Raw genomic sequence first — 56,063 nt, forward strand, 5'->3', positions numbered from 1 at the left:
CTCTGATGCGCAGCGACCGGCCGTCGAGGAAGACTTGGCCAGCGTCCATCCGCTCGATGCCGAACAGACAGTTGGCGATCTCGGTCCGGCCGCTGCCAATGAGCCCCGCGAGCCCCAGTACCTCGCCCGCTGCCACGTCGAATGAGACTTCCTGAACGCGGTGACCGGAGGTCAGGCCGCGAATAGAAAGGACCGGCGCGCTCGAGCGTGTGCTCGCGAACTTGGGCTCGCCGCGTTTCAGGCCATGGAGGATCTCGCTCCCAACGATGGACTCCACCACCTTCGCCGAGGGCACTTCGGCGACGGGGCCCGTGAGCACGGTGCGACCGTCCCGTATCACCGTCAGACTGTCAGCGACGCGCTCGATCTCGGCCATCCGGTGTGAGATGTAAATGACGGAGATGTCTTGGTCTCGCAGCCGGTCGATCAGGCTGAACAGTTGTTCGACTTCGTGGTACGGCAGGCTGGCGGTGGGTTCGTCCATGATGAGGATTCGGGCGTCCAGGCTCAGCGCCTTGGCTATCTCGGTGAGCTGCCAGTAGCCCACGGGCAGGTCTGAGAGAACTGTTCGGGGCTCGATGTCGGCACCCATCCGGTCGAGGATCTCTGTTGACTTGCGGATCATCGTGGCGTCGTCGGTGAGACCGAATCGGCGCGGTTCCCGTCCCAGGAAGATGTTGCGGGCGACCGAGAGTGACGGGATGAGGCTGAACTCCTGGAACACCATGCCGATGCCGGCGGCTTTCGCGTCGTGCGGCGAGGTGAACTCGACGGCTTGACCGTCCACCTCGACCCGGCCGGCGTCGTGAGTGTGCACCCCTTGCAAGATCTTCATCAAGGTGGACTTGCCCGCGCCGTTGCCCCCCAACAGTGCGTGCACTTCGCCGCGCTTGACCTCCAAGTCGACGCCGCGAAGCACCTCGAACTTCCCGAAGGCCTTGCGGACTCCGGTCATCGACACGGCGGGCGGGCCTGCTGCGTGCGGGGCCGCTTGGAGGCCGGCACGCTCGTTCGGGTCCCCTCCTTGCGGCGGGGAGGCGTGGGCCCAGTGTGACTCGCGCGGGACGGACATCACTGGCCCAACGCGTCGGTGAGCTCGGAGGGCGGCTCGACGTCGTAGATCTTGGTCCACGACTCAGCTACGTCGTCGCGGGCTACGGGAACGGAGGGAAGCTCGACGAACGGCGGGGCCTCCTTGCCGAGCAGCGCGTAACCGGCCAGTGTCGCCTCGGTGAGGCCCTGCTGGTACGGCTGAGCTGCGGCGATGCCCTTGACGAACCCGTCCTGGGCCATGTCAAGTGCGACGTTGTTGCCTAGGTCGACGGTGGTCACTGCGAGGTCGTTGCGCCCGCTTGAGCGGGCTGCGTCGATGGCGCCTTCGCATGGCGCGTCGAAGAAGCACCACACGCCGCCCAGGTCGGGGTGCTTGGTCAGCCATGCGTTCACGGTCTGGCTTCCTTCGCCCTTCCAGTCCGGTCCGAGGAAGCCCTTGGACTCGACGACCTTCATGTCCGGGTAGTCGGAGGCGATCGTCTCCTCGAACCCCTTCTGGCGCAGCACGTTGGTGGGTGCCTCGGCGGCGTGGTAGACGACGCCGACTTCGCCTTCGCCGCACAAGGCTCGCGCCATCTGGTGTGCGCCGAGCACGCCGGCGCCGTAGTTGTCGGTCGCGACGACCGAGACGTAGTCGGAGCCCGCCTTGAAGTCCTTGGCCGGGTTTTCCATGAACACGAGCTTCACGCCCTGCTCGACGGCCTTGCGGTACGCGGGTGCCAGCGCCGTGGTGTCCAGGGAGGGGATCGACACCATGACGTCGGGCTTTGCGGCCAGAGCGGTCTCGATGTCCGAGAACTGCTTGGCCGGGTCCGCCTGTGCGTCGGTCTTGGCGACGATGCGCACGCCGAGCTTGTCGAACTCCTTGTTGATGGCGGCGACCTGCGCGTTGCTCCAACTGTCGCCCGAGAAGTGCATCACGACGGCAGCAGTGGCCTTCATCTGTCGGATCTGCTCGACCTCCTCAGCGGTGAGCTCGATCGTCCCGGCGTCGGCGGACGTCTCCCCGTAGGGGCCCTTTCCCAGCACGGCACCTGAGGAGTAGGCGGCGATGGCGTCGTCGTACGGCTTGGTGTCGCAGTTCTTGCTAGCACCGGTGCTGGAGTCGGCACTTGAACAGGCGACCAGCGCAGTGGCGCTGAGGGCGGTGGTGGCCAGCGCGGTGATCAGGCGGACGTGCCGGGTCGTACGCAGTGAGCGGGACATGGGTTCCTCGAATCTGGCGGGGCGGGCCGGCGGGCACGTTGTTCGCACCTTGCTCCCGAGCGTTCAGCCGGTGTTAATGTCGATCATCAACTTAAATGTGACGACCGTCGCCGTCAATAGTGTGAGGACCACCACTTTGAACGTCCCGGTCGGCCAGGCCCGTCGTGGCTAGAGATCCACGACTTAGGGGGTGAGCAAGCAGCCGTACTGACGCAGCACAGGTACCGGCGCTCGGCGTCCGCCCGTACTTGGCCCGCGTAAGAAGGTCGCTGGTTCTGAACGCGCGACGTCAGGCGCTCGAGCAATGACATCGCCACGCCTGCAAGAACCCAGCCGCGCTGGGAAGTGGCGGACCTCGCGACCGCCCAAGGCCCTGGCAACAGACGCCGCGTAGTGCGAACTCGTCCAAGCAGCCCTTGTAAGTCCGCGCCGGCATGGGTGCGGGGCGGCCGTCGGTTATCAAATGGGCCGAGATGTCATGGGCGGGAGGGGGCCCGCGACAGGCGCAAGAACTCATTCCAGTGCTTGCGGACGGACAGAAGCCGCAGACGCCGCTCGATAACCGCCGAGGTGGTGCGGCGTCGGGACGGGAGGTGGCCCTGCGTCGGCAAGACTCAGGCGTCGTCGGATTGTTGATCGCCGATGATGAGGTCGCTCAACAGTCGGATCGCGCCGACTGCGCGAGGGAGGCCGCAGTAGCCACCCACTTGAAACACTGCCTCACCGAGCTCAGCAGGCTTCAAGCCGGCCCGAAGAGCCGCGCGGGCATGAGCGAGGACGTACTCGTCCGAGGCGCCCGAAGCGAGCAGTGCGACCACGTTGACGAGCTGGCGGTCGCGCAACGACAGCGCCTGCCTCGGATACACGGTGCCGAACAGCGCCGTGATGACGTAGGTGCCAAACCCGGGAACCACGTCGTCGAGACGCTGCATGTCTTCTGCGGCGCCCGTGCCCTGCAAGAAGTCGAGTATCCGCTCCCCTCGCTGGAGGGCGGCCCCTTCCGAGTGTGCGCCAGCGTCGGCGGTGGCATGCCGTGGAGTAGCCGCAGCTAGGTCAGTGTCGCGGTCTTCAACGGGGTCGATGTCATAGACGCGGTGCCCGCCATGGTTGCTGCGCTCGATCATCGTGTGTCCGTTCGGTTTGAAGCATGTCCGGCAGAAGCTGAACCCGCAGGAGGACTGGTGATCTAGGTAGTCAGCGGCCGTGAAGCTCGTCCACCTTCGCCGCCCGCGGCGGCCGCTCCTGCCAGAGCACCGGTGACAATCGGCGCGATGACGCTGGCCGGCTGTCGGCTGGCCGGTCTCGCTTGGAAGTGCCCGGCTTACAAGCGTCTTGTGGAACCGCCCGCGCCCCCGACAGGGGCGCGGGGACGCGGGCGGCGCGAGGGGTCAGACGGCGGCTGGCTCGTCGGTCGACAGAGTGATGGCCTTCATCTGCGTGAGGGCGAAGAGGCCCTCAGGCCCGCCTTCCCGTCCGAAGCCAGACTGCTTCATGCCCCCGAATGGGGCGGCGAGGCACGGGAAGGTTCCGTTGATGATGAACACACCTGATCGCACTTCGCGGGCCACCCTCAGACCCGTCGCTTCGTCGCTGGTGAAAACCGACCCCGACAGGCCGTAGCGAGAGTCATTAGCGATCTCGATCGCTTCCTCGATGGTGTCGAAGGGGATGACCACGAAAACGGGACCGAAGATCTCGTTCTGCGCCACCTCCATGTCGTTGGTGACTCCGGTCAGCAGGGTCGGCTCCAGGAAGTAGCCGTCGAAACCGTCGGGTCGCGATCCGCCGTAAGCGATCGTGGCTCCGTCAGCGACAGCCCGCTCGATGTAGCCCTCCGCGCGCTCGCGGAATCGTTCCGCGGCAAGGGGCCCCCACTGGGTCTCGGGGTCGGTAGGGTCGCCCATCTTCAATGTCGCAAGACCCGCGACGAGGCGCGAAACGACCTCGTCGTGGATAGAGCGGTCGACGAGGAGTCTCGTCATTGCCACGCAGATCTGCCCGCTGTAGAGCGCCATCGAGTCCACAAGGACCGGGATGGTCGAGTCGAGGTCGGCATCGGCGGCGATGATGGAGGCGGACTTGCCGCCCAGTTCAAGCACGACGTTAGCCACCCTGTCGGCGCAGGCCTTCATGACTGACGTTCCGACCTCCGTGCCCCCAGTGAAGTGCACGGCAGCAACCTCGGGGTGCTCGACCAGGTACGCGCTGACGTCGGCGTCCCCGGCGATGAGGCTGAAGACACCTTCGGGGAACTGAGCCTCGTCCGCGGCGGCCCCGAAGACGTAGCCGAGCATCCTGCACTCGGCCGGAAGCTTGACAATGAGGGTGTTTCCCGCGATCAGCGCAGGAATGATCGCCAAGGCAAACTGCATGTGCGGACCGTTGAACGCGACGACGCCGACCGTCGGACCGACGCCCTCCCGACGGACCTCCAGGCGCCCCATGGACGTGTCCCGCACCTCTACCCAGGGTGCCGTCTCGGCTTCCCTCAGCGCTAGGTTCCAGAGGTCTGAGGCGGCGTTGGTGAGGTCGAGGCACTGGGTGATCGGCATGCCGGACTCCAAGGCCCACACTTCTGCGATCTGCTGCTTGCGCTTGTCGAGACCCTCGCAGAAACGCCCGATGCGCTCCAGCCGCTGAGTAACAGACAGCGCGTTCCACGCCCCGAACGCCTCGGCGGCCTGCGCGACTGCCGACTTCGCGTCCTCGATGCTTGGCCGTGGAAGTCGACGCACCACCCGGCCGTCGAAGGGCGACACGACGTCTGCCTCGTCAGTGGAGGCTGGCCGAACCCAGCGGCTGCCGATGAAGAGTTCGTCCGTGTGTGCGATGTCCATCTCGTACCTCGTCCTAATCAACCCGGAGCCCTTCCGGCGAAATTACGTTGACCGTCAGCGTAAACACGGCGCTTATCGCTGTCAACAATCGAGGCAAACGTTGGTCGGCAACATATAGAGTGGTGCAGTGGCCACACGTCGAGACGCACTGACGAGTCCTCTTCGCTCTTCCCGCGGGGGGCCGCCAACGCCTCTTCCCGTCTCTGTGCGTCGAGTCAACCCGCGCGTGGCCCGAGCTGGGGAGGTCTTGGACCTCATCCGCCGGGGGAAGGCCGAGACGACGACAGAACTAGCTCATGCCATGGGGCTCGCCCGGTCGACGGTGAGCGAGCGGATCGAGGCCCTGCAGCGTCTCGACCTGCTCGTGCCTGCGGGTGAGACCACCCCCTCGCGGGGGCGTCCTGCGGGGCGCTTCTCTTTCAACGCGAAGGCAGGTGTGACGCTTGCAGCGCAGGTCGGCATGAGCGGCACGATGGTCGCCATCACGGACTTGGCCGGGGAGGTGGAGTGGCACGACCAGGTGCAGCACGACATCGGGGCTGGTCCTGAAGCGTTGTACGACTTGTTGCTGAAGCAGTTCAACAACGGGCTGCGGGACCTCGGTCGCGAGACGTCCGCAGTGTTGGGGATCGGTGTAGGCCTGCCCGGTGACATCGAAATCGCATCCGCGCCGGCTCGCGCGGCCGGATCTGCCGGGAGCTGGGACGAGCAGGCTCTCAGGGACCGCCTCAGCGAAACCTTCGGAGCTCTTGCGATTGTTGACCGGGACGTCAATCTGATGGCCATCGGCGAGCACCGCTCCTCCTGGCCGGACGCAAAGGTGTTCATGTGCCTCAAGGTGGGAACGGTGATCGCTTGCGGATTGGTAATCGACGACCAGGTCATCCGGGGGGCGTCAGGGATGCTCGGCGAGGTTGGGCATACCAAGTTGGCGGGGGCCGATCTGCCTTGTGCCTGCGGAAGTAGGGGCTGCCTTAACACCGTCGCCGGTGGACCTGCGTTGGCCGCCCATCTGAGTGAGATGGGACTGGATGCACACAGCGCGCGCGACGTGTCGAACCTCGCCAACAACGGGAACATCCCGGCCGGGCAGGCGGTACGCGTCGCAGGTCAGCGGATCGGAGAGGTTGTGGCGTCTGCGATCAACTTGCTGAACCCCGACGTCATCACCGTGTGGGGGTACCTAGTCGACAGCGGCGACCAGTTCCTGGCCGGACTGCAAGAGTCTGTGTACAAGACAGCACTGCCATCGTCCGCGCAGGCAGCGATCATTACGCGGGCTCGTCTGGGCGACGACGTGGGGTTACGTGGTGCGGCCCTCACGGTGATCGAGCGAGCGCTGGAGCCCGAGAAGATCGACCTTCTGGTCGACGCGGTGAGCGCCTGACCGGCTCGGGCCCCGGGGTCAGCGCGTGGCGCGTAGCCGGCCCGACAGCTCGTGCGCCGCGCTCAGCAGGCGGCGCCCGAGGTCGGGCTGCCGTGCGGCCGTGAAGCGGTGTTCCACTCCAGTCAGGCTGAGTGCTCCGATAGGGGAACCTTGCTCGTCGAAGACTGCTGCACCCATCCCCCAGCTCCCCTCGACGATCAAGCCAGGGTTTAGCGCCCACCCGACATCTCGCGTCGTCGCCAAACGGGCACGGACCTGCGTCGCCTCATGCGCCGCGCCGTACTGGACACGGTCCGACCGAGCAAGACAGGCGTCGATCTCCTGGGGCGACATGTAGGCGAGGATTGCCGTACCGGCAGAGGCGACGCCCAGCGGGAACCGGCGCCCCTCATGCAGGACGTGTGATCGGAGCGGAAAGCTTCCGTCCTCGCGCACCATGCAGACCGTCTCGTCACCTCGGCGCACGGAGTAGAAGGCACTCTCGCCGGTCTCCGCCGCTAGCCAGCGCACGAGCGGACGCGCCTGCGAAGTGTGGTCGTAGCGACGACTGGCTGTGGCGCCCCAGAGGTAGAGTTCTGGTCCAAGGACCCACCGTCCGTCCTCCTCCACACGGTCTGCCAGGCCTCGGGCGGCGAGCACCGAGAGCAGACGGTGGGCTGTCGCCCTCGGTACGCCAGTCGCCGCCGCCATCTCGGTCGTAGTTCGCCCCGAGGGCTCCCCTGCGGCGAGTTCCCTCAGCAGTACCGCTACTCGGCCGACCACATCGCTCGGCCCAGTTGACGCGCGAGCCGCTCGAACCATGCCCGGATTCTACGTCCACTGAGTGAACGCTAACTCGCTTCTCACTGCACGCATCGACCAACTAAGCGCTATATGGCGTCCACTCGTTGACCGGCAACCAGCGAAAGCAAGGATTGTTCGATGGACAAGACGTACAGAACCGCTGGGGACGCAGTTGAGGACATCCCCAACCGGGCGACTATCGCTGTCGGTGGCTTCGGCATATGCGGGATCCCCTCGGTTTTGCTGAAAGCGTTGCTTGACGTCGGCACGACCGAACTCGAGGCCGTGTCGAACAACGCGGGCCTCGACAATGCCGGCCTGGGCATGCTTCTCCGGGCTGGACGGCTGCGTCGAATGGTCGCCAGTTACGTAGGCGAGAACAAGGAGTTCGCGCGGCAGTACCTCTCCGGTGAGCTGGAGGTCGAGCTGACCCCGCAGGGCACGCTCGCCGAGCGGATGCGCGCGGGCGGCTCGGGGATCCCGGGCTTCTACACCGCGACCGGTGTCGGCACGCAGGTCGCCGAGGGCGGCCTGCCGTGGAAGTACGACGACTCGGGCAACGTGATCGTGGCCTCGCCGCCCAAGGAGACCAAGGTCTTCGCGACCGCCGAGGGTGAGAAGGAGTACGTGCTGGAGGAGGCGATCGTCGCCGACTTCGGGCTGGTGCGGGCCTGGAAGGGCGACCGCCACGGGAACCTGGTCTACCGGCAGTCCTCGCGCAACTTCAACCCGCTGGCGGCGATGTGCGGGCGGGTGACCATCGCGGAGGTCGAGGAGCTCGTCGAGCCGGGCGAGCTGGACCCGAACGACGTCCACACCCCGGGCGTCTACGTGCAGCGCGTCGTCGCGCTGACCCCGGAGCAGGCCGCCGACAAGCGGATCGAGAAGACCACCACGCGACCGCGACCCGGCGGCCCGAGCTCTACCGAGGGCGCCCTGGTCGACGACGCCGCGACGCACGGACTGGGAGGCTGAGCGAGATGAGCTGGAGTCGTGAGGAGATGGCGGCGCGGGCCGCGTCCGAGCTGACCGACGGGTCCTACGTGAACCTCGGCATCGGGCTGCCGACCCTGGTCCCGAACTACGTCGCCGACGACGTGGAGCTGGTGCTGCAGTCGGAGAACGGGATCCTCGGTGTGGGGGCGTACCCATTTGAGGGCGAGGAGGACCCGGACCTGATCAACGCCGGCAAGGAGACCGTGACCCTGCGCAAGGGGGCGTCGTTCTTCGACTCGGCCCAGTCGTTCGGGATGATCCGCGGAGGCAAGATCGACGCCGCGATCCTGGGTGCGATGCAGGTCTCGGCCGCGGGCGACATCGCGAACTGGATGATCCCCGGGAAGATGGTCAAGGGCATGGGTGGCGCGATGGACCTGGTCCACGGCGCCAAGCGGGTGATCGTGCTGATGGAGCACGTCGCCAAGGACGGGTCGCTGAAGATCCTCGACGAGTGCGACCTGCCCTACACCGGCAAGCGGGTGGTGCAACGGATCATCACCGACCTCGCGGTCATCGACGTGATCGACCCCGCCACCGGCGAGGTCGCCCCGTCCGGCACGACCGGCGAGCGGGTGCTCAAGCTCGTCGAGCTCGCACCCGGCGTCACCGAGGACGAGGTCCGGGAGAAGACCCAGCCCGAGCTGCACTGAGTCGCCGCTCACCCGTTGTGCTCCCACGACAGGTCGTCGACGTATCGCTTCTGATGGGCCGTCGACGCCTTGAGTCGCTCGCCGTAGATGACGGTCCTGTGGCCCTCGGAGGATGTGGCTCCTTCCACGCCATCAGTGCAATCGAGAATGCAGATCCTCGAACTCGGCGTAGTGAGCAGCGGCAGGCAGGGGTCCGCCGCTGCGGTACGACTCGACCGTGCCAACCGCCTGAGTCATCGCCGTTCGGAACAGAAGCGACCCGGTGCTGATCCGCCGTACCCCCAGGTCCCGCAGCACGGCGTAGGGCAACTGCGCGAGCGCGTTCAGGGGCGTGTCGCCCAGCGTCTCGACGAGTTCGGAGATCAGCCCAGGGTCGTCCAGTCCAGGCACGAAGACGCCATCTGCCCCGGACTCCACGTACGACAGTGCCCGGCGGAGAGTCGCTTCGCGCTCCAAGCCCAGCCACCAGGTGTCAACCCGGGCGTTGATGAAGAGTTCGGGGGCGGCGTTCTTCATCGCGGCAATGGCGGAGCATTGGACGTGAAGGGGCTGAAGAAAGGTTCGTCGGCCGTCCTCGATGTTCACGCCCGCCACCCCTGCGACAGAGAGCTGGGTGGCTAGCTCGCCGGGGTCGACACCCAAGCCGCCTTCAACGTCCACGGTCACTGCGACTGGCAGACGAATGATGGCTTGAGCCAACTCGATGGTCTCGCGATACGTACTTCCGGTGGCGTCCGGTTTGCCTGCGGATGCCGCGATGCCGAGGCTGGTGGTGCCGATGGCCTCGAACCCCGCTCTCCACAGTAGCGCGGCGGACGCCCGGTCCCATGCGTTTGGCAGCAGTAAAGGGTTCCCTGCCTTGTGGAGGCGCTTGAAGTACTGATTCCCTTCCACCAGCGCCGCTGCGTGCTTTCGGCCCGGACAGGCATGTCGTCCGGCCCCGAATGGTTGCCCTTCCAATGACACCTCGATCTCATCGCCCGAGACGTTGACCCGCCGGGTCGTGGGGACCGGTGGACTTTCGTCTCGAATCGCGGCTCGGGTCGCCGTACAAGCTTGAACCAGAAGCCCGACTCGAGCGGCAGTGGATTCGTCCCACCTGCCGCCCAGAACGGCGACCACCCGCTCAAGAGCGGCGTCTGCTTCGTCGACGATGGGGGTGTGCGGCTGATACGACCCGGCGATGGTCTCGACGTCAAGCGCGACCGTCCGGGGGAGCCCCATCGCTTCCGCGAGTGTCGCCACGGGATGCCCGGGACGACGCAGGGCTTCGGCGTCGATCGCGTCAAGCACGTCCGTGGCCAGGCGCCGCCTACGGAGGTGGGCTTCCCCCTCCGAGAAGCGGGCGACATGCGAGCGCAGCCAAGCCACTCCCCTTGTCGCATGCGGTACGACCGGGACGGTGTAGGAATCGTCGAGTAGTTCATCCACAATCCCGATCATGGGGGCGGAACGTTTCGACGCGCACCGAACCCTCCTTAGTTCACACTGAATCCATGTCGGCCGAGTCGCTTTCCGTGATCGCGCGTTGCATGTCCGACCCGACGCGGTCACGGATGTTGGTCGCACTCATGGACGGCCGCGCCTGGACAGCTCGCGAACTGGCGGAGGCGGGTGGCGTCGCAGCCTCGACGGCAACCGACCACATCAACCGGCTAGCGGGCGGTGGACTCCTGATTGAGCACAGGCAAGGTAGACACCGTTACGTCGCGCTCGCCGGTCCCGATGTGGCGTCAGCCATCGAAGCGCTGGCGGCCTTGGGCCAGGAGGAAGTTCGACCGCCGCGCAGCATGCGGCAGGCACGGACGAACGCGGCACTCGCCCGCGCTCGTCTGTGCTACGACCACTTCGCGGGCGGCCTGGGTATCGCGATAACCGACGGCTTGATAGCCAAGGGCGTCGTTGAACCTCACAGTCTCGAGTTGAGCAGGCGCGGGTCCGCGTGGCTGGAGGACCGCCTAGGCGCACCCCTTCCGCCACAACGGCGGGCGGTCACCCGTCCGTGCCTGGACTGGACTGAGCGCAGGGTGCACCTGGCCGGCGCCTACGGTGCCCACATCGCCACCGTGGCGTTGAACCGGGGTTGGGTCGACCGCCTTCCGAGCAGTCGCGCTGTCGAGGTTACGACCGCGGGCGCCGGCCAGCTGGCAGACGTGTTCGGCGTCGACCTCACGACGCAGCGCCAGAGGCTCGCGACCGCGCCGGTCGCACGAGGGCCCAACGTCGAGTCGCCACGCCACTGAACCAGTCCTCGTCGTGGAACGCGCGTCAACAATCCGGACGGCTAACGGTCGCAACCGGCCCACCGCCTCCGAGACCTCGCCCGTGCCTAGCGATAGTCAGCTCCTGGAAGTGCTTTGGGGGCTCACGTGCCTGCGTCGTTGTCGGCGGTCTTCGCTGCCGGCGCCACCGGTGGCCAAGCGAGAAGACGCGTGGCGCACGTCGGTCACGAATGGGAATAGTGCCTCGGCCTGACCGAACGAGCCGCAGAGTCGGTCTAGTGAGGTTGTCGCGACTCCCCGACCCGCGCCGACACCCTATCGAGCCGGCGACCCCAGGCGTTTGAAGTCCCAACTCACCTGCAGCCCGGAGGCCGACGGTCGGAAGCGCCACTCGCCATATGCAACTCGTCCGCCGGCGACACGGCCGGGATTCGCTGGCGCACCATTCGGTGCTCGACGCCCACCCGCGCCGCCTTGCTCACTCCGTCGTACCTGAAGCCCTGCCGACGGTAGAAGCGGCTGGCGCGCTCGTTGCCTTCCAGGATCCACAGGTATGCCGCTCGATCGTCGATCACCGCCTGGAGCAGTGCATGGCCAAGCCCTTGTCCGTACATCTCCTTGCGGATGTAGAGGCCCATTACTTCCAGCGCGGCGGGTCGTCGCGCAGGGGGTTCGCGGCCGGGTCCTGCCGTGACGAAACCGAGGAGACGGTCGCTTGCTTCCTCTGGAGCGACGAGTGTGGTGGCCGGATCGTTCAGGAGAGCGGATCGCCAACGACGGATCCTCTCGCTGCGGGTTTTCCGCCGATCGCGAAGCACGTCCGCCGAGATCAGGTCCGCGTACGCCTCGTCCCACACGTCGAGGTGCAAGTCGGTCAGGGCGACAGCATCACCCGTGACGGCTGGACGAATGTTCACGGTAATCACGCTAGACGCTGCGCCTCTGCGAACGGACCGTCATGGTACCGAGCAGCGCCGCCTCATCGGCCGGTAACGGCGGCGGTCGCTTCGGCGTCTGAGTTGTCTGCCGCCGATCTGGCGAACGCAAGGACGCCGGCTACCGCGACGACGATCATCAGCGCTCCCACAACCAGTGCGGTGCCAAGGTCCTGGAAGAACAGGGCCGATGCTGTCGCGGGGCTGGCTGCCATGCCTGCGGACGTGCCGATTCCGAATACCCCGACGATGCCGCCGCGGTTCTCGTCGTCCCCGACGCCGTACTGCACGTCCCACAACACGAACATGATGCCGATGAGCGCCACCTCAGCCGCCGACGCGCTGAGGACGAGGAGACCCGAGACTACGACGTCGCCGCTGCCGGGCCCGTGGACGGCAAGAGCGAGCGCGAGGAGGCCGCTGACCTGGACCGCCAGCGCCGCGAGGAGGATCGGTCGCGCGTGTCGCGCGACCACGTGGGCCCTCGATCGAACGGCTCGCTCACCCCCGAGGGCGACGGCCAGGGCCAGCGCCGGTGAGGCGGCGACAATCCACGGGGGCAGACCGAGGTCCGCGACGACGACGGCGACTGCCGCGTCGGGGACGTAAGCCAGGCAGAGAAGAAGACCGAAGAGCCCCGCCGTGAGGACGATGGATCGGGGCGGCCGGTACAGCTGCCACCACCGACGCTTCGTCGAAGGCGCGATCAGCGCCCGCGGGAGGGCGAGCGTCAGCAGCAGGGTGAACAAGAACGAGGCGGCGTTGACGAGCGGTATCAGCTCGGTATGCCCGTCGCCAAAGACCAGGACCACGATTGCCGCTGCGGCGCTGCCAGCCAGCGACATGGCGATGGTCCACACCCGTACGCGCGCCTTGAACGGGACCAGGGCGTGCTTCTCAAGATAGAGGGGCGGTAAGGCGCCGCGCACCGGTGACGTGACACGGCTGAGGGCCGCCCCGATTCCGCAACATGCGAGCACCACGGCGTGGACGCCGACCATCGCCATCGTGAGGTACGTCGCGACCTGCAGGACTTGCACGGCCGCGAGGATGCGTCGCGCGCCCCACAGGTCGACCCACGACGCAGCCGGAAAGGACAAGGCGACCCCTACGAGGCCGCCTGTGGCCAGTGCGCTGAGTAGTCGTGTCGCGTCTACGCCCTCGCCAGAAATGGCGAAGAAGCCGATGCCGGCCAAGAACATCGCCGTGCCGAAGGCGTCGACGACGATATTCGCCCAGATGAGGTGAGCCACCCGGTTCTGCATCACGGTCTCCCCATCAACGCCACTTCGCGGAACTGGATCGGTGCTGTGCCGTCGGCGCCCCCGAACTCCTGCATGAACGCACCCACCTCCGCCTCCAGGCCGTCGTCGGCGCGCGGGGTGGCTCGCCAGTACGAGGACGATCGCACGAAACCAGTCAGGGCGGCGTCGTCGAACTGGACTGTGTTCCGCTGCACCGTCCACCGGGGGCGACAGGTGTAGAACGTGCGCCCCATGGCCATCGCGTCATTGGGGTCGGGTCCTGTCTGAGCGCCGAGCAGCCGTCGCAGCACTCGGAACCAGGCGCTGGAGGTCTCGTCGAGAGTCTCGATCCAGCTCCAGAGGATCACCAGTTGGCCGTTCCGGGCACGCGTGCCAGAAACACCCGTCCACGAACACGGCCACGCGCGCTCGAGAGAACACGACGTCGGCGCGGCGCCGCGTGCCCGGTAGGGGAGCACGGTCGACGCGGTAGCGCAGACCGGCGGCGTGCAGCAAGGTGCGCACCGCCATCTCGGGCTTGGTGTCGCGGACCCGCTGCGCCTGCATCCGGCTGCGGACTCCCGGTGATGACGCGAAGCTTTGGTCGACGCTGCCGCGTCGTCTCCTGACGCTCGACTTGGGCCGCCCGTCGGACCGTCCGTTCACCCGCACACCATGCCCCGGCCACCCCGCGAACTCCAGCAGGACCCGACCGGACCCCGGCCGGACCACCGCCCGACCCGGCCTCGCCGGGCACTACGATCACCCGGTCACCCGACCGCGCGGATGACTCGGATTGCGACGCGACGGAGGCACGGAGGGGCGATGAGCATCGAGTCGAGGCGGCGTGAGCGCAGCGCCAGCGCCGCCGACAGGCTGCGAGCGCCGTCGGGAGGGCACAGGTGAGCTGGGTGCGCCAGCTCGCCAACCGGTTGACCGGGCGCGCCTCCGACGCCGACGTTCGGGCGCTGTCTCTGAGCACGGTTCTCTACAACCAGCAGGGCTGGCAGTACCGGAAGGTGCAGAGCCACGAGCTGCGCGAGGGCGACTACGAGGTCGTAAGCGTCTCGATCGACTGCGCGCCCCAGGGCCTGCCGGGCCTCTGGTACGCGCTGGACGGGCCCGGCGGCCAGACGGAGCAGGCGTTCCTCGTGCCCGTGACCTACATGAGGAAGGGCGCGCTGCGCCAGTTCGACATGCGCGGCCCGGGCGGGGAGGCGCTGCCCGTCATCGGGCGCTCCGAGTACACCGCCCTCATGAGCGGCCTGCTGACGTACCAGCTCGAGGACTCCCCGACCCCCGGTACCGAGGCGGCGCTCCTGGAGGCCGCGCTGGAGACGATCCTCGACGGCGACCCCGAGGCAGCGGTCGCCGCCAGTCGAGAGCTCCTCACCAACGGCACCGTCGGCGGCCGGCCCGTGCTGGACCCGTCGCGCGTGAACAAGTGGGCGCGCGAGCTCCTGACGGACCTCGCGAAGGTCTGGGTCCTCTTCGCCTTGGTACCCGGCGAGTACGCGGGCCGCCGCGTCGTCCTGAAGTACTCCCACCACGCGAAACAGAGCGCCGACGATGCCTCGGCGCGGCGACGCTGGCTCGGCGCCGCCGGTCTGTCGACGCTCCCGGTCAAGTTCACGCTCTCCCACCCCACGGGGGCGGCGTCGCACCACCTCGAGGTCACCGTCCCCGGGGACCTCTCGTGCTCAAGCCTGCGCATGCCGGGCCCGGTCGAGGACCGCAACACGACCGACTCCTCCGACGCGGGCGTCGTCCACGGCGCCGCGAGCTACGAGGTGGAACCGGACAAGCCGGCCTTCGTCGAGTTCACCGTCCCGTGGGCCGGCATGCGCGCGACGACGTGGCTGGTCTCCTCGGTCACGTTCGCCGTCACCTTCCTCGGCCTGCTCCTGCCCGGGGCCCAGCAGGCACTGCTCGACGCGGCGGACGGCGCCGGCGCCGTCCTCCTCGCGGTGCCCGCAGTCGCCGTCGCCTTCGCGGCGGGACGACGCGAGAGCGAGGTCGAGTCCGTCCTGCTCGGACCGCTCCGGGTGTGGGTCACCACGTGCGCGCTGTCGCTGTTTGCGTGCGCCTGCAGCATCGTCGGGGTACTGCACGACCCGTTCCGCACCTGGCTGTGGGCCATCGGGGCGCTCGCGTCCATGACGGTCGCCCTCGTGCTGTGCGCGCGGGAGGCCCGCCTCATCCTCGGCCGGTGGTGGGAGCCGCTCGTCGGTCTCACGGCGGCCTTCGTCCTGTTCACCGTGGAGCTGCGGGTAGGCGACACGTGGCCGCGAGCGTGGTCCGAGCAACTCGTGGCGTGGTCGTGGGTGCTGTGTCGGTGGCTCGTGCCATGATGAACGGCAAACAAGACACGGAGGGGATCCCGGTGGCTGCCAGCAAGCGCGAGAACGCCAGCAAGCCGTGGCGTCGCGCGGTCAAGAGCGGCAGGGACGAGGTCACCTGGTCGGTCATGAGCGTCACCTCCTCCGAGGCGTCCGGGCCCAGCGGCGCCGGGAGCCGCGCCGACGCGTCGCGCAACCCTCGCGGCAGCGAAGAGATGCGGCTGACCGTCCCCCGGCTGCGGTCGCGGCGCGCCTGATCCCGACGACCGGCGACGACGCCGGGGCCGCCCCGCGGGCGTGTCCAACGCGTCCCGGCTTGACCTCGCGGGACGTAGGCTTATGCTTGACCCAGAGGAACTGACGTCTTGTCCGGCCCGAGGTGGGCCCGGCCAAGGCAACAAGCCGCACGCATCGCGTACGACTTCGCGTCTCGGTATCGGGGGCGCGGGGCAGGCGACGAGCCACAGGGCGGGCCGAAAGGCCCATGGCGGGCGGCAGAGGCGATGCTGGTTGCTCGCGAGATCGCGCACGACGCGCGATCACCCTTAAAAGGCGCGAGGAGCTTCGATGTCCAACCCATTGACCCGACCCGATCACGGAGACAAGGGTGTACCCGCGAACGCGGGAGCGGTCGAACAGTCAAGGGGCGGGAACTCCGAAACTCCCGCCGAGAACTTCAGCGGCGGGGCTGGGGTGGACCGCTGGTCCCCCCAGCCTTCGCCCGCCGCCCCGTCGGAGCACCCCTATCCCCCCGACAGGGCTATGCGACTCCTGGTCCGCGCTCTGTCCGAGATGACTAGGGACGGTCGCACCACCACCGCTGCGGGCGTTTCGGCCCGCATGATGCTCATCGACGCGGACTTCCGCACCCAGCTCGCCGGCTTCAGGAACTTCCGCGCGCTGATCGGTGAGGCGCACGAGCGCGGCCTGGTCGACGCCCGCAAGCCCTTGGGCGCCACCGATGTCGTCATCACGCTGCGCGGCGGCTCGCCGTCGAGCGTCCCGGACAGGAACGCGGCCTCCGGCTTTCTGGGCGGCTGGCTGCGGCGGGACCTGTGGTTGGCGCTGAACGACTGGACGGGCTGCCGCTACGCCTGGGACCCCGGCACCCGCCGAACGAGACGGCTGGCCGGCGCGGAGCACGACACCGAGCCCCAGCTCGCCCCGGGGGAGGTTCTCGTCCCGGTGCTGGGCCGCGACGAGCAGCACCGCTGGATGCGCGAGTTCACCGACGACGTTCCGGTCCCGCCGGTGCGCGCCGACCTCGAGGCCGCGCTGGCCTCGGATCACCCCCTCGACGCGTTCCGGAGCGCGGTCTGGTCCCACCACCAGACACGGCGCCGGTGGGAGGGCATGCTGCGCCACCGGCTGATGGACCGCGCCCGTGACTGGGCGCGCGCCGAGGGAATCGACTACAACACCTTGCTGAGCGAGCACACCGAAACCGTGCACCCGCCGGTCCGTCAGCAACCCGCAGGGTCGCCGGCAGGCGAATCGGCACGTGACTCGCGAACTGCTCCGCCGGGCGTCCCCGGTGCCCACGGTGCTCGCGGCGCCGAGGAGGAGCTGCGCAGGGCCGTGCTTGCTGTCCTCGCCGACCTACCCCTGGGGGAGCTCCTCCGCCTGCCGATCCCACTCGAGCACGTACTCAGGCGGTGACCTGAGTGGCCGACGTGAACATTCGTCGGCTGGTCGAGACCGCGGCAACCCTGTACCCGGGCGGTGGCGGATCGGGCCGCCGCGACCACGAGCTGGGGCACCGCATCAAGCAGGACATTCACTACGCCCACTCCGCCGGTGACGTGTACCTCCCGCGCTCGGGCGCCTCGCTGGACAACCTCCGCGCCGCCATGAGCCGGCCCGTGCTGGACCTCGACGAGGCGCTCAACGGGTCGGCCTGGCGCGGTCTGCTCGGCTCCGGCGGGGTCCTGCAGCTGCCCGTGCCAGACGAGGAGCTGCTGCTCGGCGAGGGGATCGTCGTGCCCGGCGGGCGTCGCGGTGACCTGCGGCGCCTCGCCCTGGTCGGCGTGCTCGCGCCGGGCGACGACGCGCTGCGGCGCGACGGGTCGCCCGCCGTCGCGCGCGTCGGCGCGGTCGCCACCCTCACGGTGCTGACCAACCCAGCGCGCCGTCGCAACGCCGACGACGCCTGGATCACCCCGGACTGGAAGCACAGCACCGCCGCGCTCACCACGTGGGTCGCCCGCCGGATCGAGGTGGCCGGTCCCCGGACGCTCGCGCGACTCGGGAGGACGCGCCTGGGGCTGCTGCTCCACCCCGACCGCGCCCACCTGCTGGCGGACCCGGCGCGCGTGGAGTCCGCGCGCGCAGCGGCAGCCGCCTTCGGCTACTCCCTCGCCGTGCTCTCGCCCCTGGTCAGCGACCACGGCAGCGTCCGCGCGTCGCTGCAACGCGACTCCCCCACCGGCCTCATCGTGCTCGGGCCGACGGACGGGCGGACCGACCCGCGGACCGCCGCGCTCGTCGACGCCTACACCGCAGCCGCGCCCGGCCGGCCCGTGCTGCGCGTCGACGCCGAGGACCCGGAGGAGGCATCGGGCCAGGTACGGGACGCGATCGCGCACGCCGCCGGCGTCAGCGCGGCCTTGCACCTCATCGGCGACCCAGCAGCCCCCTGGCCGGTCGGCGAGGTCGAACCCGCTCGCGGCGGCACCCCGACACCGCCCGTCTCGGACCCCGCCGAGTGCCGGCACGACAGTCGCCACCGCTTCTACCTTCGCGACGCGACCACGGACCTGTGGTGGACCAGGGACACCGCCGGGCACACCGGTTGCGTGTTCAAGACCTACCTGAAGAACGGTCCGCGCCTCGTCCACGAGGCCGACCGCGACGCGGCCGGCACCGTGATCGACAAGTACAAGGGCGACGACGGCAAGATCATCGAGCTGACGGACCTGAACCACTGCGCCGACCCCGGACGACACCTGCGCTAGGTCGAGGCGTCACCGCCGCGTGCCCGACGCCCGGGGGCGGGCGTAGCGTGACGACGTGGACACCGAACGCGGCGACGAGCACCAACCCCTCACGCCCGCCGAGCGGCAGTTCCTGCTCGACTCCGGGGCTCCGCCCGACTCCTTCGACCCGGCGGCCCAGGCCCGCGCCCGGGCGTCCCTGCGACGGCGGGCCGACGAGACGCGCCGCAAGGCGTCACCCGAGCTGACCCTCGCCCAGGCGGCCGGTCTACTCGGCGCGACCGAGGCGCAGGTGACGCAGTGGGCCGCGGAACTCGACCTCTACTCCCGCCACACCGAGAACGGTCTCAGCTTCCCCGAGTGGCAGTTCCCCCACGGCCAGCGACTCCCCGGCCTCAGGCCCGTCCTGCGCGAGCTCGGGCCCCGCATGCACCCCCACAGCGTTGAGGGACTGCTGGCCGAGGTGCCCCACGAGGAGCTGGACAACCTGACGGCCGTGGAGTGGCTGGCGCGCGGCAGCCCGACCGAGCCCGTGGTGTGCCTGGCGGAGTCCAGCCACTACGACATGTGAGTCAGATGCGGCTCAGCCTCCGTCGGTGGGGTTGCCCGGGACGCCGACCGTAGCCTGTCCACCGGCGTCGCCGTCGACCCCGGGGACACCTGAACCGTCGGACACCGGCTGAGGGTTCGCGCCAGTCCCGTCGGGGGCGTCGGCTGGGTCCGTCGGGTCGGTCGCGTCGTCCGGGTCGGGCGGGTCGGGCGGCTCGCCGAAGAGCAGCCTCCGCCAGTCGAAGTCGGGGTCGTGGTCGCCGGCGACGAGGCGGGCCTCCCACTCGACCAACCCTCGGTCCCCCGGCATCTCACCGACGGCGTTCGCGGCCAGGACGACCGCCTCGTCGTGCCTGCCAGCGCGCTCGAGCTGGTCCGCGGCCTCGAGCTGGATCAGCGCGTCGATCGCGGCCGGCAGGGGCGCGGCGCCCTTGGCTCGCCTGGCCTCGGCCCGCGCCCGGGCCATCAGGGCCCACTCGTCGACCGACCACTCGGGCACACCGTCGCCGGACAGGATCGCCGCCGTGAACGCGGCCGGGGACAACGTCTTGAGCGCGTCGGCGTGGTCGCGGACGAAGTCGACCGCCTCCGGCCGGTGCTCGGCGGGATCGACCCAGGCGTGCCAGAGAGCGTGAACGGCGACCAGGGCGGTCCTTGCCTCCCCGTCCGGCAGCCCCGGCACGGTCGCCTCGATCTCCCTGCACACGGCGTCCAGGGGGATCCCGTCGGAGTGGTGCCCGCCGATCCAGCCCATGAGCGCCTCCGCCAGCCCCTCGAGACGCTCGCCGGCGGTCTCGACCAGCGAGCCCGTGTGCCCGATCCAGTACTGCGGCGCCACCCGCATCTCCACGAGTCCCGGCAACGCGTCGCGGTAGTTCCACGGTTCCGGGGCGGGCTGGTCCGCGTCGGCGACGTAACGGCGGACGACGTGCCGCGTCAGGCGCCACAGCCCGGCGAGGGTGAGGACCCGCTCGACGCGCGGCTCGTAAGCCGTCTCCGCGCCGTCGGTGAACAACCAGACGCCCTCGCCGAGGTCCTCGAGCACGTGACTGCGTCGTGACCTGATGTCGTAGGCAACGGCGAGCAGCCGCTCCATGTCCGGCTCGCGCGGCGGCGCCGACGCGCCCGACGCCCCGTGCCTGTAGTAGTCCGCCGACGTCCGCGCGAGCGTCGAGGCGACGAAGCGTCTCCTCAGCCCCGCCCGGTCGGCCTCGAGGACCGCGGAGCGGACCCTGTCCGCGTCGCCGGGGTCCAGACCGGCCAGCGCGGCATCGAGGATCTTCCTCTTCGAGCCGTCGTAGCGGTCCCAGGTGACGGGCGTCGAGAGCTCCGCGTCCGAGAGCGACTCGAGCGCCGCGACCAGGTCGGTGTACGCCCCCATCGGGTCGTCGAGGGCCCGGCGTGTCGCGCCCACCGATCCGCGGATCGCGCGCATCACCCGCGCGAAGTCCTCGCGTCCCAGCGCGAGCAGGTCCTCCATGAAGGCGCGCAGGTCGGCCAGCTCCTCGGCCGTGATCACCTGTCGCGGCTCGAACAGGCCGGGGAACAAGTCCCGCGCGGACCGCCCTCGGGCGGCGCCGTTCCCCATCACCAGCCGACGAACCTGGTCGTGGTCGCGGCTGAAGGTGCGGTTCATCGCGAAGGTCATCACGTGGGCGAGGTCGTCGACCAGGTCGGTGCCCCCGGTCGCGATCAGGTAGTCGTCAGTGCCGTCCGCTCGCTTCTTCTCCAGGCGGTCGACGACCTCGAGCATCACCGAGGAGACCGCGCCCGTGTCGGAGGACGGGATGACGGTGCCCACCGGCAGGGAGACCGGGTCGGAGCCCGGGAAGAACGCGTTGCCGTACGCCGTGTAGCGGTGAGTCGTCTCGTTGAGCGGCGCGTCGTCGCGGAAGAATCGTCCGGCGGAGACCTGCAGCATCAGTTGCCCCCGCAGCTCGCGTGGGGTGCTTGCCTTCGGTCGCGACACCGTCCCATTCTCGTCGTCGGGACCAAACCGCGACGCCGGACGACGGCCCGGCGCGTGCTCGTCCGGTCGTATCGGTCCGGTGGTCGCGCGTCTCCCGCCGACGGCCGCGCCTGCGGTCGTTCCCGGCGCCGGCGCGTCTGTCGGCACGGCGACGCACGTCGCGCGGCCAGACGCCACGGCGCGCCACTAGTCTCTCGTCATGAGGTCAGGACGTTGAGCCGCGAGCTGGAGATGTCCTTCGCGGGCTCTCTCGTCAAGCACCTGGGGCTGCAGATGTACTCCGGTGCCGTCCCCGCCCTGGCGGAGCTCGTCTCGAACGCGTGGGACGCAGACGCGACGAGGGTGTCGCTGACGATCCCGCTCGACACGCCGATCGGGCCCGACGCGGAGATAGTCGTGCGCGACGACGGCGAGGGCATGTCGTTCTCGGAGGTGCGCGACAAGTACCTGCTGCTGGGCCGCGACCGCCGCGAGGCCGACGGCGACCGCACGCGACAGTCGAACCGGCCGGTGCTCGGGCGCAAGGGCATCGGCAAGCTCGCGGGGTTCGGCATCGCGCGCGTCGTCGAGGTCTGGACAGTCAAGGACGGCCACCTCACCGCGTTCCGGATGAACTACGACGACATCACCGCAGCGCGGTCGGCCGTCGCGGCCTACAGGCCCGAGGTGCTGCACGACCGCGCGGTCACCGACGAGGACCCCCTCAGCGGCGGAACGATGATCAGGCTCAGTCGCATCCAGCTGAAGAACAGGGTGGGGCGAGAGCGCTTCCTGCGCGGCCTCAGCCGCCGGTTCTCCCTGCTCTCTGCGAACTTCGTTGTCGAGGTCAACGGCGAGGAGCTGACCCGGGAGGACATGCCGCTGCAGTTCCGGTTCCCCGAGAGCGGCTACGAGGTCGCCGACGTGCCCGGTCTCGGCACCGTCCAGTGGTGGGCGGGGTTCACCGAGCGACCGATCCAGGTTGAGGAGGCGCGCGGCATCTCCGTCCTGGCACGGGGAAAGATCGCCCAGTCGCCCTTCTTCTTCGAGCTCGCGGGGGGCGCGCAGAGCCAGCTCGGGCTGCAGTACCTGACCGGGGAGGTGTTCGCCGACGGGCTGGACTCGGACGAGGCGGACCTCATCGCCACCGACCGCGCCAGCGTGCTGTGGGAACACCCCGTGGCCGAGCCCCTGCTCGAGTGGGGACAGGCCAAGGTGCGCCAGCTCCTGCGCGACTGGAGCCGCCTGCGGCAGGAGAGGCAGGTGGAGCGGCTGCGCGGCTCCACGCCTTACATGAGCATGGTCGAGAAGTTCCCTGCCCGCGAGAAGCGCGAGCTGCTCTCCGCGATCGACACGCTCTCGCGCATCGAGACCATCGAGAACGAGCGGCTCGACGAGATCGTCAAAATCCTCATCCAGGCCTACGAGAACGACCACTTCCTGAACGTCATCCGCGCCCTCCGCGACATCGAGGCGTCCGCGCAGGACGAGATCGTCAAGATCATCGAGGAGTGGGACGTCATCGAGGCAGTCCAGACGGCCCAGCTCGTCAGGGGACGCGTCGAGATCATCAAGACCTTCGAGGCCATGATCGCGGAGCGGGTACCCGAGAAGCCCGACATGCAGGACTTCCTCAAGTCCCACCCCTGGCTCATCGACCCGGCCTGGCAGATGATGGCGCACGAGCGATCGCTCGAGAACGTGCTCGAGGACCACTTCAACAAGAAGAAGCAGCGCAAGAAGCGCGGCGGTCGCCGCCTCGACTTCCTCTGCCTCGCCGACTCCTCGCACGCCGTCGTGGTCGAGGTGAAGCGCCCCGGCGACAGGGCAGGGGTCACCGAGCTGCGCCAGCTCGAGGACTACCTCATGTACCTGCGTCGCCGCAACGACGAGGTGACCGGCGGACGGTCGAAGCGTCACAGGATCTCCGGGGTCCTCATCCACAGCCGCATGGACGAGGACGGCCGCGAACTCGCCGAACGCCTCGCGAAGGGGGGAGACGCCATCATCGTCACCTGGGACTCCCTCCTCGAGACCGCCAGGCGCCTGCACGGGGAGTTCTTCGACCTCATGGTCTCGCGGGCACCGAGCGACGACCCCCGCGTCGAGGCCCTGCTGGGATTGGAGGACGAGCCGGACGCCGGGTCGAAGCAGGGGGACGCTGAGCGGTGGGACGCCGAGCCTGCCGGTGGAGAGGGCGAGGGTCCTGCCGAGGCGCCGCCGGCAGAATCGTGACACTCTCGAAGACGCGGCCGGATCTCGCCACTCCCGCGCCTCGTGACCGTTAGGATTTCGCGGTGCCCGCACCGACCGCGATCGACCTCTTCGCCGGCGCCGGCGGTGCCACCCAAGGTCTGCGGGACGCCGGTTTCCGCGTCGTCGCCGCCGTCGAGAACGACGCCCACGCGGCGGCGAGCTGGCGTCTGAACCACCCCGGGAAGATGTTCGAGAGCGACGTGCGCGAGGTCGCCACCGCGGACCTCGCGGCGCTGCTGAACGGGGCGCGGCTCGACCTGCTCAAGGCGTGCCCGCCCTGCCAGGGGTTCTCGTCACTACGGGGGGCCAACGACCCCGACGCCGCGCGCAACGACCTCGTGCTCGACACGATCCGTCTCGTGGACGGTCTGACGCCCCGCGCCGTGCTCCTCGAGAACGTCCCCGGCCTGCGCCGCGACGCCCGGTTCCCGAACCTCGTCGCCGCGTTGCGCGAGCGCGGGTACGGGCTGCGCGACTACCTCGTGGAGGCGAGCGCGCTGGGCGTCCCGCAGCGCCGCCGCCGGCTCGTCCTCATCGCCGTGGACCTCGCCGGGTCGACGCCACCGCCCGACACCCTCGACGAGCTCATCCCCCCGTCGCGCAGACCCGACGGCGTCACCGCCGGTGAGGCCCTCGCCCGCCTGAGCGACGCCCTGCCGGAGGGCGACCCGTGGCACCGGTGGCGGCAGAGCCGCCCGGCGGTGCGCCGGCGTATCGAGGCCGTACCGGTCGACGGGAACCGCTTCGACCTCCCGGCCGAGCACCAGCTCGAGTGCCACACCCGCCTTGGCAAGCAGGTCGCCACCGCGAGCTACGGTCGCGTGAAGGCGGGTGCCGTCGCGCCCACCATGACGACCCGGTGCACCACGCCGTCGTGCGGCAGCTTCATCCACCCGAGCGAGGACCGAGGCCTCTCGATCCGCGAGGCGGCCGCGTTCCAGACCTTCCCCCACGACTACCTGTGGTCGGGAGGGTACGACTCGGTGGAACGACAGATCGGCAACGCGGTCCCGGTAGGCATGGCCCGAGAGTTGGGGAGCGCCGTCCTGCGACTGCTCGACGGCGAACTCCCGGACGCGGATTGAGCACCGGCCCCGCAGGCGCGGCCGGACCAGCCGAACCACCGCCTCCCGACACCGACCCCGCAGACCCCGGAGTCGAGCCGGGCGTCGAGCCCGGGGCCGACTGCGGGGCCGATTCCGCCGCCCTCGCGCGAGAGAACGCCACCCGCGACGTCGCCTGGATCGGCGAGGCCTGGCGCTGGTACGACGTGCCCTACCGCGTTTGCGGTTGGCTGGCCACCGGGTGGCGGCGCAGAGCCATGGGGTGGCGCGTTGCCCGACACCTCGGCCGGTGGCGCGACCGGCTCACCGGGTTCAACGACCTGGAGCGCGAGCGGGCCGCGCCGCTGGACGGCTGGTTCGACAACCTGATCGTCCCCAGCGACGAGCGGGTGGCGCAGGGCGGCGTCTGGGTGGTCGAGGTGTTCCCGCCGAGCATGTACGGCCAGCTCGTGAAGTCCCTGCGGCGCAACGGCTGGGACCGGGACGACTTCGTGCGCCACCACGACAGCTCCAACACCGAGCGCGTCGAGCAGGCGCGGGCAGGTCGGGGTTGGACGTGGTGGCGACTCGGCGAGGTGGTGGGCCCGCGAGCCGCGTCGTCCGGCCCGGGCACCTACCGCGACGTCCTGCCGCCGGCTTTCGATTCCGTCGACCTGCGCGCGACCCAGGTCGGCACCAGCCTGACCATCGTGTCGGCCCTGTTCCTCACGAGCGAGATCGGCATGGGCGCCCTCGACGAGACGTGGCACGCGACCCACGAGCCGCGCGTGACGTGGAGGGGGTTGCGCCGGCCCACCGTGGAGGGACGTCACTTCGCGGCCATCCGAGCGGGCCAGTCGGAACGTCAGCGGTTGCATGACTCGGCCCGGGACTGGCTGGCGGAACGGTGCGCGGGTTCGTTCGCCACATCCCCCGGACGGCACCCCGTGATCGACATGACCCTCTTCGACCGCTTCGACCCGTGTTCCGAGTCCCCGTCGCGCGACCTGAGGGAGGCGCTCCGAGCGCTCGGATTGGCGGATCTCGACTTCGGTCGCTACGAGTCCCCCCAGATGCCGGGACTCGCCCTGGTGCAGTCGCCGACCGTCCCGAGCGGGTACGACGTCCTCCACAACTGCTGGGGCGCGGTCGGCCAGGCCGACCGCGTCGTCGAGGTGAACGAGTGGCACGGCTACCCACAGCCCGACAACGCCGCCGATGTCGCCCACCGCTTCAACGACGAGCTGAGGTCGTTCGCGCAGTACCTGGCCGTGCACCGGTACCTCGACAACCTCGGGACCGACTACGCCATCGCCCGAGACGCCGCCTCCCGCCAGCATCGCCGTTTCCGGAGTCGTGAGCTCAGGCTGCTCCGGCGCCGGGTCCTCACGACCGGTCTGGACCTGGCGACGGTCGGTCCCGACACCGCGCGGATGTGGGACGAACCCTGGCGGTCGTTCGTGCCTCTCGAGATCCTCTGGAAGGAGGCGGACGCCGTCGACGCGGGCGAGTCAGCGGCCGCCGGTGTCGACTATCTGCGAGAACTGGCTGGCCTTCGGAGCACAGCAGTCGACGAGCTGCGCGTCGCCGACGCCGCGTACAGGGACGCGCTCGTCACGGCGGCGTCCCTGGGCGCGAGCCTCGACGCGAACGCGACGGGGCGGTGGGCCCTGATCGTGTCCGGCGTCTCGCTGTTCGTGGCCACCGTGACGCTCCTCATCGCGGACGTCGGCAGCGAGACTCTGTGGGGACAGCTCATGTCCTGGCTAAGGGCCTGACCGTCCGCCCCCGCAGCGAGCCCGGACAAGGCGAGTGGTGAGCTGTCCGGCGCGGGTGCGAGTTCGACGACGCGCGTTCGCGAGATGCGGCCCCCGGCCACGGTCTGAATGCTGAGCGTGTCCCGCCGCACGCCAGAAGGTCTTACGCCGCCCGCACTGAAGCCCCTGCAGAGCATTTGCCCCGGTGGCTGCTGGTCGCAGGCGCGCGCGGGCGCGGCCGGCCCCGCTGCCTTGCCGGGGCCATCGCAAAGATTGCGCCGCAAAGTTCGTCTTCGAACCGCGCGCGCCGCTGGGGCGTCGAACTTGTCATGGGGTGCAGGATGCTTCGGTCAACCGCGCCGAGCTGCCACCTCAGGTCCCGACCCGTAAGGCTTCGAGCGGTTGGACTCGTGCGGCTCGGATGGACGGGTACACCCCTGCGAGAACGGCCGCACAGGCGCCTAGAACGGGCCCGCCCAGTATTGCCTCCGGCGGGACCACAGCTGTCCAGTCGGCGCTCAGTGACGCGGCCAGGATGACCGATATGCCGAGCAGCGAACCGATGGCGCCGCCCACCAAGCCCGTGATGGTCGCCTCGGTCAGCACCTGAAACGCGATGTGCGCTGGCCTGGCGCCCAAGGCTCGGCGCAGTCCGATCTCGCCGGTGCGTTCAAGGACGGTGACCAGCGTGGTGTTGGCGATGCCGACCATGCCAACGACAAGGCACACGGCCGCCAGCAGCATGAACAGTCGGGTGATGTCGGCGTTGACGGCGTTGCCGAGCACCCTCGGGTCCGGCGGCGGGGTTACGTCGAATCGCTGTGGGGCTGCCGGGTCGATGGCGTGGGCGAGCTGGTCGGCTACGACCTGGCCTGCGCCGCGTTCGACGCTCACCCATCCCTGGGGCGAGGTGGAACCGCGCGGGTCGCCCCACAACCTACGGGCGGTGAACGCGGGCACCAGCACGTTGTTGAGTAGTTCCGAGTGGCGCTCGACGCTGTCCATGACACCGATCACTGTGAAAGAAGTGCCGTTGACCGTGATGGCGGGACTGGACTCCAGGTGATGGATCCCGTACCGATCGGCGACCAGGGAGCCGATGAGGGCCACTCTTGCCTCCGCGCGATCCACGATCGGGTCGAAGAGCTTGCCTTCACGGACGCGGGCGCGCGCGACGTTCAGCGCGCCAGCCGAGACCGCCATGACTCCGACCCCGCTGTCGCGCTGACCGCTCACTCCCAGCACCTGCGTCGGGGAGACCGCGCTGGTCTCCTGCGGGAGCTGCCAGACGAGACCGGCCTGTTCGACTCCGTCGATTTGCTGGACTCGCTGCTCGAAAGCCGGTGGAAACGCCAGGCTCCGTACGGTGACCGGGTCCGCCACCTGGGAGACGGTCACCTCCGTGGCCGAGAGCGCGTTGAACCGCTGGTCGATCTGAGCGCGCGCGGTGCTCGTCAAGCCGACGACAGTGATCAGGACGCCCACTCCAAGCACGGTCCCGGCGGCGGTCAGCACGGAGCGCAGCCGCTTGGCAGCCAGGCTGGCGACGGCCTCGTCGACCAGGCCGAGCTTGTCGATGGAGATGCCCTTGGCGCGCTCACGCATCGCGCCGCACCTCCCCGTCCTTCACTCGTAGTTGGACCGAACCGACCCGGGCGATCGACGGGTCGTGCGTGACCATCACCAACGTCAGCCCGCCGGACTGCAGCTCGACAAGCAGCTCGACGATCGCGCCGCTGTTCTTGCTGTCCAGGTTGCCTGTCGGCTCGTCGCAAAGCAGGATCTGCGGATCCGCGACGAGCGCGCGTGCGATGGCCGCGCGCTGCTTCTCGCCCCCGCTGAGCGTCGCGACCGTCTTGCGGGCTTTTGATTCTAGGCCGACGCGGGCGAGCCGATCCGCCGCGCGCTCCATCCGCGCGGCACGCGACAGGCCCGAGTAGAGACCTCCGAGCATGACGTTCTCGAGCACGCTCCGACTGGACATCAGGTGGAACGACTGAAACACGAAGGACATCTTCGTGGCTCGGAGCTGGGTCCTGAACTTGTCGGAGGCAGTTGCCGTGGGAACGCCGTCGACGACGATCTCGCCGCTGGTCGGGCGGTCGATCAACCCGAGAAGGCTGAGCAGGGTCGACTTCCCGGAGCCGCTAGGACCCGCGATGGTGGTGAGCGAACCGCTGGGGATGTCGAACGCGGCGTCGCGCAGAGCCTCGAAGGAGGTCGGGGACGACGCGTCTCCGAAGCGGCGACCGGCCCCCTGGATGCGATAGGCCGGCCCGTGTGGTCGGACCAAGCTCTCGGACGTGGTCATCACGCGCTCCCCGAGTCCGTGCCCACAACGACCGCGTCCCCCACTTGCAATGAACGGCGTTCGCTCGTCGTGACGCGGACGTAGCCGTCTCCGGCGAAGCCGACCATCACCTCAACAGGTCGAGCTTCGCCTTCTGAGACCACGTGCACGAGGGTGGTGCCGTCGGCAGCCGTGCTGACCGCAGAAACAGGCACCGTGTAACCGGCTCCCTCGGATCGTGCGGTTTCCACGATGACGCGGGCGTCGGCGCCAAGCCAACGGGCGCCCAGCGGCTTGCTGGGACGGATTACGAACGTGGTTCCCGTCTGGTCGGACTCCGCAGCCTCCTCACCAGCCGCGGCGGCGGACCTTGACGCGCGCAGCACCCGCCCGCGACCGGATCCCGAGGGACTGAACAACATCTGCGCGCGGTCGCCGAGACGGATCCTTTCCGCATCGGCGCTCGTGGCCGTGCCGCGAACGACCAGCGGGCCGCTGGCCAGGGTGAGCACCTTGTCTTCCACCACGTCACCGACTTGCACCGAGACGTCACTGACCCTGGCCGGCAGGTCCGGGACGAAGACCAGCTCGCCGAGCACAACCTGGGCGCCCGCTTTGGTGTATGCCTCGCCGGCGGCTGCCTGGGCGCGCGCGAGATCTTCCTGGGCGAACTGCAAGCTCAGCGGGTCTGACTCGGTCTGGCGCAGCTGGGTGAGGTTGCGCGCCGCTGATCGCACGGCTTCCTCGGCGATCTCCACCTCCTCGTCACCGACGCGCTGGGGCTGGTATCCGTGCTCCTCGTACAGGGCCGCCACCGCTTGGGAGGTAGATGGTCCGAACACGCCTCTGGCGTCGTTGGTCCAGTGTCCGGCGCCGCCGAGCGCGAACTGCAACTGCCTCACGTCCGGCCCGGTCATTCCGGGCGACATCGTCCGGTACATGGGGATGCTGCCGCGCACGACGATGAGCGGCCGACCGCTGATTTCGGCGAGGAGGTCGCCCGCCGCGACGGTGGATCCTTCACGCCGGCCCAGGCGCGTGAGGACGTTCGCGTCGACCCCGGCTGCCTGCTGGGCGCGCACGACAGTCTCGAACTGCGGGGTGACGACGGCGTCGAAGGCGACCGTGCGCCGCACGGCTTCGCGCGTGACGGGCGCGGTCAGTGTGGACGGTCGCGGAGGGGCGGCATCGGCTAGTGCCTGGGCCGGAGACTTGATGAGGTTCCCGGCGGCGAACCCGAGCGTGACTGAGGTCAGGACAAGCGCAAGACCGACTCCAAGGAGACGGTTCGCGGGACGGCGGGTCACTGCGCACCCTCCAGGATGGAACGCGCGCGGTCCAGCTGATCGTTGTGCTGCTTCAGCGACGCCTGGAGCTCGCCCTCGTGCTCGTCGATCAGGCGCTGCTGATACGCCACATCGACCGCGTGCCAGATGTCGACGTAGTCGGTCTCGAGGGCGCACCTCAGGTCGAGCTTCGCCATCTTGAGCTGCACGGCGGGCGACGCGTCTTGGACGGAGTTGCCTGCGTCCCAGCGGTGGGTGAAGTCGTAGCCCCTCTCCTGCATGCACGCTGACCACTTCTCAGCGGCCGCGAGAGCCCGCGAGTCAGCCATCGTCTGCGCCCATGACTGCGCGAGGATGTCCTCGACGAGGGTCGCGCCTCCTGGTGCGGCGTCGCCACCCCACACGGTCCTGAACCCCTGCGCGCCGCATCCGCCCTCGGGCAGTGTCTCGCCGTCAGCGCTCTTGATCTGGCTCGGCTGGCCTGACGCGGTGTTGCCCGTCATGATCTCGGCCTCCAGGGCGGACGGGTTCCAGCCCCCGGCCTTGTCGTTGCCAGCGTCGGCGGCCGACGGCGCGGGCCGGTACCCGTAGCGCGACACCTCCGACTTGTTGATGACGCCGTAGCGCCGGACGCTGTCCAGCTCGATGAGACTCGGCTGGCTGGTGACGGAAACGGTGGCCTGTACACCGAACTGCGAGGCGCAGTCCTTCTGGGCGACGTTGACGGCCGCGAAGATGGCCTTGTCGTCGTCGGCCGAGCTGGCGTACCGCGCCACCGGCAGGTCAATCTGCGTGGAGTTGGCGACGTGCACGACCTCGATCGCGGGTTCTCCGGCCTCTTGCCCCTTGGCAGAGCTGCACGCGCTCACAGTGAAAACGGCCATGGAGGCGATGAGGAGGGCTGAGGAACGGCGGTGGGAGCGGTTCATGATGTTCCGATCTCTTGGGGGTTCTGCTCCCTTCATGTCCGGCGGCGGGCTGGCTGTCCAACCGTCACCTCGGGTTTTTCGCATCCGATGGGCGAGCCTGGGTCCTTCGGTCGACCGCGTGCACCGGGGAGTCGTACTCGTCGAAGCGGGCGCGCCGCGTCGAGTCCGATCTGCACACGCAACAGGACCCGCCTCATCAGGAGGCGGGCCCTGTTGTCGGCAGTCAGCTGAGCTGGAACGAGGTGGTGAGGTTGTTGAGGGCGCCCGAGAGTGTCTGACCACCCGAGCCGTAGTTGATCCAGCCGGTCAGCGCGGTGTCGAAGCCGGCGTAGCGGAAGAGCTTGGTGTCACACGAGTTGTAGTCCTGGGCGTACGACGCGGCGTTGTCCCACGCGTAGCTGGCCATGTTGCTGATGGAGAAGTCGACGTCGCCGGTCCCGCCGGTGCAGTCGCCGCTTCCGTAGCTGCGGAAGAAGTAGCCACTCCCGTCCACGTTCTGGCGGAACTGCCCACGCAGGACGTTTCCGTACTGCGTCCCGACGCTCACGTTGGCCGTGGCCTCGGCGTGCGCGGGAACGGCCTGCATGACGGTGAAGAGGGTGCAGGCACCCAAACTGGCTACAGCGGCCTTCTTGAGCATGTTGTCTCCTTGGCGGTGAGTGATGAGGCTGGGTGCCTCTACCCCTCACCTGTTGGCGGGCCGCTCGAAAGCAACAGGAGAGCAACAAGTCTGTTTAGTGGTCTAGAACAGCTTCCATCCGCTCGGACTCTGCGCTAAGCGCGTCGCGCAGGCTCTTCTTCGCGACCCCATAGCGGCTTCTCACAGTCGAGGCGTTCAGACCGAGGACCTGTGCGGCTTCGTTGAGGGACAGCCCATCCCAATGGACGAGTCGGACAAGCTCGCGCTGCGACTCCGGGAGACGTGAGACTGCGTCACGCACGGCGCCCATCTCCGAGTCGTCGGGGGCTTGCGGGGTGTTCCTGATCGTGGAGCGCAGTGCGTCGGCGAGCGTGTGCCGCCGGCGCGCTGTGCGGCGATGATTGGACAGGACGTGGGCGGCAATGGTGTACATCCAGGCGCGCCGCCGGTCCGATTCCCACTGCGAGGTCTTGTCGATCTTCTTCCACGCGATCAACAAGGTCTCGCTGAGGAGATCTGCAGCGTCGTCGCGGGGGTCTACACGTCGCTCGAAGTAGCGCAGAAGGGCTGGCGAGGTCTCGCGTAGGAACTCGCGAGTCTCGGCCCGCTCGTCAGGCGAGAGCCTCGTCACGGTTGCGACCCGTAATCGCAGTTGTCGAACGAGGTGATGGTGACGAGAGCGGGGTCAATGCCTCGGGCCTCGAGTTCGCCCTTGAGGCGTGCGTAGAGCTCCGCGCCGATGGCCAGCACCTGGATTTGCGTCTGCGTGTCGGGTCCCGCGCTGTCGGGTCCTGAGGTGTCGGCCGTCGCCCGTGAGTAGTCGTCGACGGCGGCAGCAACGTCGATCCCGTCGGTGTCAAAGGTCGCAAGGAAGCGCTGTGCCGCGATCATGGCGTCCGCAGCTGCGTCGGAGTTGTCGTCGAGGGGTGTCACCGCATAGGTGGCAGTGCAGCCGCCGGCAGCGCTTGTCATCACCTGCACGTGACGAGCGCTCGGGTCCGAGGGCCCCCAGTGCGGGAGAAGTCCGGCGGCGTTCGCGGCCGCGCCTGCTCCGAAGGTGACGGCCGCAAGGGCGGCGCCGGCGAGTAGGCGTGCCGGCCGACGGCGGCGGCGACCTCCGCGCTCCTCGGTGTCAGCGACGAGGAAGTTGAGCGTGGTGGACAGCTGGGCCGTCGAAGGGGTGGTGGGCGGAGCACTCCTGGCGAGGAGAGCGTCGAGCGAGTCGTTCATCCGGACCTCCGGGGTCATGTGCCTGTCATCCTGTACATGTCCGGTCGGGTCGGCGTTGTCCAAGAGGTCCGACGTTTTTTCGAGATCGGTCCGCCGGAGCGGTGAGATCGAGGCAGGGGACTCATCGGTCGGTATTGCCAGGAAGTCGGCCGCCGATGTCGTCTCGTGCGCAGCCCCGGCCTCGCTGCTCTGCTCGTTCGCCAAGAGGAACTCCAAGCGACGGTCAACGTACTCCCGGGATGCCTCAATCTCGCGCCGTACCTCGGCGCTGTCGCGGTGCCCCAGACTCCGGAGCAGGTCGTCGAAACGCGACTCCTCCTGTGCGAACTCATCGTCGCTCATCTGCGAGCACCTCTTCCGCGGCTGCTTGGAGCGCTCTCCGGGCGCGCACAAGCCTCATCCCAGCCGCCTTGTCACTGCAGCCGAGGATCTCAGCAATCTCCGAAGTCCGGAAGCCATCAGTGTAAAGGGCGATGATCCGGCGCTCCTCTGGATGGAGCTGCTCAGCCAACTCCTCGACCAGTGACGAGGCCTCCGTGTCGACGCGACCGCTCTTCGCCTCATTCTGGAGATTGCTTAGCAGCCTTGATCGCGCCTGCTCCGAGCGTATGGCGTTGCGCATGTGCCCTTCGAGTACTCGGAACAGCAGACCGTGCATCTGTCGCATCTCGGCGTCGCTTCCGGGGTCCTGCAGATGCTTGCGCCACAGCGTCACGAACGTATCCGAGACCACCTCGCTCGCGGTCTCGGCACTGAGGCGGCGCCTTGCGTGCCGGAACAGACGAGCATGCGTCTCATCGACCAGAGTGCGAAATGTGTCTTCTCGCATGACTGCTACTCAGACCTCGCCGGGGCCGCGCTCGCTCCCCTGCGCCGGAGACACTCCGGGAGGCGGGCATCTGGGCGAGCTCCCCGGTCGTGTTCCACCAGCAAGCCGGAGCTTCGAAAGACGCAGCGCAGGTAACGAGGTTGCACGAAATACCTTTCCGAGACGCGAGCCATCCCCGTTCGACTCGCTTGCGCGCGCCAACCTAACCGTGCCGCGACCCCGTTGTTACCTCTTTATACTTCTTGCTACTTCTCGAAGGGCTAACCGCGTCGTCAGCCAGCGCTGACTCAGATTCGGACCTGTCTGCTGTCCATGTATGGGACTAGCACCTCGACATTGGTCATGAAGCCCGTAGACCACGCCCGCAGCGGCCACACCTTGGTTGCTGAGGGTCTCCCACTGCGGGTCGGTCACGATCACACCTCTTCGTCCTTCTTCAGTGCTGTCACGATCGCGGCCAGCTCGTCGCGCCCGTTCTCCGGGTCACCCCCTGAGGACCGGTCGAGCCGGGCCACCTCCACCAGTGTGCTCCCGTCCTCGCGACGGCGGGCACGCACCCACAGCCGGCGCGGGCGCACGAAGAGCGAGCCGAGCAGGCCGAGCAGCGCCAGCACCACGCCGGTCAGCGCGACGAGCTTGCCGGGGGTCCGGCTGATCTGGATCTTGTTCCACCGCTCGAGGCGGTCGAAGATGACGCTGCCGAGGCCGTCGGGGAGGGTGAGGGTGTCGCCGGGGCGCAGGTCGAGGCGCAACGGCTGGCCGTTGGGCTTCATCACTTGGGTGGTCCTGGCCTTGTCGAGGACGTAGACCGAAGAGTTGCTGCCGTCGTCGAGGCCGACGTCGCCGGTGTAGACGAACAGCGACACGAGGGGGTCGATGGCGTTGCCGAACGCGGAGGCCGGCATGGTCAGCTTGCCGTCGGCGTCCTTGCCCATGGCGAAGGTCGGGTAGAAGGTGCCCTCCAGGCCGATCTGCGTGGGTCGCGCGTCGGCCGCCTTGACCACGCCGAAGGACTCGAAGGTCTGGGCGTTGGTGGGCAGGAACACCTGCGGTCCGCCTTGGGCGCGGTTGCCGCGCTACTCCGCGAAGAGCTGCCCCGGCTCCACGTGCAGCGCCTTTGCCAGAGCACGGACGCGGCTGACGCCAAGGTCGGCGCGCCCGTTCTCGAACTTGTTGAGGTTGACCCGGTGGAGCCCTGCGGCCTTGGACAACTCTTCTTGCGTGAGGCCGCGGTCCAGCCGAAGTTGTCGAACTCGCGCACCGACCCGCGCAAGCTCCTCGGCGCGCTGGGCCTTGACTTCTCCGGTACCTAGTTCCATGGCGCAACGACCGTCTCGGACGGTGCGACGGCCAAGGCCGGGCGCGCGACTAGCGAGAGTGTGATCAACCCGCCCTCCATCCCACCTGGCAACTGGGAAGGGCTCCCCACCTCGTTTGCCGAGGTCAGGAGCCCTTTTCCAGTTACATGGAGCGATTCAGGATTTACCCTGAACCGCTCCATTGACCGAAGGACGGCAAGGTCCGGATCCTGGCGCACCCGAGAGAACTGCGGCCCCGTCGGCAGCTCGTACTTGCTCGGCACCGGGCCGCTAGCCGGGTGCGCTCGGGTGAAGACAAGTTGTGCGATGCGCTCGCCGGGCACCAGGGTCAGCGGCATCTGTCCTAGGTTGGCCAGCTCGAGCGTGAGGCAGCCGACGAACCTCGGTTGCACCTGGACCGCAGTGGCCGACAGGAGGCCCAGACGGCCGTACGAGGAACGGGTGATGACCTGGGCGGTGAGGTCCCCGGGCAGGCGCAGGTACTCCAGAGTGCTCGCCAGCACGAGTTGACCGGGGTGCAGGACGAAGGCGCCGCCCCAGTCCTTCTCGACGGCGACCTGCATCTCGCGCGGCTCCTGGTCGAGTCGCATCGCGCTGAACGACTCGGTGGAGGTGCGCTGGAAGGTGATGAACTCACGACCGAGCCTGACGTCCATGGCGGCACCGGAGACGACGAGCGTCGTTCTCGGCGAGACCACGATCGCCTGACTGTCGGGCCGCTCGATCTCCGCGACCTCGTCACCGAGGCGCAGGCGGCGGATGATCTCCGGCTCGGTCAACACCCCGCCGCCCGCGCCGGCGTCGTGACTGGAGTCCTCAATGGCCTCCGCCTGACCGTCCGTGCCCCGCTCGGAAGCCGGGCCGAGGCCGTCGCCGGCGCCGTGGAGGGTTTTGACGCCCTTGCGCCACAGGCGGCAGAAGTCGAGGTCGTCCAGGCTCTTCGCCACCAGGTCGTTGATAGCCCCGAGCCGCGCGGCTTGGTCGGAGTCGCTCGAGCGCAGCAGAAGCTGGGTGGCCACCCAGCCCGCGTTGAGAATGTCCGCACGCTTGACTCGCCTGCCCTGCGCGTGCTGACCGACCGGTAGTCCGGACATCAACCAAGCGACGAGTTCTGAGACGACGTCCTCGCGATCGGCGGCGTCGTAGGTCTTCGTGGTGATGCTGGAGAGAGCGGCGGTGAAGTCAGACGCGTGGTCCAGCAACGTGTCGGCCAGACGCGGGACGACGGGATTGCCGCGTCCCGGCAGGTCGGAGCGGTTCCATCGGCGCCAGGCTTCGATGAGCTCGCGATACGTCTCCCCGGTCGCCGAGAGCGCCCCGAGCATGAGCTCCACGCGCACCCCGGGGGGGCGGGTGAGAGCCCAACGTGATCGCCTGGTCGGCCGAGACCGACGCGAGAAAGTCGCACTGCGCAGCGATCGCGGCCGGCCCGAAGCTGCTCACCGCGTATAAGTCGCACAAGACCTCGCGCGCCCAACTACGGAGCACCTCCGTCAGCTCGGCGGTCGTCACTCGAGCTGACGCCGACCCGGTGTGGTCGTCGTCTTCCTGCTGCCACGCCTCCACCTCGGCAGCATCCAGCCACGAGTCGACGTCCATGTCGTCGACGAGGTCGCGCGTCCTCTCGGCGATATGGGCGACCTCATGACCCACCGCGATGGGCGTCCACAGGGCCCGGCTTCCCTCGATCGCCGGAACGCTGAACACGTGCACCTGCTCGGGCGGCGGGTCGAGCCCCGGCAGGACCTCCGGCCGGTACAGCGTCTGCCACAACGCGACCGGGTCGGTCTCGAAGTTCCCGGGACCACCAACGGTGATCAGCGGGCGCACGGTCGACTTGCCGGACGTGCCCAACTTGTCCAGCTCCCGCTGCACGGCTCGCACGAGGGAGACCGGCGGCGGACGGTCCCGGGCGAACAACAGATCTGCGTAGTCGGTCAGCGTCGTGAGGTAGCCGAGCAGGGGGCGCAGTCGAACCAGGACGTCCTCGTCGTCAACTGCCCGCTCACACTCGGCCGCGGCCTGGCGCGCCACAGCGTCAACGAGCCCGCCGACCTGCCTGGCCGCCACAGTGCGGGACTGGTCGCGCAGCCCGCGGCTGACCGCGAGCCGGTCGAGCTCGCGTCCGAGCGCTTCGGTGCGCAGCAGCAAGGCAGAGAGCATGGTCGTGGTCATCACGAGCCCGAGCGTCAGCTAGAGGTCGGCGTGCGGGTCAGGCGGTCCGCCCGCCCACCGTCTCGCCCGCCCTCGCGATGCGGCTCAACAAGGTTCCAGACAGCGCGCCGAACAGGGCGACGAGGTCCTCACTGTCCTTCATGGACAGCGGGAGGCTTTCATCCAGCACCCGGTCGAGCCGGTCGGCGACTCCTTCGACGGCGTCGGCTTGATCCTCCGGACTCGAGTCGCTGCGCGCTGCGCGTGCGCCGGGGGCGGCGAGCGCCACGAAGGCGTGCGTCCACGTCGCATAAGTGGAGTCGGAGGACGGCCGCCAGTGGTCCCTCAACTCTTCGGCGAACGAGCGAAGCAGGGTCTGGGTCTTCGTCACAGCCTCACGTTCCCTGTCGTCCAGGGCCAGGTCGTGCGCGCGCCGCTTCGCGGCCGAGGAGACAAGGGCAAGGAGGGCGCTGGCCGCGATCTCGCCGCGTCGACGCGCCGCGACCCCCTGGGAGCTCGCCATTCGGAGGCCGAGGTGAGTTTCGTGGCGTACCTGCACAACTGCTCCCATCAGGAAAGGATACCCAGAGGCCGGGAGGGCGGCTAGAGTATTTTCCGTTTGATTTTACATGCCGCCGCGCCGACAAGATGTGTCATCTGTTGCGCGTGGCGAACGCCGAGGTGAGCCTGCGGATCTGGACCTCGACGCGGTTTCGCGGGTGTTTCTGTCGTATTACCTGAGAGAGGGACGCCGATGGGAGAGGTGAGGCGCCTGCGAGCGACACCTCCGGCGAGCCCCGTTTCGGGCGGCCGCCCGCGGTGCTCGCGTCCCTCCTGCGCCGCCGAGGTGCCAGTCGGCAAGGGCGGCCCGGGCCGGCCTTCGAAGTACTGCTCGTCCGCGTGCGCGCGAGCGTTCGTGGCGGAGAAGCGCGAGGTGGACGCCCGCCTGCGCGACCTGCTGGCGCTCGCGGAGCAGTACGGGCCGGTGCGCGTCGTGAGTGAGTCCACAACCGCAGCTCCCACGATGGCGGAGATGCAGGTCGTGGAGGCCGCGCGAGACGCGTTCACGGACATGGATCGCGCACAGAACCTTGCGCCCGCTTTCCTTGCCCAGGTTGAGGCGGCGCTGAATCTCGCCGTCGAGGTGATGCGTCGATCACTCCGATAACGCGTGTCGTCTTGCGCCGCGGGCCAGAGGGTCGGGACACCGGACGACGCGTGCTCGTGGTCGCCAGTTGGCGACTGGGGCGCGCGGGCGCCCGCGCTCAGCCGATGCGCACCGGCACCTTTTCGCGATGCGTCGACCCGTCCGGGCTCTTGCCCTTCGCCACCACTAGGTACATCCCGCGCACGTGTCTTGCCGGCGGGGTCCATAGCACCCGGCCGCGATGCTTTCCGATGGCACCGTGTCCGTTCGTCTTGAACAGCCGGGCCGTCTCATTCAGGCGCACGCGCCTTCCGTTCGGGTCGACCAGCCTGATGCGCACCTCCGTTCGCGGCATCCAGCGCCGCGCGCCGGTCAGAAGGAGCCGCTCTCTCCTGTCGACCGCGACTGTGACCTCACCGGGCTGCTCGGGGGCGGGTTCGCCCGGATCGTCCTCCGCGTCGTTGGGGCAGACGTCCCAGCCGAGATTGGACGTTGCCCTTGCTACCAACCCAGCGCAGAGGAGACCCCCAGGGATGACGAATGCTCCGAACCCGGCGAGAACGGTCAGGACAGTGAGGGAAGGCAGAATGTCCTTGAGGGTTTTGATGAGTTTCGCGGCCGGGGTGAGGTAATCAGTTGCCTGCTTGGCCTTCCGATGCCAACCAGGTTCATTTCCCGATCGAGTCGCAAGCGGACTGGCTCGCCCAGCTTCAAGTTGCTGCGTCATTTGGAGATTCTCCAAACGTAGTCGTTGCTTACCGGTGCCGCAGGGGTAGCGCGGCAGGGCGATCCACTGGTTTGAGTGGACCGCTTGGTTCGCGCAGGAGGGTGGTCAGGTGATGACCGGGCCGTCTTCAGACGGGGGTTGAGTCCGATGTCAGCTTCCAGTGGGTTCCGACCACCGGGAGATTCGTACCCGCAACAGGCGAACCATGGTGTGCAGCGCGGCCCCAACAACGGGGACGTCGTACCCAAGTTTGAGGGCGACGCCGAGCGCTCCGCAACTGCATCCCGACCGTCGAGATCGGGCTCAGTGGCTCGCCAAGCGCAACCTGACACGGAGTGTGACCTAGGTCACACTTACGTGGCGAACTCCAGCCCCATAAGAGCCACACCGACCTCACGGAGGCGACGTGGTTAGGGCTGGAGCTCGTCTTGAAAGGTGGTCGATCGGACTCGACCCTCCTGCGCCCGGGGAAGCAACGCCCCGAAGCAACGGTCGACGCTAACGCCGGGTGAACGTCGTCCGCAACGGCTGTCTACCCTGTTTCCCGTAGTCCAAACTGACTTTTTCGGGTAGTCCGAACTACCTGGACGAGCACGGGAGCCGTGCCGGTTCTGACCCGGCCGCACCCGGCACTTCGCGTACGCACGCCAAACAAGTCATCCTCGGCGCTTGGTAGGAGCACTCGCTCGCGCGAGGCGTCCCGCAACCTCGTTAGGACGCATTCGTCCTAGACGAATAGCCTCTGGATGGGAAAGCTCGAGATGGATGAAGTGTGCGCATGCCCGCGCCCCCACTCAAGCCACCGATCTCAGACGCCGCCGGGGAGTTCGGCCGCCGGGTTCGCGCCCGGCGTCTCGAGTTGGAGATGAGCCAAGAGGACCTGGCGGAGAGCTCCGAACTCCACTGGAGCTACCTGGGGCAGGTCGAGCGCGGCCAGAACAACCTGACCTTGCACAACATCCTCAAAGTCGCCGCTGCGCTCGACATGGACCCTGGTCGCCTGATGAAGGGCCTGACGCCGCCCCCTTCGCAGCCGGACGCACCCGCGCGGCGCTCACGCGTCAAGGGCCCTCGGCGCCGCAGCACCTGAGGGGGCGGCGGGCGCGTCGCTGCACGCGAGATCGACCGAGGCCCAATAATCGTTAGGACGTTTACCTCTTAACGATGGGTATCTCATGACAACGGCACCTTCATCCCTCGAGGACCTTCAAGTAGCGCTCAGCCTTGACGGCCCGGATGGTCCGAGAGTGTGCGAGTGGAGGGATCACTACGAGTCGTTGGGAGACCAGGGCAGGACGCGACTAAACCTGTGCGTCGATCACCTGCACGCACGCGGGCTGTGCTACTCGTGCGGCCTGTCGGCAGACAGCTTGGTCCGAGACGAGTTCCCGTGGGTGTGCAACGCCTGCGCACCGAACGCCTGACCCGTGCGTCCCATCGACCGCGAGTCGTGACTTCGCCGACCTGCCGGTCGTCAGTCCACGATGGCGGGTGTGCGGGCCTCTGTTCGGGCCTGCACCTGCGCGCCGGCCGTACCGTGGCAGGGCGGGGCGTCGCGGCCGGGGACACCACGCGCATCGGCGGATCCGGTCGCCGGGATGTCGCCTCAGTCGGTGAGCGACCGACACGGCTTCGGCGCTCCACCCGACGAGGCGACGCCCCACCATGAACCCGCCTTGGTGTGGCCGCAGCACCGCCGGTCTCACGCGCAGTCTCACTGGGGTCGAAATGGCACAGTTTGGTAACGACACGAACTGAGACGAACAGTGCACGTGCATGGCCTCTGACCTGCGAAAACACGGGTACACCGTTCGCTTCTGTTCGTCTCGGCCTCGGGAAGCATCTGACTACGGATCAGAAGGTTTGGGGTTCGAATCCCTACAGGCGCGCAGAACGGCTCAACGAGAAGAACCCCACCGGAACGCTTGTCCCGGTGGGGTTCTCGTCGTTCAGGGTTGGCGACGGGCGGCTAGCGCTGCCGCCCGGCCTGGCCCGCGAGTGCCTCGATGGCACGCGCCCAGAGGCGGTCGGAGTCACGCACCGACGTCTCGACCTCCCCGGCGTCGACCAGCACCCGGTCCACCTCGGGCGGTGCCGCGACGCCGGCGCGGCTCGTGATCGCGGTCAGGGCACGTGCGGCCGAGACGACCACCGAGCGACGCGTGCTGAGGAACGTCTCGTAGGTCCGCGGGCCCGACGACGAGGGCACCTCCCAGGCGGACAGGAGGACCGCGAAGCCGGGGGCGAGCGCGACGACGCACCACTCGCGCAGCATGGGCGAGTCCGGAGGCAGGTCGACCAGGACCGGACGTCCGGCGCGGCCGGCTCCCTCCGGGGCCTCCTCGTCGTGGGGCCAGCCGGTGAAGTCCGCCAGCACCACGCACCACGTCGAGGTCCGCGCGAGCTCCTCCCAGCGCCCGCGGGACCTGTCGAACGCCTGGCCGTCCTGGAAGCCGCCCCACACGACGGTCGGCTCTCCCCGGGCCATCAGCTCGTCCTCCATCGCGGTGGACAGCGCGACCAGGGTCCGGTGGTCGAGCCGCATGCGTCGCAGCTCAGGGTGCTCGTCGGCCAGCGTGGCGTGCACCGACGCCCGGTCCGCACCACGCGCCCGGTCGGTGGCGGCCTTGATCGCGACCGCCAGCGTGAGCCCGCGATCGCGGCCGTCGAGGATCTCGCGCACGAGGGAGACGTCGTCGTCGGTGTAGCGGCGGTGCCCCGCCGACGTCCGGACGCCGATCTCCAGCCCGAAGCGCCGCTCCCAGGCCCGCACCACCTCGGGGGTGAGCCCGGTGCGCTCGGCCAGGACCCCGATGCCGAAGCGCGCTGCCGACCCGGACGTCATGGTGGTCCACCGCCTCCCAGGCACGGCCTTCGTCCGGCTCTGGACGACGAGGACAGGGTACGCAGCATCGCGCCGGGTGACCGCCTCGACGAGCAGGTCACCCCAAGGGGTCAGGTGCAGGGGATCGGCCCTTGTCCGGCCCCGGTGACGCCGTTATACACGTCGTACAGGTTCTTGTTCGGATTCTCCGCCGCCGTCGGCGGCTCGGACGAACGGGACGTCGACTACAGAGAGGCACCGCCTTGACCGCCATCCTGTTCGGCTCGATCAGCACGCTCGCCGACACCTCCGAGATCCAGCGCGACGCCTTCAACCAGGCGTTCGCCGAGCACGGCCTCGACTGGACGTGGGACCGGGAGACCTACGCCGGTCTCCTCGACTCCAACGGAGGCCGCGACCGTGTCGCGTCCTACGCCGCGGAGCGCGGGGAGGACGTCGACGCCGACGCCGTCCACGCCACCAAGTCGCGCATCTACCAGGAGACCCTCCGCTCGACCGACGTCTCGCCGCGCGAGGGCGTCGCCGAGACGATGCGGGCCGCCAAGGACGAGGGCCACCAGCTCGGCCTGGTGACCACGACGTCGGCCGACAACCTCGCCGCGCTGCGCGACGCCCTGAGCGGCAAGGTCGACTTCGACGACTTCGGCGTGGTCGTCGACCAGTCCCAGGTGTCCGAGCGCAAGCCGGACCCCGAGGCGTACACGGTCGCCCTGCGGACCCTCGGGGTGCCCGCCGACGACGCCGTCGCCATCGAGGACAACCTCGGCGGTGTCGAGTCCGCACGTGCCGCCGGCGTCGAGGTGGTCGCCTTCCCCAACGGCAACACGGTGGACCACGACTTCGGGCCCACCCGCCGGGTTGAGTCGGTGAGCCTGGAGGACCTGCGCGCATGAGCGAGATCCTCGACCGGCCCCTCGCCCGCCTGACGGCGACGCCGACGAGCTTCCACGTCGAGGCCTACGAGAAGATCGACTACACCCTCGACTACGTCGACGGGGTCTTCGACCTGGGCAACCCGCAGCTCGCGTCCGCGTTCGCCGGCCAGGAGCGGTGCCTCATGGTCATCGACGAGAACGTGCTGCGACTCCACAGGTCCGCTGCCGAGGAGTACTTCGCCCACCACGGCATCGAGCTCGACGTCGTGCCGGTGCGCATCGCGGAGACCGCGAAGTCGCTGCGCACGCTCGAGGAGATCGTGGACGCGTTCGCCGCGTCCGGGCTCAACCGCAAGGACCGCGTCCTCGTCGTCGGCGGCGGGCTCACCACCGACGTCGCCGGCTTCGCGTGCGCGTCCTACAAGCGCAGCACGGACTACGTCCGCATCCCCACCACCCTCATCGGCCTGATCGACGCCAGCGTCTCGATCAAGGTGGGGGCCAACCACGGCAAGCACAAGAACCGGCTCGGCGCCTACCACGCCAGCAAGCAGGTGCTGCTCGACTTCTCGATGCTGCGCACGCTCCCGGTGGACCAGGTCCGCAACGGCATCGCCGAGATCATCAAGATCGCGGTGGTCGCCCACGGCGGCATCTTCGACCAGCTCGAGAAGTACGCCGAGGAGCTGCTGACCACTTCCTTCGGCCAGGCCGAGGGCGCCGAGCACCTGCGCGAGGTGGCGGACTCGATCACCTACGACGCCATCCGGACCATGCTCGAGCTCGAGGTGCCCAACCTCCACGAGCTCGACCTCGACCGGGTGATCGCGTACGGCCACACCTGGAGCCCGACCCTCGAGCTCGCCCCCGACCCCCCGCTGTTCCACGGCCACGCCATCAGCGTGGACATGGCCTACTCGGCGACCGTCGCCGCCCACCGCGGTCTCATCTCCGAGGGTGACCGCGACCGGATCCACGGTCTCTTCAGCTCGGTCGGTCTCGCGATCGACAACCCGCTCTTCACCGCCGACCTGGTCCGGCGGGCGACGGACTCGATCCTCCAGACCCGGGACGGGCTGCTGCGCGCGGCCGTGCCGGGCCCGATCGGCACCTGCCACTTCCTCAACGACCTGACCGCGGACGAGCTGGCCGAGCTGCTCACGGTCCACAAGGAGCTGGCCTCCGGCTACCCGCGCGGCGGCGAGGGCGTGGAGCAGTACACGGCCCCCGAGGTCCGGTGAGCAGCGCCCACGACCAGGCCACGCGATCCCCACGGCCGGTGACGCCCGTGGGGATCGCGGGCGCGCTGCTCGACTCGGTCGTGCGCCGGCTGGACGCGGGCGAGGAGGTGGGCGAGGACCTGATGGGTGACCTGTCCCGCGCACGGGACCTCGTCCGCGGTCTCGACGACTACGTGGCCCGCAGCACGACCGCACCCACCGCCGACCTCGTCGAGCTCGAGCGTCGTACGCGGCATGAGCCGTGGACCGACTCCCCCGGTCCGCTCGAGCAGGAGATGCTGAGCGGCGCGGTGGAGGGCGCGTTCCTGCGGATGCTGGTCGCCGCCACCGGCGCCGTCGACGTCCTCGAGATCGGCATGTTCACCGGGTACTCGGCGCTCGCCATGGCCCAGGCCCTGCCCGACGGTGGCCGGGTGGTGGCGTGCGAGATCGACGACCGCGCGGCCGAGATCGCCCGCTCCGCGTTCGCGCAGGCGCGCGGCGGCGACCGGGTCGACGTCCGGGTGGGCCCGGCAGCAACGACCCTCCGCGACCTCGCCTCGAACGGCGACCGCTTCGACCTGGTCTTCCTCGACGCCGACAAGCCCGGGTACGACGGCTACGTGCGCGACCTGCTCGACCTCGACCTGCTGGCCGAGGACGGGCTGCTCTGCATCGACAACACCCTCATGCAGGGCGAGCCCTGGGCGGCCGGTCCGGGCGGGGCGTCGGCCAACGGTGTCGCCATCACCACCTTCAACCTCGCCCTGGCGGCCGACGAGCGGGTGGAGCAGGTCCTGGTGCCGCTGCGCGACGGGGTGACCCTCGCCCGCCGGGTCCGGCGCCCGTGAGGCCGGCGCTGCGCGAGCGTGCGCGGTCGGTCGCGGCCATCGGTCTGCTGGAGGCGACGCTGCCCCTCAACCTGCTCCTCGTCGGCGCCGCGGTCGCCCGCCGCGGTCCGCACGCCCGCCAGGCGTCGCCGCGACCTCGGACCGTGCTGCTCAGCGGCGGCAAGATGACCAAGTCACTCGTCCTGGCCCGGCTCCTGCACGCCGCCGGCCACCGCGTCGTGCTGGTGGAGACCGCCCGCTACCGGTGGACCGCACACCGCTTCTCCCGCGCGGTCGCGGCCTTCCACGTGGTCCCCGACCCGGGCACGCCGGCGTACGTCGACGCTGTCGAGCGCGTCGTCCGGGCCGAGGGAGTGGACGTGTGGATCCCGGTGTCCAGCCCCGCGTCGAGCGTGCCCGAGGCCGAGGCCGCAGCACGGCTCGGCGACCTCTGCGAGGTCGTCCACCTCGACACCGAGACCCTCCGCCGCGTCGACGACAAGCACGCCTTCGCCGAGATGGCGGCCGCCATCGACCTGCCCGTCCCGCGGACGCACCGGATCACCGATCCCCAGCAGGTCCTCGACTTCGACTTCTCGGCGCACCCCGGCCCGTGGGTGCTCAAGAGCATCCCCTACGACCCGGTGCTGCGGCTCGACCTCACGCCGCTGCCACGTCCGACGGCCGAGGAGACGGCGGACTTCGTCCGCGGCCTGCCGATCTCCGCGGAGCACCCCTTCATCCTGCAGGAGCTGCTGGAGGGCACCGAGTGGTGCACCCATGGGACGGCGCGGGGAGGCAGGCTGCAGGTGTACGTCTGCTGCCGCTCGTCCGCGTGGCAGCTCACCTACGAGCACGTCGAGCACGCGGGCGTGCGCGCGTGGGTCGAGCGGTTCGTGTCGGACTACGGACTGACCGGCCAGGTCTCGTTCGACTTCATCGAGGGAGCCGACGGCGTGGTTCGCGCCATCGAGTGCAACCCGCGCGCGCACTCGGCGATCACCCTGCTGGCCGGACGGCCCGAGGTGGCGGCCGCGTACCTCGAGGACGACGCCCCGCCGGTCGAGCCTGCGGTCGGCGGCGCACCGACGTACTGGCTCCACCACGAGCTGTGGCAGTCCGTCCGGCACCCGGCCAGTGCGCCCGGCCGCCTGCGCACCGTGCTCCGCGGCGACGAGTCCGTCCTCGACGGCCACGACCCGTTGCCGTTCCTCCTGCTGCACCACCTCCACCTGCCGTCGCTGCTGTGGCAGAACCTGCGTCGCGGCCGACCCTGGCTCAAGATCGACGTCAACATCGGCAAGCTCGTCGAGCCGGCGGGGGACTGACGTGCGGCTGCTGCACCTGACCGGCTCCGCCGTCGACCCTCTCCTGGACGACGTCTCGCGCCTCTACGCCCGCGGCTGCCTCGACGCCGTCGGCACCCTCGAGGGCCTCGAGCACGTCGTCGCGCACGTGTCGCCGGGCGGCGCCTGGCGGTTCCCCGCCGCCCTCGACGACGCCTCCCTGGCGCAGGCACCTGCACTGGACCTGGGACAGGCGGTGGACCGGCTCGCGACGCTCGGCATCGACGCCGCACTCCCCCAGATGTTCTGCCGCCCCGGGATGACCACCTACCGCGGGCTGCTCGAGCTGCTCGACATCCCCTACGTCGGCAACCGGCCGGACACGATGGCGCTGGGGGCCGACAAGCCGCGCGCCTCCGCCGTGGTGAAGGCCGCGGGCGTCGCCGTCCCGGACTCGCAGGTGGTGCTCGCCGGCGCCTCCGTCGAGACGCTCGCGATCGACCTCCCGGTGGTCGTCAAGCCGGCCGACTCCGACAACTCCCTCGGCGTCCGGCTCGTGCGGGCCGCCGCCGAGTGGGACGACGCGGTGCGCGAAGCGGCGCAGCACGCGACAGGCGGCCGGGTGCTGGTGGAGTCCTACGTCGAGCTCGGACACGAGGTCCGGTGCGGTGTGGTGCAGCACGGCGACACGCTGCGGTGCCTGCCCCTGGAGGAGTACGCCGTCGACGCCGAGCACAAGCCCGTGCGGGACCACGACGACAAGCTGCGCCGCGACGACGCGGGCGACCTCGGCCTGGTGGCCAAGGACGCCGACCACGCGTGGGTGCTCGACCCCGACGACCCGGCCACCGCGGGGATGACCCGGGCGGTCCAGGACGCGGCCCTGCTCGCCTACGACGCCCTCGGCTGCCGCCACCACGGGTTGTTCGACTTCCGGGTCGACCCCGGCGGGACGCCGTACTTCCTCGAGGCCTCGCTCTACTGCTCCTTCGCCCCGTCGTCGGTCGTGGTCACGATGGCGCGGGCCGCGGGGCTGGCGCTCCCCGACCTGCTCACCAGCTCGCTGGCGCTCGTGGCGACTCCTCCGGGGACTCCCGGACCCGACCAGCACCTCGCCCCCGCGACCCCTCCACGGAAGGACCCGACCCGATGAGGACCGACCTGCTCCACCCGGCCGGCGTACGGATCACCGGCATCCGCATCGCCGACGACCCGACCGCCCTGGCAGGCGTGCTGCCCGGCCTGCTCGCGGACCACGGGTTCGCGGTGCTGCCCGACCAGCCGCTCGACGACGACGAGTTCCTGGCGTTCCTGAAGGGGTTCGGCGACCTGACCTTCACGGCCGGCGAGGAGCACCTCGAGGGGCACCCCGACCTCAACGTCATCAGCAACGTCGGCCGGTGGGGCACCGACGCTCCGCCGAGGAGCTCGTTCCACGTGGACACCAGCTACGTCGCGCAGCCACCGGCGTACACCGCACTGAGGGCGGTGACCGTGCCCGCGCAGGGCGGCGCCACCCAGTTCACCGACCAGTACCACGCCGCCGACACGCTCCCCGACGACCTGCGCAGCCGCGTGGAGGGCCGCACCATCACGCACGTCGTGACGGGTGTCGACCCGGTCGAGGGCGAGTCGTCCGCCGACCACCCCGTGCTGCGGCCGCACCCGCTGACCGGCCGCACGGCGCTCTTCCTCACCACCCCGGCGAGGTGCGCCGCGGTCAGCGGGCTCGACCCGGAGGAGTCCGAGGAGCTGGTCCGCCTCCTGTTCGAGCACTCGACCGCTCCGGACAACGTGGTGTCGCACCGGTGGGCCCCCGACGACCTCGTGATCTGGGACAACGCCGCCGTGATGCACCGCGGGGACCACGACGGCGTGGTCGGCGATCGCGTGATGCACCGCGGCATGGTGCGAGCACACCCCACGGCCGGCTGAGGACTCCGCCTAGGCTCTGCCCGTGCCGATCGACGACGCCACCCGTCCGCGCGTGGCGGGTTCCATCGAGCTGACGCCCGGCCAGAAGGTCGGCGGTCTCCACCTGAGACAGATCCACGACCACTTCCGCCAGCAGCTCGAGACGATGACCCGGGCGGTCGAGGCGGTCCGCGACGGGACCGGCGAGCTCGACGCCGTACGAGCCGGGGTGCACGGCCTCGCTCCGGCACTGACCGCGCAGCAGGCGGCCGGGCTCTGCCGGCAGGTGTGCACGATGCTGACGATGCACCACTCGATCGAGGACCAGGCGATGTTCCCGGCGGTCGCGACGCTCGAGGACTACGCCCCGGTCGCGGCGCGGCTGGCCGAGGAGCACCTGGTCATCCACGACCACCTCGAGAAGGTCGACGGCCTCGCCGTCGCGTCGTACTCCGACTCCTCGCGCATCGCCGACCTGGTCGAGGCGGTCGCCGAGCTCCGGTCCGACCTGGAGTCGCACTTCACCTACGAGGAGACCGAGATGGCCGAGCCCCTCGGCCTGCTCGGGCTCGGCGTCTAGGGCGAGTCAGGCCCAGGGAGCGAGCGGCAGGTCCGGCAGCCGGACGTCCGGGTGGTCGCGCACGACCACCTCGAGGGTGGTGCGCGGCAGCCAGCGGGGCGAGGCCAGCATCGCGGTGAGCGGACCGTCCGGCGCCGTCATCGTGACGAGGCTGCTGGTGCGGTCGCGCCACTGCCAGCGCGCCACCTGCCAGAGATGACGGGCCGCGGCCTCGTCGCGCACGAACGGCATCCGGACGTTGCCGTTGCGCATGCGGCCGTCGGCGGGGACGACGTGCAGGAAGCGGTTGGCGAACCGGATGCTCGCGGGCATCGAGACGATCTCGAGGCTCTGCACCCGGCCCTCGTCCTGGAGGCCGATCCCGGCGAGCAGCCGGCCGGCCGGGTCGACCGCGACCAGGTAGTCGTGGACGCGGTCACCCTCGACCGTGGCCGCGAGCCACCGGGACAGCTCCGGCGCGTCCGTGACCGGCGCGAGCGCGTGCTGCCGCGCGGCCTCGCGGACGGCCGCCGCCACCTCGTCGAGGTCGTCCGCGGTCGCCGCGCGCACCGTGACCGTCGGGTGCGGCGAGGGTGCGCGACGCGGCGGAGGTACGGGGGTGACGTGCACCCGGCCCAGCACTCGGTCGCACCACCGTCGAGCGCTCGCCATCGAGGGCGCGTTGCCTGCCTGGATCGCGGCCGCGACGACGGCGGGCGCGTCGAGACGGTCCACCTCGCCCAGCCGTGCCTCGGTGAGCCGGCGGGCGATCCCGCGCCGGCGCCAGTCGGGATCGACGCTCAGGCCGTGCAGCCACGCGAGTCGGACGACCTCCTCCCCCGCCGCCACCCGGGAGAGGTGCAGGGAGGCCTCGCCGACGACGGCGCCGTCCGCCTCCGCGACCCACGACATCGACCCGGGCCGGCGGACGCGCGCCGCCTCCTCGTCGCTGACGCGGTGGACCGGCCGGAAGGCGACACGACCGCCGTCGGCCGACCGCTCCCGCAGCGCGTGCACCTGCTGCTCGTCACCGTCGCGCCGGGGACGCACCACCACGGTGTCGTCGGCATCCATGGACGCACCCTAGGACCGGTCCCGGGCGCCGGTCCGACCACCGTCGGGACCGATCGAGATTTTCGTGTGTGACAACCGTTACCAACGGGTGACTTCGTCGTTGATCACGTCGGGAGGAGGGACCCATGACCGATCGACAGCCCAGCCAGACCGCCGGCTCGCGCACCACCAGCGCGCTGCTGCTCGTGGTCGTCGTCGCGGTCATCGCGGCCCTCACGTCGTGGGGCAACCAGCCCCGGGACCGCCGTCCCGTCGCGGACGTCGACCTGACCAAGCTGGTCGCCTCGACCACGAAGGCCAAGCTGCCGCGCGCACCGATCGACCCCGACCCGACGGGCACGACGGACGGCACGGTCGTCCACCCGCGCCGCGTCCTCGCGGTCTACGCCGAGCCCGGCCGCAAGCCCTTCGCCAAGGTCACGCCGACGCAGATGAACGACACCTGGCTCCCGGTGGTCGAGCAGCGCAAGGGCTGGACCCGCGTGCTGCTGCCCTCGCGCCCCAACGGATCGGTCGGGTGGGTGCGCACCGCGCAGCTCGTCGAGAAGCACACGCCGTACGTCGTCCGCGTGCACGTCGGCTCGCGCCGCATGGAGCTCGTCCGTGACGGCGCGACGGTCGGGGAGTGGCCGGTCGCCGTGGGGGCGCCGGCCACGCCCACCCCGACGGGCCGCACGTTCCTGCTCGGCTCGATCGTCGACGAGGGGCAGGGCTTCTCGCCCCTGATCCTGCCGCTCGGCACGCACAGCGACACCCTCGACACCTACGGCGGCGGCCCCGGCACTGTCGCCCTCCACGGCTGGCCGGACACCTCGGTGTTCGGCAAGGCCGTCAGCCACGGCTGCGTCCGTGTGCCTGCCGACGCCCTCGACCAGCTCAGCAACGTGCCGCTCGGCACCCTCGTCCTCATCGATCAGCAGTGAACCAACGGGAGAACACCATGCGCACCTCACTCCAGGCAGGCAGCACCGGCCTCGCGATCGCTGCGGCGGCCCTGCTGGTCGTCACGTCGACCACCGCGAGCTCGGAGACGGTCTCCAGCTCGTCGGCGTACGGCGCCTCGGTCGGCGGTACCCCCGGCCAGCCGGCGGTGGCGTCCGACGGCACCAGCACCCAGACGGGCGGCGGGTCGCTCCCCGCCCAGCTCGGCCCGCTCGCCGCGGGCGGTGTGCTCGAGGTCAGCGCCGGCAACGACACCGCGTCGGCCGCCGTCACCGACCTGACCCTGGGCAGCGCGCTCGCCCAGCTCCCGCCGGAGGTCAAGGACGGCATCGCCCAGCTCAACCAGGTGTGCACCGGCCTCGGCCAGGCGACGCCGGCCAACCAGGTGCTGACACCGCTCAACGACGCGATCAACCAGGTGCCCGGGCTCGGCACCGTCGTCGAGATCCCGACGGTCGAGGCCGCGCAGACCTTCTGCAACCAGCTGGTCGACACCGACATCCTCGACCTCGCCACCCTCGGCACGCTGAAGACGCAGTGCACCGACCAGACCGGCACCGTCACCCTGAGCGACGTCAAGGTGCTGGGCGCCCCGCAGCCGGTGCTCGCCGGCGAGGTGGCGCCCGAGACGCAGCTGCTCCCGCCGGAGCTGGCTGCGGTCGCCAGGATCACCCTCAACCACCAGGTGCGCGACGGTGAGAACTTCACCGTCGAGGGCCTGCGCCTCGAGGTCGGCGGCCAGACCGTCGCCGTCCTCGCCTCGGCCACCTGCGGTGGTCCGATGGCCCAGCCCGCCGTGCAGCAGGCACCGGCCAAGCCGACCAAGAAGCCGACCAAGCAGGCGCCGCGGCCCACCCCGGTCAAGACCTCCGCTCCCGTCACAGGCTGACCCTGGGCTCCGCTGGTCGAGGAAGGACGCAGTCCTGTCGCGAGACCACGGAGATCGGTCTCGTGACAATCGCTGCGCGACCTCTTCGACCAGCGTCAGGCGTCAGCGGTCCAGCAGGGGTCGGGCCGGGTCCCACGTGGTGCCGTCGGCCTCGTCGCGCCGCTTGCGGGCGATCGCGGACAGCGCCTCGAGGACCACGCGGTTGGCGAGGGCGGCCGTGATGTCGGCGTGGTCGTAGGGCGGGCTCACCTCCACCACGTCGACCCCGACGACGGGCAGCTCCAGGCAGATGCGTCGTACGGCGTCGAGGAGCTGGCGCGCCGACAGACCACCCGGCTCGGGAGTGCCGGTGCCGGGCGCGTGGCCGGGGTCGCAGACGTCGATGTCGACGGACAGGAAGACGCCGTCGCACTCGTCGGTGGCGATCGTGAAGGCCTCGGTCAGGCAATCCTCGAGGCCGCGGTGGACGATCTCGGTCATCTCGTAGGACCGCATCCTCTCGGCGGCCATCCAGTCGAGGGTCTCGGGGCCGGGCCAGTAGCCGCGCAGCCCGACCTGGAGGAACCGGTCGCCGCGCAGCGCGCCGGACTCGATGAGCCGTCGCATCGGCTGACCGTGCCCCCACAGCGAGCCGAACTCGATGTCGCCGGTGTCGGCGTGCGCGTCGAAGTGGATCATCGAGACGCGGCCGTGGCCGACCACGTTGGCCACTCCCTTGGCGTCCGGGAAGGCGATCGAGTGGTCGCCACCGAGCACGACCGGGATGGCACCCGCCCGGGCGACCTTCTCGACCGCGGCCTCGAGCACGCCGAGCGCGCGCTCGATGTCGCCGGGTGGCATCTCGACGTCGCCCGCGTCGACCACGCGGAGGTCCTGGAGGCCGTCCGTGCGCAGCGCCAGCGAGGGCCGCGAGCCGTCGTGGGGCAGGTAGTCGGTCATCCGGATGGCCTGCGGCCCGAACCGCGTCCCCGGCCGGTGCGACGTACCTCCGTCGAACGGAGCGCCGACCACGACGACGTCCGCACCAGCATAGGTCGACTCGTCGTCGAGGTCGCAGGCGGGCACGCCCAGGAAGGTGATGTCGGGACCGAACTGAGCGCCGTAGCGAGCCATGGCGTGACTCTAGGGCCAGTCGTCCCGGTCAGTGCTGCGAGTCGCCGAGGCTGAGGTCGTCGGGGACCAGGCGCCAGACGGCGTACGCCGCCAGCAGGGCGAGGACGGCACTCACGGCGCCCAGCGAGGCGAAGGCGGTGACGAAGGCGTCGCTGGCGTCGGCAAACCACGGACCGCCCGTCGCGCCGGCGAGCGACTCGGTGACGTCCGGGCCGACCCCGTCCGGCAGGCCGGCGCGGTAGACCGCGCCGACCAGGCTGCCGAAGAACGTGATGCCGAGGACCGCACCGAGCTCGTAGGTGATCTCCTCCAGCGCTGCCGCCGAGCCGGCCTGGTCGTCGGTGGCGGCGCCCATGATGAGGGCGGACCCCAGGCCGAGGGCCGAGGTGCCGAGCCCCACGATCGTGAAGGCCAGCACCACGAACGGGTAGGTCGCCGGCAGGACGGCGAGCAGCGCGAGGCCGGTCGCCAGGACGACGAGTCCGCCGGCGAGCACGATCCGCGGGCTCGTCCGCTCGGCCAGGCCCGGGGCGAACGGCGAGGCGACCATCGCGCCGACCGCCATCGGCAGCAGGGCGAACCCGGCGCGGAGCGGGCTCATCCCCTCCGCCAGCTGGAGCCACTGGCTGCCCACGAAGAGCACGGCCGCCATCGCCGCGCTGCTCGCGAGCGCCGCGACGACTCCCGCGCGGAGCACCGGGTGCCCGAACAGCCGGACGTCCAGCATCGGCCGGTCCGAGCGCAGCGAGAGCCGGGCGAACGCCGCCAGGAGCGCGACGCCGAGGACGAGCAGCAGCACCGTCGCGACGCTCGGCCCGTGCTTGCCGAGCTGCTTGGCGGCGTAGACGAAGGCGGTCAGGCCGCCGGCCGACGTGAGCACGCCGACGACGTCGATGCGCCCCGGCCGCGTCGAGCGGTTCTCGCGGAGCAGCCAGAGCGCGAGCGCGATCGCGACCACCATCAGCGGCACGTTGACCAGGAACGCGGAGTGCCAGCTGAAGGACTCGAGCAGGGCACCGCCGACCACGGGGCCGACGCCCGCGCCCAGCGCCGCGGTCGCACCCCACACGCTGAGGGCCAGGGTCCGCTCGCGCGCGTCGTCGAAGATCGAGCGGATCAGCGAGAGCGTCGACGGCATCACCATCGCGCCACCCACGCCGAGCAGGGCGCGGATCGAGATCACCGCGGCGGCGCTGTCCGCCCACAGCACGGCGACCGACCCGACGGCGAACGCGGCGTAGCCGGTGACGAGCATCCGCTTGCGTCCCCAGCGGTCGCCGAGGGCCGTGACCGGGATGAGGAGCCCCGCCAGGGCGAGGGCGTAGGCGTCCACCACCCACAGCTGCGAGACCGCGCCGAGGCGGAGCTCTGCGGTCATCGCGGGGAGCGCGACGTTGAGGATCGTCATGTCCATGACGACGACGAGGAGGCTGGCCGCGAGGACGGCGAGCGCCCACCAGCGCCGCGGGTCGGCGGCAGTGCGGGCGGACGAGGTGGTGGGGACGTCGGTGGCGGTCATGGTGAGGTGACTCCGGCGAGCAGGGTGGACAGGACGAGGTGGGCCACGTCGCGGCGGGCGACGTCGCCGAGGCGGACGGCCTCGCGGCCGGCGACGAGCTGGCCGTAGATCGTGTGGCCGAACCAGCGCAGCGGCAGGTCGGTCCGCAGGACGCCGGCCTCCTGGGCGGCGGCGAAGAGGACGGCCTCGCGGTCGGCCAGCCGCTGCGTGCGCTCGATGAGCTCCGCGTTGGCGAGGATGACGTGGTCGGTGAGGGCGAAGCCGTGGTCGTCGGCGTCGTCGACGTAGCCGAGGACCAACGCCTCGAGCACGGCGCGGATCGCGGCCGCGTCGCCGGTCGCGGCGACCTCCTCGACGGCGACCCCGTCGAGCCTCCGCTCCCACTGGTCGAGCGAGCGGGTGCCCAGCTCGACGAGCAGGGCATCACGCGAGTCGACGTGGCGGTGCAGCGTCGCGCGGCTGACACCGGCGGCGTCGGCGATGGCCGACATCGACGCCCCGGGGTCCCGGTTGAGCAGGCGCTGCGCGGCGCCGAGGACGTCAGTGCGGTCCGCTCCCATGAGTCGCTCCCTTCATGCGACACAACCGTCTCATTTGAGACATGTATGTCGCAACATTGATCTGGCAGGCTGTGCGCAGCAGCGACGACCCGGGAGGGGTGGCATGGGCGAGGACACGTTCTGGCAGGACGCCGAACAGCACCTGATCCGGTACGGCGGCGGGTTCACGCCGCGCGTGATCGAGCGGGCCGCGGGTGCGTTCGTCTACGACGAGCAGGGTCGGGCGATCCTCGACTTCACCTCCGGCCAGATGAGCGCCGTCCTCGGCCACTCGCACCCCGAGGTGGTGCGGACCGTGTCCGAGTCGATCGCGACGCTCGACCACCTCTACTCCGGGATGCTCAGCCGACCGGTCGTCGAGCTCGCCCGTCGCCTGGCGGCCAGCCTGCCCGGACCGCTGAGCCGCATGCAGCTGCTGAGCACCGGCGGCGAGGCCAACGAGGCCGCGATCAAGATGGCCAAGCTGTCGACGGGCCGCTACGAGGTCGTCGCCCTCGACCGGTCGTGGCACGGCATGACGACCGGGGCCGCGGGCGCGACCTTCAGCGCGGGACGCCACGGCTATGGACCGCCTCCCGTCGGCAACCTCACGCTGCCCGCGCCCGATGCGTACCGCTCACCCTTCCGGCGCGCCGACGGCAGCCACGACTGGGAGACCGAGCTCGACTACGGCTTCGCCACCCTCGACCGCCAGTCGTCGGGCAGCCTGGCGGCCTGCCTCGTCGAGCCCATCCTGTCCTCGGGCGGCATCCTCGAGCTGCCCGACGGCTACCTCGCCCGGCTCCACGAGAAGTGCCGCGAGCGCGGCATGCTGCTCGTCGTCGACGAGGCCCAGACCGGGCTCGGCCGCACCGGCACCATGTACGCCGTCGAGCGCGACGGCGTGGTGCCCGACATCATCACGCTGTCGAAGACGCTCGGCGCGGGGCTGCCCGTCGCGGTCGTGGTCACCTCCGCTGAGATCGAGGAGCGCTGCCATGAGCGCGGTCACCTCTTCTTCACCACGCACTCCTCCGACCCGCTCGCCGCCGCGGTCGCCAACACCGTCCTCGACGTCGTCGAGCGCGACGGGCTCGCCCATCGCGCGACGGTACTCGGCAAGGTCCTCGGCGACCGGCTGCTCGACCTCCGCGACCGGTACGACGTCGTCGGCGACGTCCGCGGACGCGGGCTCCTGCAGGGCGTCGAGCTCGTCACCGACAAGGACTCGAAGACGCCCGCCGACGCGCTCGGCCGCTCGGTCACGGCCGCCGCGCTGGAGCTGGGCCTGCACATCAACATCGTGCAGCTGCCCGGGCTCGGCGGCGTGATCCGGATGGCCCCGCCGCTGACCATCGAGGAGTCCGAGCTCCACCAGGGCATCGACCTGCTCGAGCAGTCCATCGCCACCGCACTGAAGGGAAACTGACGTGGCCGTCTTCCGCACCGTCCTCGAGGCCACCGGCGGCAACAACGTCGGCATCGTCGTGCCGGAGGAGGTGGTCCTGTCCTTCGACCGCGGAAAGCGGGTGCCGGTGCTGGTCACGATCGACGGCGACTACACCTACGCCACGACCATCGGCGTGATGGGCGGGCGCTACCTCGTCTCCTTCAACGCCGAGACGCGCAAGCGGACCGGCCGCGGAGCAGGCGACGAGGTCGAGGTCGAGCTGGTCGTCGACCCCGACCGCTGAGGTCTACGGCTCCTCGCCCCAGCCGCCCAGCCCGGCGAACCGCTCGCCGATGAGTCGGTGGGTGTTGGTGTC

The 56,063-nt window shown here is 69.8% G+C and carries 56 protein-coding genes and 1 tRNA gene (2 of these 57 running past the window's edge); 26 read left to right on the forward strand and 31 right to left on the reverse strand.

Annotation, left to right across the window (positions count from 1 at the left end; translation table 11 throughout):
- The 4 genes from L2K70_RS11060 to L2K70_RS11075 all read right to left on the reverse strand — a co-directional run.
- On the reverse strand, positions 1-955 hold the 5' portion of the coding sequence (locus L2K70_RS11060; protein ID WP_236402672.1) for a sugar ABC transporter ATP-binding protein. It extends 545 nt beyond the left edge of the window; only the first 955 of its 1,500 coding nucleotides appear in the window; it begins with the start codon at positions 953-955; the stop codon falls past the left edge of the window.
- Positions 956-1,071: 116 nt separating this feature from the next.
- Positions 1,072-2,259 carry a substrate-binding domain-containing protein gene (locus tag L2K70_RS11065; RefSeq protein WP_236401898.1) on the reverse strand — a complete coding sequence of 396 codons (1,188 nt, stop codon included), beginning with the start codon at positions 2,257-2,259 and terminating at the stop codon, positions 1,072-1,074.
- Positions 2,260-2,873: 614 nt separating this feature from the next.
- Entirely contained in the window at positions 2,874-3,383 is a 510-nt protein-coding gene (locus L2K70_RS11070; RefSeq protein ID WP_236401899.1) for a carboxymuconolactone decarboxylase family protein, read from the reverse strand.
- A 264-nt stretch (positions 3,384-3,647) separates the two neighbouring features.
- Complete coding sequence (locus L2K70_RS11075) at positions 3,648-5,096, reverse strand: aldehyde dehydrogenase (protein ID WP_236401900.1); 1,449 nt, start codon at positions 5,094-5,096, stop codon at positions 3,648-3,650.
- 226 nt (positions 5,097-5,322) lie between these two features.
- On the opposite strand from L2K70_RS11075, the gene L2K70_RS11080 reads away from it, so the two are divergent.
- On the forward strand, positions 5,323-6,483 hold the full coding sequence (locus L2K70_RS11080) for an ROK family transcriptional regulator (protein ID WP_308195792.1): 1,161 nt from the start codon (positions 5,323-5,325) through the stop codon (positions 6,481-6,483).
- A gap of 18 nt (positions 6,484-6,501) precedes the next feature.
- On the opposite strand, the gene L2K70_RS21880 is transcribed toward L2K70_RS11080, so the two are convergent.
- Positions 6,502-7,284, reverse strand: coding sequence for an IclR family transcriptional regulator (locus tag L2K70_RS21880; RefSeq protein ID WP_443689305.1), 783 nt, complete (start codon positions 7,282-7,284; stop codon positions 6,502-6,504).
- 120 nt (positions 7,285-7,404) lie between these two features.
- On the opposite strand from L2K70_RS21880, the gene L2K70_RS11095 reads away from it, so the two are divergent.
- Positions 7,405-8,241, forward strand: a complete 837-nt coding sequence (locus tag L2K70_RS11095; protein ID WP_236401902.1) for a CoA transferase subunit A — start codon at positions 7,405-7,407, stop codon at positions 8,239-8,241.
- A gap of 5 nt (positions 8,242-8,246) precedes the next feature.
- The gene (locus L2K70_RS11100; protein WP_236401903.1) at positions 8,247-8,915 is read left to right on the forward strand and encodes a 3-oxoacid CoA-transferase subunit B; all 669 of its coding nucleotides are present in this window, start codon (positions 8,247-8,249) and stop codon (positions 8,913-8,915) included.
- A gap of 132 nt (positions 8,916-9,047) precedes the next feature.
- On the opposite strand, the gene L2K70_RS11105 is transcribed toward L2K70_RS11100, so the two are convergent.
- Positions 9,048-10,358 (reverse strand): isocitrate lyase/PEP mutase family protein, encoded by a 1,311-nt coding sequence (locus tag L2K70_RS11105; RefSeq protein ID WP_236401904.1) that lies wholly within the window; start codon positions 10,356-10,358, stop codon positions 9,048-9,050.
- 53 nt (positions 10,359-10,411) lie between these two features.
- On the opposite strand from L2K70_RS11105, the gene L2K70_RS11110 reads away from it, so the two are divergent.
- The gene (locus L2K70_RS11110; protein WP_236401905.1) at positions 10,412-11,158 is read left to right on the forward strand and encodes an ArsR/SmtB family transcription factor; all 747 of its coding nucleotides are present in this window, start codon (positions 10,412-10,414) and stop codon (positions 11,156-11,158) included.
- A gap of 332 nt (positions 11,159-11,490) precedes the next feature.
- On the opposite strand, the gene L2K70_RS11115 is transcribed toward L2K70_RS11110, so the two are convergent.
- The 4 genes from L2K70_RS11115 to L2K70_RS11130 all read right to left on the reverse strand — a co-directional run bounded on the left by L2K70_RS11115 (position 11,491) and on the right by L2K70_RS11130 (position 13,883).
- On the reverse strand, positions 11,491-12,054 hold the full coding sequence (locus L2K70_RS11115; RefSeq protein ID WP_236401906.1) for a GNAT family N-acetyltransferase: 564 nt from the start codon (positions 12,052-12,054) through the stop codon (positions 11,491-11,493).
- Positions 12,055-12,116: 62 nt separating this feature from the next.
- Positions 12,117-13,340 carry an MFS transporter gene (locus L2K70_RS11120; RefSeq protein ID WP_236401907.1) on the reverse strand — a complete coding sequence of 408 codons (1,224 nt, stop codon included), beginning with the start codon at positions 13,338-13,340 and terminating at the stop codon, positions 12,117-12,119.
- Entirely contained in the window at positions 13,337-13,684 is a 348-nt protein-coding gene (locus L2K70_RS11125; protein WP_236402694.1) for a hypothetical protein, read from the reverse strand. Before L2K70_RS11125 ends, L2K70_RS11120 begins: the two co-directional genes overlap by 4 nt.
- Positions 13,581-13,883: a PDDEXK family nuclease gene (locus tag L2K70_RS11130; RefSeq protein WP_268930516.1), complete on the reverse strand. Its 303-nt coding sequence runs from the start codon at positions 13,881-13,883 to the stop codon at positions 13,581-13,583. Before L2K70_RS11130 ends, L2K70_RS11125 begins: the two co-directional genes overlap by 104 nt.
- 335 nt (positions 13,884-14,218) lie before the next feature.
- On the opposite strand from L2K70_RS11130, the gene L2K70_RS11135 reads away from it, so the two are divergent.
- From L2K70_RS11135 to L2K70_RS11155, 5 genes are all read left to right on the forward strand, one after another.
- A complete protein-coding gene (locus tag L2K70_RS11135; RefSeq protein WP_236401908.1) occupies positions 14,219-15,667 on the forward strand; it encodes a hypothetical protein in 1,449 nt (482 codons plus the stop codon).
- 32 nt (positions 15,668-15,699) lie between these two features.
- Positions 15,700-15,912 carry a hypothetical protein gene (locus tag L2K70_RS11140; RefSeq protein WP_236401909.1) on the forward strand — a complete coding sequence of 71 codons (213 nt, stop codon included), beginning with the start codon at positions 15,700-15,702 and terminating at the stop codon, positions 15,910-15,912.
- Between the two features lie 583 nt (positions 15,913-16,495).
- Positions 16,496-17,314 (forward strand): UPF0158 family protein, encoded by an 819-nt coding sequence (locus tag L2K70_RS11145; RefSeq protein ID WP_236401910.1) that lies wholly within the window; start codon positions 16,496-16,498, stop codon positions 17,312-17,314.
- Between the two features lie 14 nt (positions 17,315-17,328).
- The gene (locus L2K70_RS11150; protein ID WP_236401911.1) at positions 17,329-18,609 is read left to right on the forward strand and encodes a hypothetical protein; all 1,281 of its coding nucleotides are present in this window, start codon (positions 17,329-17,331) and stop codon (positions 18,607-18,609) included.
- A 55-nt stretch (positions 18,610-18,664) separates the two neighbouring features.
- The gene (locus L2K70_RS11155) at positions 18,665-19,159 is read left to right on the forward strand and encodes a hypothetical protein (RefSeq protein WP_236401912.1); all 495 of its coding nucleotides are present in this window, start codon (positions 18,665-18,667) and stop codon (positions 19,157-19,159) included.
- Between the two features lie 12 nt (positions 19,160-19,171).
- On the opposite strand, the gene L2K70_RS11160 is transcribed toward L2K70_RS11155, so the two are convergent.
- Positions 19,172-21,058, reverse strand: a complete 1,887-nt coding sequence (locus L2K70_RS11160) for a hypothetical protein (RefSeq protein ID WP_236401913.1) — start codon at positions 21,056-21,058, stop codon at positions 19,172-19,174.
- Between the two features lie 261 nt (positions 21,059-21,319).
- Between L2K70_RS11160 and L2K70_RS11165 the strand changes: the two genes are divergently transcribed.
- The 3 genes from L2K70_RS11165 to L2K70_RS11175 all read left to right on the forward strand — a co-directional run bounded on the left by L2K70_RS11165 (position 21,320) and on the right by L2K70_RS11175 (position 26,162).
- Complete coding sequence (locus L2K70_RS11165) at positions 21,320-23,320, forward strand: ATP-binding protein (RefSeq protein WP_236401914.1); 2,001 nt, start codon at positions 21,320-21,322, stop codon at positions 23,318-23,320.
- Positions 23,321-23,382: 62 nt separating this feature from the next.
- Positions 23,383-24,426, forward strand: a complete 1,044-nt coding sequence (locus L2K70_RS11170; RefSeq protein ID WP_236401915.1) for a DNA cytosine methyltransferase — start codon at positions 23,383-23,385, stop codon at positions 24,424-24,426.
- A 236-nt stretch (positions 24,427-24,662) separates the two neighbouring features.
- The gene (locus tag L2K70_RS11175; RefSeq protein WP_236401916.1) at positions 24,663-26,162 is read left to right on the forward strand and encodes a hypothetical protein; all 1,500 of its coding nucleotides are present in this window, start codon (positions 24,663-24,665) and stop codon (positions 26,160-26,162) included.
- 351 nt (positions 26,163-26,513) lie between these two features.
- Here L2K70_RS11175 and L2K70_RS11180 read toward each other — a convergent pair whose 3' ends face one another.
- The 13 genes from L2K70_RS11180 to L2K70_RS11240 form a co-directional block, all read right to left on the reverse strand.
- Complete coding sequence (locus L2K70_RS11180; RefSeq protein WP_236401917.1) at positions 26,514-27,746, reverse strand: ABC transporter permease; 1,233 nt, start codon at positions 27,744-27,746, stop codon at positions 26,514-26,516.
- Positions 27,739-28,452 carry an ABC transporter ATP-binding protein gene (locus tag L2K70_RS11185; protein ID WP_236401918.1) on the reverse strand — a complete coding sequence of 238 codons (714 nt, stop codon included), beginning with the start codon at positions 28,450-28,452 and terminating at the stop codon, positions 27,739-27,741. Before L2K70_RS11185 ends, L2K70_RS11180 begins: the two co-directional genes overlap by 8 nt.
- Entirely contained in the window at positions 28,452-29,738 is a 1,287-nt protein-coding gene (locus tag L2K70_RS11190; RefSeq protein WP_236401919.1) for an efflux RND transporter periplasmic adaptor subunit, read from the reverse strand. The genes L2K70_RS11185 and L2K70_RS11190 overlap by 1 nt, the downstream gene beginning before the upstream one ends.
- Complete coding sequence (locus tag L2K70_RS11195) at positions 29,735-30,646, reverse strand: hypothetical protein (RefSeq protein WP_236401920.1); 912 nt, start codon at positions 30,644-30,646, stop codon at positions 29,735-29,737. Before L2K70_RS11195 ends, L2K70_RS11190 begins: the two co-directional genes overlap by 4 nt.
- Positions 30,647-30,869: 223 nt before the next feature.
- Complete coding sequence (locus tag L2K70_RS11200) at positions 30,870-31,286, reverse strand: hypothetical protein (RefSeq protein WP_236401921.1); 417 nt, start codon at positions 31,284-31,286, stop codon at positions 30,870-30,872.
- Positions 31,287-31,380: 94 nt separating this feature from the next.
- Entirely contained in the window at positions 31,381-31,917 is a 537-nt protein-coding gene (locus tag L2K70_RS11205) for an RNA polymerase sigma factor (RefSeq protein WP_236401922.1), read from the reverse strand.
- Positions 31,914-32,858 carry a hypothetical protein gene (locus tag L2K70_RS11210; protein WP_236401923.1) on the reverse strand — a complete coding sequence of 315 codons (945 nt, stop codon included), beginning with the start codon at positions 32,856-32,858 and terminating at the stop codon, positions 31,914-31,916. Before L2K70_RS11210 ends, L2K70_RS11205 begins: the two co-directional genes overlap by 4 nt.
- On the reverse strand, positions 32,845-33,345 hold the full coding sequence (locus L2K70_RS11215) for an RNA polymerase sigma factor (RefSeq protein ID WP_236401924.1): 501 nt from the start codon (positions 33,343-33,345) through the stop codon (positions 32,845-32,847). The genes L2K70_RS11210 and L2K70_RS11215 overlap by 14 nt, the downstream gene beginning before the upstream one ends.
- A 416-nt stretch (positions 33,346-33,761) precedes the next feature.
- Positions 33,762-34,391 carry a cytochrome c biogenesis ResB family protein gene (locus L2K70_RS11220; RefSeq protein WP_236401925.1) on the reverse strand — a complete coding sequence of 210 codons (630 nt, stop codon included), beginning with the start codon at positions 34,389-34,391 and terminating at the stop codon, positions 33,762-33,764.
- A 30-nt stretch (positions 34,392-34,421) separates the two neighbouring features.
- On the reverse strand, positions 34,422-34,664 hold the full coding sequence (locus L2K70_RS11225) for a helix-turn-helix domain-containing protein (RefSeq protein ID WP_236401926.1): 243 nt from the start codon (positions 34,662-34,664) through the stop codon (positions 34,422-34,424).
- Positions 34,655-35,758 carry a dCTP deaminase gene (gene dcd / locus L2K70_RS21160; RefSeq protein ID WP_268930519.1) on the reverse strand — a complete coding sequence of 368 codons (1,104 nt, stop codon included), beginning with the start codon at positions 35,756-35,758 and terminating at the stop codon, positions 34,655-34,657. The genes L2K70_RS11225 and dcd overlap by 10 nt, the downstream gene beginning before the upstream one ends.
- An 88-nt stretch (positions 35,759-35,846) precedes the next feature.
- Complete coding sequence (locus L2K70_RS11235; RefSeq protein WP_236401927.1) at positions 35,847-36,842, reverse strand: hypothetical protein; 996 nt, start codon at positions 36,840-36,842, stop codon at positions 35,847-35,849.
- 34 nt (positions 36,843-36,876) lie between these two features.
- Positions 36,877-37,389 carry a hypothetical protein gene (locus tag L2K70_RS11240; protein ID WP_236401928.1) on the reverse strand — a complete coding sequence of 171 codons (513 nt, stop codon included), beginning with the start codon at positions 37,387-37,389 and terminating at the stop codon, positions 36,877-36,879.
- 363 nt (positions 37,390-37,752) lie between these two features.
- Between L2K70_RS11240 and L2K70_RS11245 the strand changes: the two genes are divergently transcribed.
- Positions 37,753-37,986 carry a hypothetical protein gene (locus tag L2K70_RS11245; RefSeq protein ID WP_236401929.1) on the forward strand — a complete coding sequence of 78 codons (234 nt, stop codon included), beginning with the start codon at positions 37,753-37,755 and terminating at the stop codon, positions 37,984-37,986.
- A gap of 97 nt (positions 37,987-38,083) precedes the next feature.
- Here L2K70_RS11245 and L2K70_RS11250 read toward each other — a convergent pair whose 3' ends face one another.
- A complete protein-coding gene (locus L2K70_RS11250) occupies positions 38,084-38,692 on the reverse strand; it encodes a hypothetical protein (RefSeq protein WP_236401930.1) in 609 nt (202 codons plus the stop codon).
- A 778-nt stretch (positions 38,693-39,470) separates the two neighbouring features.
- On the opposite strand from L2K70_RS11250, the gene L2K70_RS11255 reads away from it, so the two are divergent.
- Positions 39,471-39,782 (forward strand): helix-turn-helix domain-containing protein, encoded by a 312-nt coding sequence (locus L2K70_RS11255; protein WP_236401931.1) that lies wholly within the window; start codon positions 39,471-39,473, stop codon positions 39,780-39,782.
- Positions 39,783-40,505: 723 nt separating this feature from the next.
- Positions 40,506-40,581, forward strand: a tRNA-Arg gene (locus L2K70_RS11260).
- Between the two features lie 80 nt (positions 40,582-40,661).
- Here the strand turns inward: L2K70_RS11260 and L2K70_RS11265 are convergent.
- Positions 40,662-41,537 (reverse strand): DICT sensory domain-containing protein, encoded by an 876-nt coding sequence (locus L2K70_RS11265; protein ID WP_236401932.1) that lies wholly within the window; start codon positions 41,535-41,537, stop codon positions 40,662-40,664.
- Between the two features lie 242 nt (positions 41,538-41,779).
- Here L2K70_RS11265 and L2K70_RS11270 point away from each other — a divergent pair, with 242 nt between their 5' ends.
- From L2K70_RS11270 to L2K70_RS11300, 7 genes are read left to right on the forward strand one after another with little or no spacing between them, the layout of a single operon-like run.
- Positions 41,780-42,430 carry an HAD family hydrolase gene (locus tag L2K70_RS11270; RefSeq protein WP_236401933.1) on the forward strand — a complete coding sequence of 217 codons (651 nt, stop codon included), beginning with the start codon at positions 41,780-41,782 and terminating at the stop codon, positions 42,428-42,430.
- On the forward strand, positions 42,427-43,653 hold the full coding sequence (locus tag L2K70_RS11275; protein ID WP_236401934.1) for a sedoheptulose 7-phosphate cyclase: 1,227 nt from the start codon (positions 42,427-42,429) through the stop codon (positions 43,651-43,653). The genes L2K70_RS11270 and L2K70_RS11275 overlap by 4 nt, the downstream gene beginning before the upstream one ends.
- 38 nt (positions 43,654-43,691) lie before the next feature.
- Positions 43,692-44,483 carry an O-methyltransferase gene (locus tag L2K70_RS11280; RefSeq protein ID WP_236401935.1) on the forward strand — a complete coding sequence of 264 codons (792 nt, stop codon included), beginning with the start codon at positions 43,692-43,694 and terminating at the stop codon, positions 44,481-44,483.
- Positions 44,480-45,790: an ATP-grasp domain-containing protein gene (locus tag L2K70_RS11285; RefSeq protein WP_236401936.1), complete on the forward strand. Its 1,311-nt coding sequence runs from the start codon at positions 44,480-44,482 to the stop codon at positions 45,788-45,790. Before L2K70_RS11280 ends, L2K70_RS11285 begins: the two co-directional genes overlap by 4 nt.
- A gap of 1 nt (position 45,791) precedes the next feature.
- Positions 45,792-46,901: a D-alanine--D-alanine ligase family protein gene (locus tag L2K70_RS11290; RefSeq protein ID WP_236401937.1), complete on the forward strand. Its 1,110-nt coding sequence runs from the start codon at positions 45,792-45,794 to the stop codon at positions 46,899-46,901.
- A complete protein-coding gene (locus tag L2K70_RS11295; protein WP_236401938.1) occupies positions 46,898-47,683 on the forward strand; it encodes a TauD/TfdA dioxygenase family protein in 786 nt (261 codons plus the stop codon). The genes L2K70_RS11290 and L2K70_RS11295 overlap by 4 nt, the downstream gene beginning before the upstream one ends.
- A gap of 22 nt (positions 47,684-47,705) precedes the next feature.
- Positions 47,706-48,242 (forward strand): hemerythrin domain-containing protein, encoded by a 537-nt coding sequence (locus L2K70_RS11300; RefSeq protein WP_236401939.1) that lies wholly within the window; start codon positions 47,706-47,708, stop codon positions 48,240-48,242.
- Positions 48,243-48,248: 6 nt separating this feature from the next.
- On the opposite strand, the gene L2K70_RS11305 is transcribed toward L2K70_RS11300, so the two are convergent.
- The gene (locus L2K70_RS11305) at positions 48,249-49,295 is read right to left on the reverse strand and encodes a GNAT family N-acetyltransferase (protein ID WP_236401940.1); all 1,047 of its coding nucleotides are present in this window, start codon (positions 49,293-49,295) and stop codon (positions 48,249-48,251) included.
- 125 nt (positions 49,296-49,420) lie between these two features.
- Here L2K70_RS11305 and ldt-CoaP point away from each other — a divergent pair, with 125 nt between their 5' ends.
- Complete coding sequence (ldt-CoaP, locus tag L2K70_RS11310) at positions 49,421-50,218, forward strand: L,D-transpeptidase (protein WP_236401941.1); 798 nt, start codon at positions 49,421-49,423, stop codon at positions 50,216-50,218.
- Between the two features lie 17 nt (positions 50,219-50,235).
- Entirely contained in the window at positions 50,236-51,126 is an 891-nt protein-coding gene (locus tag L2K70_RS11315) for a hypothetical protein (RefSeq protein WP_236401942.1), read from the forward strand.
- A gap of 102 nt (positions 51,127-51,228) precedes the next feature.
- Here the strand turns inward: L2K70_RS11315 and speB are convergent, their stop codons facing one another.
- The 3 genes from speB to L2K70_RS11330 are packed head-to-tail and all read right to left on the reverse strand — an operon-like array spanning position 51,229 to position 54,318.
- Positions 51,229-52,239: an agmatinase gene (gene speB, locus L2K70_RS11320; RefSeq protein WP_236401943.1), complete on the reverse strand. Its 1,011-nt coding sequence runs from the start codon at positions 52,237-52,239 to the stop codon at positions 51,229-51,231.
- A gap of 28 nt (positions 52,240-52,267) precedes the next feature.
- Positions 52,268-53,758 carry an MFS transporter gene (locus tag L2K70_RS11325; RefSeq protein ID WP_236401944.1) on the reverse strand — a complete coding sequence of 497 codons (1,491 nt, stop codon included), beginning with the start codon at positions 53,756-53,758 and terminating at the stop codon, positions 52,268-52,270.
- Positions 53,755-54,318 carry a TetR/AcrR family transcriptional regulator gene (locus L2K70_RS11330; RefSeq protein WP_236401945.1) on the reverse strand — a complete coding sequence of 188 codons (564 nt, stop codon included), beginning with the start codon at positions 54,316-54,318 and terminating at the stop codon, positions 53,755-53,757. The genes L2K70_RS11325 and L2K70_RS11330 overlap by 4 nt, the downstream gene beginning before the upstream one ends.
- A 103-nt stretch (positions 54,319-54,421) precedes the next feature.
- Between L2K70_RS11330 and L2K70_RS11335 the strand changes: the two genes are divergently transcribed.
- Positions 54,422-55,726, forward strand: coding sequence for an aspartate aminotransferase family protein (locus tag L2K70_RS11335; protein WP_236401946.1), 1,305 nt, complete (start codon positions 54,422-54,424; stop codon positions 55,724-55,726).
- A 1-nt stretch (position 55,727) separates the two neighbouring features.
- On the forward strand, positions 55,728-55,991 hold the full coding sequence (locus tag L2K70_RS11340; protein ID WP_236401947.1) for a DUF1905 domain-containing protein: 264 nt from the start codon (positions 55,728-55,730) through the stop codon (positions 55,989-55,991).
- A 3-nt stretch (positions 55,992-55,994) separates the two neighbouring features.
- Here L2K70_RS11340 and L2K70_RS11345 read toward each other — a convergent pair whose 3' ends face one another.
- Positions 55,995-56,063, reverse strand: partial view of an SGNH/GDSL hydrolase family protein gene (locus L2K70_RS11345; RefSeq protein ID WP_236401948.1) — the 3' portion only. Its footprint extends 1,056 nt past the window's final position; only the last 69 of its 1,125 coding nucleotides appear in the window; the start codon falls outside the window, past its right edge; the stop codon is at positions 55,995-55,997.

The organism is Nocardioides potassii (assembly GCF_021648885.1).
GTDB classification, from domain to species: Bacteria; Actinomycetota; Actinomycetes; order Propionibacteriales; family Nocardioidaceae; genus Nocardioides; species Nocardioides potassii.

Bases quoted from the DNA above. Each gene is read 5' to 3' on its own strand.
- L2K70_RS11315 (WP_236401942.1), top strand. From the start codon at position 50,236: ATGCGCACCTCACTCCAGGCAGGCAGCACCGGCCTCGCGATCGCTGCG.
- L2K70_RS11130 (WP_268930516.1), bottom strand. From the start codon at position 13,883: ATGCAGGCGCAGCGGGTCCGCGACACCAAGCCCGAGATGGCGGTGCGC.
- speB (WP_236401943.1), bottom strand. From the start codon at position 52,239: ATGGCTCGCTACGGCGCTCAGTTCGGTCCCGACATCACCTTCCTGGGC.
- L2K70_RS11225 (WP_236401926.1), bottom strand. From the start codon at position 34,664: ATGGAACTAGGTACCGGAGAAGTCAAGGCCCAGCGCGCCGAGGAGCTT.
- L2K70_RS11070 (WP_236401899.1), bottom strand. From the start codon at position 3,383: ATGATCGAGCGCAGCAACCATGGCGGGCACCGCGTCTATGACATCGAC.
- ldt-CoaP (WP_236401941.1), top strand. From the start codon at position 49,421: ATGACCGATCGACAGCCCAGCCAGACCGCCGGCTCGCGCACCACCAGC.
- L2K70_RS11160 (WP_236401913.1), bottom strand. From the start codon at position 21,058: ATGCTGCAGGTCTCCGCCGGACGATTCTTCCGCGACGACGCGCCGCTC.
- L2K70_RS11105 (WP_236401904.1), bottom strand. From the start codon at position 10,358: ATGATCGGGATTGTGGATGAACTACTCGACGATTCCTACACCGTCCCG.
- L2K70_RS11335 (WP_236401946.1), top strand. From the start codon at position 54,422: ATGGGCGAGGACACGTTCTGGCAGGACGCCGAACAGCACCTGATCCGG.
- L2K70_RS11240 (WP_236401928.1), bottom strand. From the start codon at position 37,389: ATGGGAGCAGTTGTGCAGGTACGCCACGAAACTCACCTCGGCCTCCGA.
- L2K70_RS11275 (WP_236401934.1), top strand. From the start codon at position 42,427: ATGAGCGAGATCCTCGACCGGCCCCTCGCCCGCCTGACGGCGACGCCG.
- L2K70_RS11195 (WP_236401920.1), bottom strand. From the start codon at position 30,646: ATGAACCGCTCCCACCGCCGTTCCTCAGCCCTCCTCATCGCCTCCATG.
- L2K70_RS11250 (WP_236401930.1), bottom strand. From the start codon at position 38,692: ATGACGCAGCAACTTGAAGCTGGGCGAGCCAGTCCGCTTGCGACTCGA.
- L2K70_RS11255 (WP_236401931.1), top strand. From the start codon at position 39,471: ATGCCCGCGCCCCCACTCAAGCCACCGATCTCAGACGCCGCCGGGGAG.
- dcd (WP_268930519.1), bottom strand. From the start codon at position 35,758: ATGTCCGGACTACCGGTCGGTCAGCACGCGCAGGGCAGGCGAGTCAAG.
- L2K70_RS11175 (WP_236401916.1), top strand. From the start codon at position 24,663: ATGGGGTGGCGCGTTGCCCGACACCTCGGCCGGTGGCGCGACCGGCTC.
- L2K70_RS11100 (WP_236401903.1), top strand. From the start codon at position 8,247: ATGAGCTGGAGTCGTGAGGAGATGGCGGCGCGGGCCGCGTCCGAGCTG.
- L2K70_RS11145 (WP_236401910.1), top strand. From the start codon at position 16,496: ATGATGCTCATCGACGCGGACTTCCGCACCCAGCTCGCCGGCTTCAGG.
- L2K70_RS11305 (WP_236401940.1), bottom strand. From the start codon at position 49,295: ATGGATGCCGACGACACCGTGGTGGTGCGTCCCCGGCGCGACGGTGAC.
- L2K70_RS11265 (WP_236401932.1), bottom strand. From the start codon at position 41,537: ATGACGTCCGGGTCGGCAGCGCGCTTCGGCATCGGGGTCCTGGCCGAG.
- L2K70_RS11325 (WP_236401944.1), bottom strand. From the start codon at position 53,758: ATGACCGCCACCGACGTCCCCACCACCTCGTCCGCCCGCACTGCCGCC.
- L2K70_RS11330 (WP_236401945.1), bottom strand. From the start codon at position 54,318: ATGGGAGCGGACCGCACTGACGTCCTCGGCGCCGCGCAGCGCCTGCTC.
- L2K70_RS11075 (WP_236401900.1), bottom strand. From the start codon at position 5,096: ATGGACATCGCACACACGGACGAACTCTTCATCGGCAGCCGCTGGGTT.
- L2K70_RS21880 (WP_443689305.1), bottom strand. From the start codon at position 7,284: ATGGTTCGAGCGGCTCGCGCGTCAACTGGGCCGAGCGATGTGGTCGGC.
- L2K70_RS11095 (WP_236401902.1), top strand. From the start codon at position 7,405: ATGGACAAGACGTACAGAACCGCTGGGGACGCAGTTGAGGACATCCCC.
- L2K70_RS11180 (WP_236401917.1), bottom strand. From the start codon at position 27,746: ATGCGTGAGCGCGCCAAGGGCATCTCCATCGACAAGCTCGGCCTGGTC.
- L2K70_RS11215 (WP_236401924.1), bottom strand. From the start codon at position 33,345: ATGCGAGAAGACACATTTCGCACTCTGGTCGATGAGACGCATGCTCGT.
- L2K70_RS11185 (WP_236401918.1), bottom strand. From the start codon at position 28,452: ATGACCACGTCCGAGAGCTTGGTCCGACCACACGGGCCGGCCTATCGC.
- L2K70_RS11210 (WP_236401923.1), bottom strand. From the start codon at position 32,858: ATGAGCGACGATGAGTTCGCACAGGAGGAGTCGCGTTTCGACGACCTG.
- L2K70_RS11200 (WP_236401921.1), bottom strand. From the start codon at position 31,286: ATGCTCAAGAAGGCCGCTGTAGCCAGTTTGGGTGCCTGCACCCTCTTC.
- L2K70_RS11110 (WP_236401905.1), top strand. From the start codon at position 10,412: ATGTCGGCCGAGTCGCTTTCCGTGATCGCGCGTTGCATGTCCGACCCG.
- L2K70_RS11065 (WP_236401898.1), bottom strand. From the start codon at position 2,259: ATGTCCCGCTCACTGCGTACGACCCGGCACGTCCGCCTGATCACCGCG.
- L2K70_RS11295 (WP_236401938.1), top strand. From the start codon at position 46,898: ATGAGGACCGACCTGCTCCACCCGGCCGGCGTACGGATCACCGGCATC.